The following is a 56,171-nucleotide window of genomic DNA, read 5'->3' as shown; positions in this document are numbered from 1 at the left end:
CGTCTTTTTTGCATGGAGATGCTGGCCGGTGCGCCGCTGTTGATGGATGAATTGACCGGCGATCTGAAAACGCTGATTGATGAAAAGTCCGCCCTGATTGCCGGTTGGGTGAAGAGCGGCAAACTGGCGCCGATCGACCCGCATCATCTGATCTTCATGATTTGGGCTTCAACACAGCATTACGCCGATTTTGCGCCTCAGGTTGAGGCGGTGACGGGCGCAACGCTGCGTGACGAAACCTTTTTTAATCAGACGGTTGAAAACGTTCAACGCATGATTATTGAGGGAATTCGCGTTCGTTAATTGGCAGGCGGCAGTGGGCAGCTCATATCGCCTTCTTCGCACTGTAGCAGCGAGGCGAGAAACGCTTCACGCTCGGCGGTTTTATCCGCCAGACACTGATTGGCGATCATCACCTGAGCACTTCCCCCCTCGGTGCCGGAGCTGATAAGCGCGCAGTCGGCATCGCGCATGGCGATCCACGCGGTCTGCGCCTTTTTCAGCAGTTCCTGCTGTGGCGGGGCTGCGCGTTTCAGCGCATTCTGATACGTTTCATTCAGTTCTTTGTCTGCCGTCTGATACTGGGTGACGGCACAGGTATTCATTTCCGCTTGCGTGCTGGCATTTGCGCAGTCATCGGCCAGCGCCTGACCGCTGAGCAGCAGCGCAGCGCAGGTGAGTAGTATTCGTTTCATCATTCCCTCTGGCTCCATAAAAAAAGGCCCCGTTTCCGGAGCCTTAATTAACCACAGCCTTAGCCAATTGTCATCAGGCTTGCGTTACCTCCGGCGGCTGCCGTGTTCACGCTTAACGAACGCTCGACGTACAGTCGCTCCAGCAGAATATTGCTTTCACCACGGGCGAAACCTTGTACCGAGACAATCGCGCCTTCACGGGCTGCTACCGCTTCACACAGGGCACGAAGCTGATCGGAATCGCCGTGGAAGATCACCGCATCAAAAGGCTGCGTTGTCAGGCTGTCGGTTTTCGCAAACGCAATGCGGGCAGAAACCGCTGCCGGCAGGCGTTTCGCCAGGTCACGGTGGAAAGCATCGTCAGTCCACAAAATCTGACTCCCGACCGAAGTGACGGCGGCAAGTTGCACCAGCGCATCCTGTTCATCATCCGCGATACACAGTACGCGCTCACGCGGTAACAGCGTCCAGGTGTTACGCTCCCCGGTAGGGCCAGGCAGCAGACGCTGCGTACCGGCCTGCGCCAGTTCGCCAAACTGTTGGCAAAGTTGACGTAACACAGGGCGATCGGCCGCCCACTCGCTGAGCGCTTCCAGCGGCTGGATCAGCGCGGCTTTCAACTGGGCGTCTACCGGATAGTCCACATCCTGACGCGCCAGAGTGATGGCCAGCGCATTTTCCGGACGATTTGCCAGCAGACGGTAGAGATAGAGCGGCCCACCGGCTTTTGGGCCGGTCCCCGAGAGTCCTTCGCCGCCGAACGGCTGTACGCCGACGACCGCCCCCACCATATTCCGGTTAACGTACAGGTTGCCTACGTGCGCCGAACCGGTGACCTGGGCAATGGTTTCATCAATACGGGTGTGGACGCCCAGCGTCAGACCGTAGCCGGAGGCGTTGATTTGGTCAATCAGCGCGTCCAGGTTGTTGCGGTTGTAGCGTACAACGTGCAGAACCGGACCAAAGACCTCTTTTTGCAGCTCGTCAATGCTTTCCAGTTCGATCAGCGTTGGCGCAACGAATGTACCGCTTTGCCATTCACGGACATCTTCACTGTTTTCACGCGCCGCCTGGAATACCGGACGACCTTTCGCCCGCATAGCCTGAATATGCTGTTCAATATTGGATTTGGCTTCACTGTCGATCACCGGACCGATATCGGTGGTCAGACGCCCCGGGTTGCCCATCCGGCATTCGGCCATCGCGCCGCGCAGCATTTTCAGCGTGTGGTCGGCGATATCATCCTGTAGACAGAGTATGCGCAGCGCGGAGCAGCGCTGTCCGGCGCTGTCAAATGCCGAGGACAGTACGTCGACCACCACCTGTTCGGTGAGGGCAGACGAGTCAACGATCATCGCGTTCATGCCGCCCGTTTCGGCGATCAGGGGAATCGGACGTCCCTGTGCATCCAGACGCGTCGCGATGTTACGTTGCAGCAGCGTCGCCACTTCGGTAGAACCGGTAAACATCACGCCGCGCACGCGGCTGTCGGCGGTCAATTGCGCGCCCACCGTTTCACCCCGGCCAGGCAGCAGTTGCACCACGCCCGGCGGTACGCCAGCTTCCAGCAAGATGGCAATGCCTTGGGCTGCGATAAGCGGCGTCTGTTCCGCGGGTTTTGCCAGTACGCTGTTGCCTGCAGCCAGCGCGGCGGCGATTTGTCCGCTGAAAATGGCCAGCGGGAAGTTCCACGGGCTGATGCAAACAACCGGACCGAGCGGGCGGTGGGTCTCATTATCAAAATCGTCACGCACCTGACCGGCGTAATAATGCAGGAAGTCTACTGCTTCACGCACTTCGGCAATGGCGTTGGCGAAGCTCTTACCGGCTTCACGCACCAGAATGCCGATCAGCTGTTGCATCTGGCCTTCCATCAACACGGCAGCGCGATGGAGGATGGCGGCACGTTCATGCGGCGGCGTCGCAAACCAGATAGGAGCATTGTTCACCGCGCTTTGCAGCGCCTGTTCGACTTCAGTTTCACTGGCTTCACGGACATAACCGACGATGTCTTTCGGTTCTGCCGGGTTGACCACCGGGCTCATTTCGCCCTCGGCAACCGGCGTCTCGAGCATCGGCAACGCTCGCCATTTTTGCAGCGCGCTGTTGAGCAGGGCAGAGGAGAGTGAGGCCAGACGATGTTCGTTGGAAAGATCCAGACCGGCAGAGTTTTCGCGCCCTTTGCCGTACAAATCGCGCGGCAGCGGAATTTTCGGATGCGGCAGACCGGTCTGACCTTCCTGCTGCGCCAGTTTTTCAACGGCCTCGACCGGATCGGCCACCAGTTCGTCCAGCGGCAGCGTGGTATCCGCGATACGGTTAACAAAGGAGGTGTTCGCCCCGTTTTCCAAGAGACGACGCACCAGGTACGCCAGCAGCGTTTCATGGGTGCCAACCGGTGCATAAATGCGGCACGGACGGTTAAGTTTGCCATCCGTCACTTTACCGGTGACCTGTTCGTACAGCGGCTCACCCATTCCGTGCAGGCACTGGAACTCATACTGACCTGGATAGTAGTTCTGCCCGGCCAGCTGATAAATGGCTGCCAGCGTATGGGCGTTGTGGGTCGCAAATTGTGGGTAGATCAAATTCGGTACGGCGAGCAGCTTTTTCGCGCAGGCGAGATAAGAGACATCGGTGTAGACCTTGCGCGTGTAAACCGGGTAGCCTTCCAGACCGTCCATCTGGGCGCGTTTGATCTCGCTATCCCAGTAGGCGCCTTTGACCAGGCGGATCATCAGACGGCGACGGCTGCGGGTGGCCAGATCGATCAGGTAATCGATGACGAACGGGCAACGTTTCTGGTACGCCTGAATGACGAAACCAATACCGTTCCAGCCAGCCAGTTCAGGTTCAAAACACAGTTTTTCCAGCAGATCGAGGGAGATCTCCAGACGGTCGGCCTCTTCGGCATCGATATTGATGCCGATATCATACTGGCGCGCCAGCAGCGTCAACGACTTCAGGCGCGGATAGAGCTCTTCCATCACACGATCGTACTGGGCACGGCTATAACGCGGGTGCAGGGCGGAGAGCTTGATAGAGATCCCCGGACCTTCATAAATCCCGCGTCCGTTCGACGCTTTACCAATCGCATGAATCGCCTGCTGATAGGAGACCATATAGGCCTGCGCATCAGCTGCGGTCAGCGCGGCTTCACCCAGCATATCGTAGGAGTAGCGGAAGCCTTTTTCTTCCAGCTTACGGGCATTCGCCAGCGCTTCGGCAATGGTTTCTCCGGTCACGAACTGTTCGCCCATCAGACGCATCGCCATATCGACGCCTTTACGGATCAGCGGCTCACCGCTCTTACCGATAATGCGGTTCAGAGAGCGAGAAAGGCTGGCTTCGTTATGGGTGGAGACCAGACGACCGGTGAACAGCAGACCCCAGGTCGCCGCGTTGACGAACAACGACGGACTACGACCAATGTGCGACTGCCAGTTACCGTTGCTGATTTTGTCGCGGATTAAGGCATCGCGCGTGGCTTTATCCGGAATACGCAGCAGCGCTTCCGCCAGACACATCAGCGCCACCCCTTCCTGCGAAGAGAGAGAAAACTCCTGCAGCAAGCCTTGCACCATACCGGCACGGCCGCTGGCTGTTTTCTGATTACGCAGTTTATCCGCCAGTTGGTAAGCCAGCTTATGGGCCTGTTCGGCTACCGGCTGCGGCAGACGCGCCTGTTCCATCAGCATCGAGACCGCGTCAGTTTCAGAGCGACGATACGCGGCGGTAATGGCGGAACGCGAGACCGACTGTGGGAGGATCTGCTCGGCAAATTCCAGGAAAGGTTGATGGATCTCTTCCTGCGGTGCCGTGGATTCATCGCCTTCGTTGGCGGCTCCGGCCAATAGCGCAGGAATTTCTGGCAGCGTGTCATCGTTTTCCAGTTTTTCCAGGTAATTAAAGATTGCCTGCTTAATCAACCAGTGCGGGGTGCGATCAATTCGCGTTGCCGCTGACTTAATGCGCTCGCGCGTTGCGTCATCCAGTTTAACCCCCATCGTGGTGGTTCCCATGCCATCTGCTCCTGTTGTTCGGTGAGGTACTGCTTATCGTTATCGAGAAATATCTACTATGTTGCAACTTTGTGCAACCACGTTAAATGTGACCTGTATAACAAGCTTAAAAATGAATGAAATGTTAATAAAAGAAAGATGTATGACGTTGGGAAAAATAATAACGCTATCTTTTTCTCTGCGGCAGTTAACACTTTTAAAAGGTGCAACCGCGAAAAATGTGAGAGAGTGCAACCTGCCAGAAAATAGTGTTCATCTGCATTTAAATTTGATGTAAATGATGTGTTAAATCGATTGTGAATAAACCGCGCTTCCGGCAGGATACGGTCGCCCGGGAAATACAACAGGCTTTGCCACGTTCCGGCAGAGCAATAAAACAGAAGAGTCTGGAGATTTTATGGCAATTAGCACACCGATGCTGGTGACGTTCTGTGTCTATATTTTTGGCATGATACTGATTGGTTTTATCGCCTGGCGTTCAACCAAGAACTTTGATGATTATATTTTGGGGGGCCGCAGTCTCGGGCCATTTGTCACCGCATTATCTGCGGGCGCGTCGGATATGAGCGGCTGGCTGCTGATGGGCTTACCGGGCGCGATTTTCATTTCCGGGATTTCAGAAAGCTGGATTGCCATCGGCCTGACGTTAGGGGCGTGGATCAACTGGAAGCTGGTGGCCGGGCGCCTTCGCGTGCACACCGAACATAATAATAACGCCCTGACGCTGCCGGACTACTTCACCGGGCGCTTTGAAGACAAGAGCCGGGTTCTGCGCATTATCTCCGCGCTGGTAATTCTGCTGTTCTTCACTATTTATTGTGCATCCGGCATCGTGGCAGGGGCGCGTCTGTTTGAAAGCACCTTTGGCATGAGCTACGAAACCGCACTGTGGGCAGGCGCGGCGGCCACCATCCTCTATACCTTTATTGGCGGATTCCTCGCGGTAAGCTGGACGGATACCGTACAAGCCAGTCTGATGATTTTTGCACTGATCCTGACGCCGGTGATTGTCATCATCAGCGTTGGGGGCTTTGGCGATTCGCTGGAAGTCATTAAACAGAAGAGCATTGAGAACGTTGATATGCTCAAAGGGCTGAATTTCGTCGCCATCATTTCCCTGATGGGCTGGGGCCTGGGCTACTTCGGTCAGCCACACATTCTGGCACGTTTTATGGCGGCGGATTCCCACCACAGCATCGTTCATGCCCGCCGTATCAGCATGGCCTGGATGATCCTCTGTCTGGCAGGCGCGGTCGCGGTCGGTTTCTTCGGCATCGCTTACTTCAACAACAATCCGGCGCTGGCGGGGTCGGTGAATCAGAACGCGGAGCGCGTGTTCATCGAACTGGCGCAAATCCTGTTTAACCCGTGGATTGCCGGTATCCTGCTGTCTGCGATTCTCGCGGCGGTAATGTCAACGCTCAGCTGTCAGTTGCTGGTATGCTCCAGCGCCATTACCGAAGATCTGTACAAAGCGTTCCTGCGCAAAGGTGCCAGCCAACAGGAGCTGGTTTGGGTAGGGCGCATTATGGTGCTGGTGGTCGCGCTGGTGGCGATTGCCCTGGCGGCGAACCCGGATAACCGGGTGCTGGGTCTGGTGAGCTACGCCTGGGCTGGTTTCGGCGCCGCGTTTGGTCCGGTGGTACTGTTCTCGGTGATGTGGTCGCGTATGACTCGCAACGGCGCACTGGCCGGGATGATTATCGGTGCCGTGACGGTGATCGTCTGGAAACATTTCGGTTGGCTGGATCTGTACGAAATCATTCCGGGCTTTATCTTCGGCAGCGTCGGTATCGTCGTCTTCAGTCTGTTGGGTAAAGCGCCATCATCGGCGATGCTCAAACGCTTTGCTGAGGCTGACGCGCACTATCATTCCGCACCGCCATCGCGTTTGCAGGAAGGCTAACGTCTCAGTTCACTGACTAATCAGGCCCGCTTCGTGCGGGCTTTTTTGTCTTTTTCAGCTATCGCTTCCTGCCACAATCATTAACCCGCTAAGTGTTTACATTCTGACATCATTATCATTACATTCTGCTTGAGTTTTCTCTTGCCGTAATGATAATCACTATCACTGTAATTTACCTTTCTTTGCATCAGTTGACTAAGAATAACGTTTAAGGGTGTCTGGCATGTTTGTTCCGTTTCTAATTATGTTGCGTGAAGGGCTGGAAGCCGCGCTGATAGTCAGCCTGATTGCCAGCTATCTGAAGCGTACCCAACGAGGCCGTTGGATTGGCGTGATGTGGATTGGTGTATTTCTGGCGGCGGCGCTGTGTCTGGGCCTTGGGATCTTCATCAACGAGACCACCGGTGAGTTTCCGCAGAAGGAGCAGGAACTGTTTGAGGGTATCGTTGCGGTGATTGCTGTGGTGATCCTCACCTGGATGGTGTTCTGGATGCGTAAGGTTTCGCGCAACGTCAAAGTCCAACTGGAGCAGGCGGTCGACAGCGCATTACAGCGCGGTAATCACCACGGCTGGGCACTGATCATGATGGTCTTTTTCGCCGTGGCGCGTGAAGGGCTGGAATCCGTTTTTTTCCTGCTGGCGGCCTTTCAACAGGATGTCGGGATCTGGCCGCCGGTGGGGGCCATGATGGGGCTGGCGACTGCGATTGTTCTCGGTTTCTTACTCTACTGGGGCGGTATCCGTCTGAACCTGGGCGCTTTCTTTAAGTGGACCAGCCTGTTCATTTTGCTGGTGGCGGCCGGTCTTGCTGCAGGCGCGATTCGCGCCTTCCACGAAGCAGGATTGTGGAATCACTTCCAGGACGTGGCATTTGATATGAGCGCTATTCTTTCGACGCACTCGCTGTTTGGCACTTTGATGGAAGGCATTTTTGGCTACCAGGAAGCTCCGAGCGTCAGTGAAGTTGCGGTCTGGTTTATCTATCTGATACCGGCGCTGGTGGTGTTTGCATTGCCGCTGCGCACAGGCACAACCGCGTCCCGCGCAGCGCCTTGACGCTTCGCGACGCAAACTATTATGTAGTTACAACATACTTATTTAAAGGGATGGTCATGACGAATCACTTTCGCCGTAGTGCGCTGCAGCTTGGCATGGCTGCACTGTTTGCTTCTGCTTTTACTGCCCATGCTGCGGATATTCCGCAGGTTAACGTCACGGTAACGGATAAACAATGTGAGCCGATGAGCATTACGGTTAATGCCGGCAAAACCCAGTTCATCATTCAAAACCACAGTCAGAAAGCGCTGGAATGGGAGATCCTGAAGGGGGTGATGGTGGTTGAAGAACGCGAAAACATCGCGCCGGGATTCAGCCAGAAGATGACTGCCAATCTGCAACCGGGCGAATATGACATGACCTGTGGCCTGCTGACTAACCCGAAAGGGAAGTTGATTGTTAAGGGCAGCGCGACGGCTGATGCCGCGCAGAGTGACACTTTGCTGAGTCTGGGTGGCGCTATCACCAACTATAAAGCCTATGTGACCGAAGAGACCGCGCAGCTGGTGGCGGGAACTAAAGCCTTCACCGATGCCATTAAGGCGGGCGATCTGGAGAAAGCGAAGTCACTGTATGCGCCAACCCGTCAGCATTACGAACGTATCGAGCCGATTGCTGAGCTGTTCTCCGATCTTGACGGCAGCATCGATGCCCGTGAAGACGATTACGAACAGAAAGCCGCCGACCCGAAATTTACCGGCTTCCACCGTCTGGAAAAAGCGCTGTTTGGCGATAACTCGGTCAAAGGGATGGAGAACTACGCCGATCAGTTAAATACCGACGTTCTGGATCTGCAAAAACGCATCAGTGAACTGGCATTCCCACCGTCAAAAGTGGTTGGCGGTGCAGCAGGACTGATTGAAGAAGTGGCGGCCAGTAAAATCAGCGGCGAGGAAGATCGCTACAGCCATACCGATCTGTGGGATTTCCAGGCGAACGTTGACGGAGCGCAGAAGATCGTAAACCTGCTGCGTCCGCAACTGCAAAAAGAGAACAGCGAGCTGTTAGCAAAAGTGGATGCGAACTTCAAAAAAGTGGATACCATCCTCGCGAAATATCGCACCAAAGACGGTTTTGAGACTTACGATAAACTGACCGATGCAGATCGCAACGCGCTGAAAGGCCCGATTACGACGCTGGCGGAAGATCTCGCGCAATTACGCGGTGTACTGGGTCTGGATTAAGCACCATGCAGCATGATAATAAAAACGGCGTGAGCGAACCGTCACGCAGACGTTTGTTGAAAGGAATGGGCGCGCTCGGCGGCGCGCTGGCGTTGGCCGGCGGTTGTCCGGTCGCCCATGCGCAAAAGCCGCAAAGCGCGCCGGGAACCTTGTCGCCGGATGCTCGTAGCGAGACTCAGCCTTTTTACGGTCCCCATCAGGCGGGTATTTTGACGCCGCAGCAGGCTTCAATGATGCTGGTGGCATTTGACGTTCTGGCATCGGATAAAGGTGAGCTCGAACGATTGTTTCGCCTGCTGACGAAACGTATTGCTTTCCTGACCACTGGCGGCCCGGCACCGGAAACGCCGAACCCGCGTATGCCACCAATGGACTCCGGGATCCTCGGCGCCTTCATCGCGCCGGATAACCTGACCATGACGCTGTCGGTGGGGCATTCTCTGTTCGATACGCGCTTTGGCCTACAGGCGCAGATGCCAAAGACGTTGCAGAAAATGACCCGTTTCCCGAATGACTCTCTGGATGCGGCGTTATGCCATGGCGATGTGTTGCTACAGATTTGCGCAAACACCCAGGACACGGTGATCCATGCCCTGCGCGATATCATCAAACATACGCCGGATTTGCTGAGCGTTCGCTGGAAGCGAGAAGGGTTTATATCCGACCATGCGGCGCGCAGTAAGGGTAAAGAGACTCCGGTCAATTTACTGGGCTTTAAAGACGGTACGGCGAATCCGGACAGCAGCGATGTAAAGCTGATGCAGGACGTGGTGTGGGTGACGGCGGAGCAGGGGGAACCGGCGTGGGCCATTGGCGGATCTTATCAGGCTGTTCGTCTGATTCAGTTTCGCGTCGAATTCTGGGATCGCACGCCGCTCAAAGAGCAGCAAACCATTTTTGGCCGCGATAAGCACACCGGCGCTCCGTTGGGGATGCAGCACGAACATGATGTGCCGGATTACGCCAGCGACCCGGACGGCAACGTCATTGCGCTGGACAGCCACATTCGTCTGGCGAATCCACGCACGGCGCAGACGCAGTCGAGCCTGATGATGCGTCGTGGATACAGCTACTCCCTTGGCGTGACGCCATCCGGACAGCTTGATATGGGATTGCTGTTTGTCTGCTATCAACACGACCTGGAAAAAGGGTTCCTGACCGTGCAGAAGCGGCTAAACGGCGAAGCGCTGGAAGAGTACGTTAAGCCGATTGGCGGCGGCTATTTCTTCGCGCTACCGGGAATCAAGCAGGCCGATCGCTATCTGGGCCAGTCTCTGCTTGAAGCCTGAAAGTGATACCCCGTCTGTGGGCGGGGTATGTTGCGTCTCACGCGGCTGAAAATATTCTTTTTTTATATGATCCGTTTTTTGAAATAATTTTGTAATATCTCCGTAAGAGACTGTTGCCAACAGAAATGAGAATTTAGTTAACGTCAGGTAAAAATATTGTTGCGTTATTGCTAAGTTCTGATGTAATTATACGTAATAGCGGTAGTTCCCGGCAGTGATGGTTATTCACTATGGAGATCGCGAATGGTAAAGTCCTCTCGTGGACACGTTTCTGACAGTTTTTGCAGCCTATTACGCGGAAGTCTCTCCTCCGGTAGCCATCTCGTCACCGCTAAATTTCTCTCATTTTCCCCTCTTCTTCGTGTTACTGACGCCATATTCGGTGCGCGTAGCCGTGTGTGGCGTCTATTCGAAAGGCAAGCAATGGCTTACAAGGAAGCCAACCCGCAGATGTTCGTGCGCATAATCGCGCTGCCAACGGCGCGTGTGATGAATACCAACAACTCAAGGTGCTATCCATGGGAAGACAAAAAGCAGTGATCAAAGCTCGTCGTGAAGCAAAACGTGTGCTGAGACGGGACTCACGCAGTCATAAACAGCGTGAAGAAGAATCGGTCACCTCGCTTGTGCAGATGAGTGGCGTAGAAGCGATTGGCATGGCGCGCGACAGTCGCGACGCCACGCCAATCATGGCGCGCAATGAGGCTCAATCGCACTACCTGAATGCTATCGAGAGTAAACAACTGATTTTCGCTACGGGCGAAGCCGGGTGTGGTAAAACCTGGATCAGTGCGGCAAAAGCAGCAGAGGCCCTGATACATAAAGATGTAGACAGGATCATTGTCACCCGTCCAGTTCTGCAGGCTGATGAAGATCTCGGCTTCTTACCTGGAGATGTATCGGAGAAGTTTGCTCCCTATTTCCGGCCGGTTTATGACGTGCTGGTTAAACGACTCGGGGCATCTTTTATGCAGTATTGCCTGCGACCTGAAATCGGTAAGGTGGAAATCGCGCCGTTCGCCTACATGCGCGGACGTACATTTGAAAATGCAGTGGTCATTCTTGACGAGGCTCAGAACGTCACTGCTGCGCAAATGAAGATGTTCTTAACGCGCCTCGGGGAGAATGTGACGGTTATCGTCAACGGGGACATTACCCAGTGCGATTTACCCCCTCATGTTCAGTCAGGGCTCAGTGACGCGCTGGCCCGCTTTAAAGAAGATGAAATGATAGGGATTGTTCGCTTCAATAAAGATGATTGCGTTCGCTCGGCGCTCTGCCAACGAACGCTGAATGCGTACAGTTAAGTTAGCAATCTTTGCGCTCAGAGCCCGGGAAAACCGGGCTTTGTTTTTTAGGCGAATGTCACATAGGGTGGTGAGGGGGGGATTGACTCGCTTCGCTCGCCCTGCGGGCGTCATGGCCTGCGGCCATTCCGTCCAACGGGCTGCGCCCGTTGTCGACCCCCGGTCGGGGATTCTCATCCCCCCATTGAGGAATATAAAAGAAAAGAGCCGATACATAAGTACCGGCTCTCATCTGAAATATGGCGGTGAGGGGGGGATTGACTCGCTTCGCTCGCCCTGCGGGCGTCATGGCCTGCGGCCATTCCGTCCAACGGGCTGCGCCCGTTGTCGACCCCCGGTCGGGGATTCTCATCCCCCCCATTGGGGAATATAAAAGAAAAGAGCCGATACATAAGTACCGGCTCTCATCTGAAATATGGCGGTGAGGGGGGGATTGACTCGCTTCGCTCGCCCTGCGGGCGTCATGGCCTGCGGCCATTCCGTCCAACGGGCTGCGCCCGTTGTCGACCCCGGTCGGGGATTCTCATCCCCCCCATTGAGGAATATAAAAGAAAAGAGCCGATACATAAGTACCGGCTCTTATCTGAAATATGGCGGTGAGGGGGGGATTCGAACCCCCGATACGTTGCCGTATACACACTTTCCAGGCGTGCTCCTTCAGCCACTCGGACACCTCACCATATTGTTGTTCCTCAACGACTGGAACGGGCGCTAATTTAGGGAAATACGCCGCCTGCGTCAATCAACTTTTCCAAAAAATCGTGCGTTTATACAAACTTCAAGCAACCTGTAGGTTAATTAGGCGAAAACTGCTTTTTTTGCCAGCGCCAGCGAATTTGCTATGCTGATGATCCCTTTGAAAACGATGATAATAAGTGCGAAAAATTCCGCACAACAACCCGCAGGAGTCAATATGGATATCATTTTCTATCACCCTACGTTTGATACCCCCTGGTGGATCGCTGCCCTGGAAAAGGCTATTCCGGGTGCCAGAGTCCGGGAGTGGAAGCAGGGCGATACCGATCCGGCAGATTATGCGCTGGTCTGGCATCCACCGGTAGAAATGTTGGAAGGGCGTAAACTGAAGGCGGTGTTCGCACTTGGGGCGGGTGTAGATTCGATCCTGAGCAAACTGAAAGCCCATCCCACGATGCTGGATCCCGCCATTCCTCTCTTTCGTCTCGAAGATACTGGTATGGGCTTGCAGATGCAGGAATACGCGGTCAGTCAGGTGCTGCACTGGTTCCGCCGTTTTGATGATTACCAGGCGCTGAAAAACGAGAGCCAATGGCGACCGCTGCCGGAATATACGCGCGAGACGTTTACCGTGGGAATCATGGGCGCTGGCGTACTGGGCGCGAAAGTGGCTGAAAGTTTGCAGGCCTGGGGTTTCCCGCTGCGCTGCTGGAGTCGCAGTCGTAAAACCTGGCCTGGCGTTGAGAGTTTCGCTGGCACTGAAGAGTTAGGCGCATTCCTTAGCCAGACTCGCGTGTTGATAAATCTGCTGCCCAATACGGCGGAAACGGTCGGCATTATCAATGGCAAACTGCTTGACCAACTGCAGGATGGGGCGTATCTGCTGAATCTCGCGCGTGGCGTGCACGTTAATGAAGATGATCTGCTCGCCGCACTGAACAGTAATAAACTCAAAGGGGCGATGCTGGATGTCTTCAGCCGTGAACCGCTGCCTGTGGATAGTCCGCTGTGGAAACATCCGCGTGTGGCGATGACGCCGCACATTGCGGCAGTCACGCGTCCTGCTGAAGCCGTCGCCTATATTTCCCGCACGATTTCGCATCTGGAAAACGGCGAAGCGGTGACCGGGCAGGTCGACCGTCAGCGCGGTTACTAAGGGAAACCCGGCATCTGCCGGGTTTCGACTAATAAACGCAGGCGATTCCTGCTATCCTTGTCGAAAAATGACCACAGGAGAGAGACATGTATCCCGTTGACCTGCATATGCATACCGTCGCCAGCACCCATGCTTATAGTACTCTGAGCGATTACATCGCCCAGGCGAAGCGTCAGGGACTGAAACTGTTCGCAATTACCGATCACGGTCCGGACATGGCGGATGCTCCACACCACTGGCATTTCATCAATATGCGTATCTGGCCGCGCGTGGTGGATGGGGTCGGGATCCTGCGAGGCATTGAGGCAAATATCAAAAATATCGAAGGTGAAATCGACTGCACCGGGCCGATGCTCACCTCACTGGATCTGATCATCGCGGGCTTCCATGAGCCGGTTTTCGCCCCCCACGATGAAGCCACCAATACGCAGGCGATGATCGCCACCATGGCGAGCGGCGTTGTGCATATCATTAGCCACCCTGGAAACCCGAAGTATCCCGTTGATATCACGGCAATTGCCGAGGCTGCGGCAAAATACAATGTTGCACTGGAGATTAACAACTCTTCCTTCCTTCATTCACGCAAAGGCAGTGAAGCAAACTGTCGCGCGGTAGCGGCAGCGGTACGTGATGCTGGCGGCTGGGTGGCGTTGGGCTCAGATTCTCATACCGCCTTTACAATGGGCGATTTCGGTGAGTGTCTGAAAATTATCGAAGAGGTGAATTTCCCGGAAGATCGTATTTTGAACGTGACCCCGAAGCGATTACTCAATTTCCTGGAATCACGCGGAATGGCGCCGATTCCTGAATTTGCTGAACTTTAACTACCACGAGCTGGAATATTTTGATGAACGAGTTTTCAATCCTGTGCCGCGTACTGGGATCGCTGTATTACCGTCAACCGCAGGATCCTTTGCTGGTTCCGCTTTTTACCCTGATTCGCGAGGGTAAACTCCAGGCGAGCTGGCCGCTTGAGCAAGATGAACTGTTAGCGCGTCTGCAGAAAAGCTGTGATATGACCCCGTTGGCGGCGGATTACAACGCGCTGTTTGTCGGTGCGGAGTGCGCGGTGCCACCGTATCGCAGCGCGTGGGTGGAAGGGGCGACAGAATCAGAAGTGCGCTCCTTCCTTTCTGCACGGGGTATGCCGCTTGGCGAAACGCCAGCCGATCATATTGGTACGTTGCTGCTGGCCGCCTCCTGGCTGGAAGATCAGTCTGCGGAGGATGAAAGCGAGGCGCAGGAAACTCTGTTCGCGGACTACATCATTCCGTGGTGTGATACCTTCCTCGGTAAAGTGGAAGCGCACGCCGCAACCCCTTTCTGGCGAACGATGGCGCCGTTAACACGCGATGCCATTGGCGCGATGTGGGATGAACTGGAAGAAGAGACTGATGAATAATTGTGATACGCATCACTTTTGTATGCAACTTGATTCAATCATTGCATAAATTGTGTGCGTGATCTCATTCATATTGTCGTTTTCTGCTATCATGCGCGGCATGAACATACTTCTTTCCATTGCAATCACAACGGGCATTCTCTCCGGTATCTGGGGATGGGTGGCCGTGTCTCTTGGCTTACTCAGTTGGGCTGGCTTTTTAGGCTGTACCGCCTATTTCGCCTGTCCGCAGGGTGGGTTAAAGGGGTTGGCCATTTCGGCCTCCACGCTGTTGAGCGGCGTGGTGTGGGCGTTGGTCATTATTTACGGTAGCGCGTTGACGCCGCATCTCGAACTGGTGGGTTATGTGATTACCGGCGTGGTGGCCTTCCTGATGTGTATCCAGGCAAAGCAAGTTTTACTGTCATTTGTGCCAGGCACATTTATCGGTGCATGCGCCACGTTTGCCGAGCAGGGGGACTGGAAGCTGGTCTTGCCTTCACTGGCGGTCGGTTTGCTCTTTGGCTATGCCATGAAAAATAGTGGACTGTGGCTGGCGGCCCGACGAGAAAGACACAGTACGCGAACCGTTGCGGAAAATAAAAAAGCGTGAGGAAATCCTCACGCTTTTTTTTATCCTGATCATCAGGATTCCGGCGGTACCGACATATGACGATATTTCACCAGAATGTCGTTCTGGCGATCGGCTTTATTCTGCAAATCCCACAACCCACGATCGATACCATCGTTGATGAGGAAGATGACGCCCGTCTCAATGGCGGACATCAGGCACAACATCACCGGTTCGTTGGAGGTGTAGCCAATTTCACCTTCCAACAGTCTCTGATAATCGATAAAGCGGAACACCCCAGCCTGCACTTCATAAGACAGAATGGTTTTACTGGTGTTGACCGAGGAGAGGATCTCACCGGTGCTGACGTTGACTACGCGCAGGTTCACAGCAATCTGGTCAAGCTGGTACTGCGTGTCTGCGCCGATACCGAAGTAACGCGCACCGACGCCGCCGGATTTCACGTTACTTTCGTAGCCGATAATCGACCCTTCAACCATGATGTTTGCCGCCGTCAGCGACTGTAGCGGGATTCGGTTGTTGATGGCGACAGTCCCGTTTTCCTGAGCGGCACGAATGATCTTACGTTCATTCAGCAAGTTTTGCAGTCCCTGGCGCTCCAGTGGAACAAACCAGCGGGAATCTTTCAGTGCGGTGACCAGCATCGCAGTGGCGCTTTGTGGGACGGCTGTTGAGAAGTTACTGGCCGGGTAGGGTTTAAACTGCCCGGTTTCATCCTGAATGTTATACACCGAGACAAAAATTTTGCCCGTTGGAATCGGTAAATGCGTTAAATCCTTATAACTTTGCGCACGGGGCATTAAGGTCGGTTTAGCGGCTTCTTTTGGCGGGGCGGTTAAGCATCCGCTCAGTAAAATGACGGCGACGAATACAAGTAAGCGCTGCATGATGATTGTCCTTACGTGGCGGTACTTAGAAATCGGTAGATTGCGACTGTAAACCCGACACTTCGATCGTCGATGTTTTGCCCGTTTTCCTGTCCGTGACGTTTAGCTGCAACTGACCATCCCGGTTAGCAATGTCCACAATGAAATCATTGGTCACCATCCTGCCGGGTTTCCCCGTGTTAATATTGGTCAACAGCCCACCTAATATTTGTGACTGAATGGCCTGAGTGAAGTTATCCAACGCGGAGGGAGTTTCAATTCCGTAATCGTCGTTATAACTGGGATCTTTATAAGAGTTTTGCGCCTGGGCGCTATTCAGTAAAAAAGAACCGTTATTGGGATTTCCACCAAAATTAGGGTTACGGAACTGGAAGGTCATATTTCCGGCCCAACTTAATGGCGAAATAAGCATGAGTACTACTACTGCATGTTTGACACGCATTACAGCCTCCGGACAAAAATCACTTTTTAGAATTCGTCATGCGTTAAATCGCCGGTGCTCAATAGTGTTTTATCTATTTGCCGTCGGTTTAAGGCATCCTCAGTTTGTGCCAGCGCGAAGACAACAGTTTTTTCGAAGTCTCTTTTCGTTGGAAATAAAAAAGTCTGGAATATAACGTCCTGATTAACCGTTATTGTGATCCAACTTCCCCAACGTGCACTGGGTCGCTCATTGATGGTCAAATTGCCTGGATAATCACTTTCCCATTTGTCGCTAAACGCACGATAAAAATCGTGGCCAATAGACGAAACCGTGTGGTCAGTTAAGAGCCCAGGAACTTCAACTTCTACAGCCTGCGTCGTGCTGGCAGCGAACAGCAACTGCGCCGCTGCAAGCCAGGTTAAATAGCGTTTCATGGCGTTATCGCCTGAGGTTATCATTTGCCCACGAAACCGCCTGGGTACGGTTTTTGACAGCTATCTTTTTGAAAAGATTATAAAGATGCGTTTTGACCGTGTTTTCACTGATAAACAGTGAACGTGCGATTTCGATATTAGAGGCGCCGATACGCAGCTTATTCAGGATCTCTTTTTCGCGATGAGTCAGGAGGGCTGACTCACTGCTGTTGTAGCGATAATTACCTGAGTGAGTGATCAGATAACTGGCCAGTTTCTGTGAGAAGTAACATTCTCCCCGCAGGATTCCTTGCAAACCGTTTACGACACGCTCTTCGTCATCCGCTACGTAAAAAACGCCATTGATATGCGGCCAGTTTTCAATATCCCGGTAGGGATAATCATCAGGCGTGTTCAACAATAACGTCTTTAAATTATTGTTTTTCCGACTTAAGTTATCCTGCCAGTAATGGATGAGCTTTTTATTCGCTTCCATCATATCGACTAAAACAATGCAGCTGGAGGAGATATCATCCAGAGAACGCTGAATATTATGCAGTTTTCCGGAGAGGGCCAGAGATTGTTTTAAATGCTGCAATAATGCTGTAGCTTGCAGGGATGGTTTGGTGATCAACAATAATGTATGACCATGAATACTATGGAATTCATTAAACATGATGAAACCCCACTTTTTTAGTCGCACATCTGACAGTTGCCTGCAGAAATGAGGCACCAGAAGTACTGACAGATGTTGCACTGCTGTGTGTAGTAAAATAAGAATCAGCCCGAACGGGGCAAATATTAATACAAATGAACTACAACTGATTTCAATCTAGCCATTACAAATCTTAAAGCAAGTGTTAAACATGTAACAAAATGTAAAAATATATATTAATTTGTTATCTTAAGGCTTTTTTTAAGTTTAGATTTGATAGTAAAGTTGTACATCCAGCCTTTATTGCACAGATTTAAAAAATCATACAAATTATATTAATTCATTGAATGTAAAGTAATAAACACAATTCGCTCTGGTACTTCATCGGTGTGGGAATTGCTCAGTGATGACATTCGCCGGCGTCGTGCATTTTGATGACGAAAAAAACGAGCCTTGTCACGACTTGCTCATCTCTCTCTTCTTCGAGCGTACAACATAGCCTGGAAAGTCCACTTTACAGCCTGCTGACTGACGGCGAGAAAAAGCACTACCGATAATCGTGAAGAAAATAAAATAAGCGCAAATAACAGGCTATTCCTGCCCTGCTTAGTACTTTGGTGTGAGCGAAAATATAAAAATACCACTGGCGGGTGAGTTATTTAAAATGTTTCCGCAGACATACTCTTCATCGTAACGCGACGTTAACAAATTACGTTTAGCGTTAACAGGTAAATTGATGAGAACGTTATTTTCTCGATGTGCGACCAGGTCCAGGGTGACAACATGAAAAACAAATTGTTATTTATGATGTTAACAGTACTGGGTGCGCCTGGAATTGCTTCCGCAACAAGTTATGATTTAGCGCATTCCGAATATAACTTTGCGGTAAATGAATTAAGTAAGTCTTCATTTAATCAGGCAGCCATTATTGGTCAAGTGGGCACGAATAATAGTGCAAAGATACGCCAGGAGGGCTCTAAACTTTTGTCGGTAGTTTCACAAGAAGGTGGAAGTAACCGGGCCAAAGTTGACCAATCAGGAGCTTATAATTTTGCGTATGTTGCTCAGTCGGGTCATTCCAATGATGCCAGTATATCGCAAAGTAATTACGGTAATACTGCGATGATTATCCAGAAAGGTTCTGGAAATAAAGCAAATATTACTCAGTATGGTACGCAAAAAACAGCAGTTGTAGTGCAGAGACAGTCGCAAATGGCAATTCGCGTTATTCAACGCTAATCCATTGACGACGCTTAAATCAATCCGATGGGGGTTTACCATGAAACTTTTACAAGTGGCAGCATTTGCAGCAATCGTGGTTTCTGGCAGTGCTCTGGCTGGTTCTGTTCCGCAATGGGGCGGCGGCGGCGGCGGGAGCAGTTCCGGCCCGGAATCGACCCTGAGCATTTATCAGTCAGGGGTCAACAACGCCGCGCTTGCGCTGCAAAGCGACGCTCGTAAATCTGATACGACCATTCATCAGAATGGCTTTGGTAACGGCGCCGACGTGGGCCAGGGCTCAGATAACAGCACCATCGATCTGACTCAAAACGGCTTCAAAAACAACGCCACCATCGATCAGTGGAACGGCAAAAATTCGGACATTACTGTGAGCCAGTATGGTGGACATAACGCCGCGCTGGTGAACCAGACTGCGTCCGATTCCAGCGTTCTGGTGCATCAGGTTGGTTTTGGCAACAACGCCACCGCTAATCAGTACTAATTCAGTTTATGTGCTGACGATAAACAGGGCGAAAGCCCTGTTTTTTTTCGGGAGGACATCATGAACACCTTATTACTCCTTGCGGCGCTCTCTAATCAGATAACGTTTGCAACCACCCAGCAAGGCGACATTTACACAATTACGCCGCAGGTCACCCTGACACAACCCTGTGTGTGCCAGGTGCAGATTTTAGCCCTTCGTGACGGTGTGGCGGGGCAAAGTCAGTCACGACAGAAAAAGACCCTGTCTCTGCCCGCTAATCAGGCCATTGATTTGACCAGACTCAGTTTAAATATCTCTGCACAAGACACCGTCAAAATCGTGGTTACGGTTTCTGACGGCCAGTCTCTGCATTTATCGCAACAGTGGCCGCCCTCTGTGAAATCGTCATAACTGACTGACAATTAATGCGTCGATGCTGGCAGAAGCGAGGTGGCTGAACTATGAATAGAGTGACGCGGAATGCGTGACTCCCGGGCCTGTCGCCGTCAGGGAATACATCACCCCTCAAGGATGAATACTCATTGAGGAAAGCATCATGCTGTTATCTGTCACGCGTAAAACAAGCCTTCCGCTGCTCGCGCTTCTTGCCCTGTTTTCTTTTACCGCAATGGCGGATGCGGGAGGACAGGGCGGGGTGATTCATTTCACCGGTCAAATCGTAGAACCGCCCTGCAATGTGAGTCTGGAGCAACAACGCCTTGCAATGTCGTGCTATAACACGGGGCGCACGCAAACCCGCTATTACTCACCCCAGGAACTGCTAAAAGCACCACAACACTTCAAGCAGATCGCCGCAGTTAACTTGCACTATCTGGATGAGAAGAAAAAACTGGCGGTGATGGACATCAGCTACCGCTAAACAGGTCATTCAGACAAACAGACGAAAAAAGCGATTTCAGGGTATCCCCTGCTGTACACTTACAGAATAGAGTGACGCAAGGAGGTTCTATGGAATCGCGTATTCATGTTATCCAGGGGGATATCACCACGGTCGCGGTTGATGTCATCGTCAATGCCGCTAACGCCTCGCTGATGGGGGGCGGAGGTGTTGATGGGGCAATCCATCGCGCTGCGGGCCCCGCCTTACTGGAAGCCTGCATGAAAGTCAGACAGCAGCAGGGCGAGTGCCCGACGGGCCATGCGGTGATCACGCTTGCCGGAAACCTCCCCGCTAAAGCGGTCATTCATACCGTCGGCCCGGTCTGGCGTGGCGGCGAGCATAACGAAGCGCAACTGCTACAGGATGCGTACGTTAATAGCCTGAATCTGGCGCTGGCCAATGGCTACGCGTCCATTGCCTTTCCGGCAATCAGTACCGGAGTTTACGGCTATCCGCGAGCCGCCGCCGCTGAAATTGCGCTAAAAACCGTTTCGGAATTTATTACCCGCCGCGCTTTGCCTGAGCAGATATACTTTGTCTGTTATGATGACGAAACAACCCGACTCTACCAGCGTCTACTTACCCAACAAGGCGATGAATGAGCTGACTCGCCTCGCCCGCGCCACGCGTCCTCTGTGCGACAATCACCCCGGAGAGTGCGGCATTCTTGCGCTCGATAACAGTCTGGACGCCTTTGCCGCCCGTTACCGGCTGGCGGAAATGGCGGAGCGCACGCTGGATGTTCAGTACTATATCTGGGAAGACGACATGTCCGGGCGACTGCTGTTCGCTGTTCTTCTGGCGGCGGCGAAACGTGGTGTCCATGTGCGCCTGTTGCTTGATGACAACAACACGCCAGGGCTGGATGACACTCTGCAACTGCTCGATGCCCATCCCAACATTGAAGTTCGCCTGTTTAATCCTTTCTCTTTTCGCATGCTACGGATGCTGGGTTATCTGACCGATTTCGCCAGGCTAAACCGACGGATGCATAACAAAAGCTATACCGCAGACGGTGTTGTCACCCTGGTGGGCGGGCGAAACATTGGCGATGCCTATTTTGGCGCGGGCGAGGAGCCGCTGTTCTCCGATCTGGACGTGATGGCCATCGGACCCGTCGTCAGGGAGGTTGCTGAGGATTTTGAACGCTACTGGCATTGCGCGTCGGTTTCGACGTTGAAATCGGTACTGGCACTTTCCGAGCAAGAGATCACCGAACGCATTGAGCTACCCGACGCCTGGTACAACGATCCCATCACCCGTCGATATCAGCATAAACTGAAAACCAGCCCGTTTATGACCCATCTCGATCGCGGAACGCTACCGCTTATCTGGGCGAAGACCCGGCTGTTAAGTGACGATCCCTTAAAAGGCCAGGGGAAAGCGCAGCGCCACTCTTTACTGCCACAACGACTGTTTGACGTGATGGGTTCGCCGACGGAGCGGATTGACATTATTTCTGCCTATTTTGTCCCGACCCGTGCAGGCGTCGCGCAGTTGCTGAAACTGGTGCGTAAAGGCGTCAAAATTGCGATTCTCACCAATTCATTAGCCGCCAATGATGTCGCGGTGGTACATGCCGGATATGCGCGCTGGCGGAAGAAACTACTGCGTTATGGTGTCGAGCTCTATGAACTGAAGCCGACCCGTGAACGTCAGGTGGTACTGCACGACAGGGGGCTTACGGGGAACTCCGGTTCCAGCCTGCATGCCAAAACGTTCAGTATTGACGGGCGTAAGGTGTTTATTGGTTCACTGAATTTTGATCCCCGTTCCACGTTGCTGAACACGGAAATGGGATTTGTGATTGAAAGCGAGACGCTGGCGACGCTTATCCATAACCGGTTCATTGAGAGTCAACGCGATGCGGCCTGGCAATTACGCCTCGATCGCTGGGGGCGAATTAACTGGGTGGATCGGCAGCAGGACGAAGAACTGGTGTTAAAAAAAGAACCCGCCACAGGATTCTGGAAGCGGGTTCTGGTGCGACTGGCGACGCTATTGCCTGTCGAGTGGCTGCTTTAACGTGGTCGCAGGTATTAGCCGGTCACTTTTTTGCTTTGTTCCTGTCTGACCGGCGGTTTGCCGGAGAACAGGAATTTAAGCAGCGGAATGCGCAAATGAATCTCATACAATACCAGTGCGATGCCAACCACAAAGATCAGCCCGCAGATAAAGCCCAACAGATTCGAGGTAATATGTGGCGTAATATAGGCGCCGAAAAACAGTGTTAACGGATGGTGTACCAGATAAATAAACAGTGACGCATTCACAAAATAGGTGACGCGGGCTGACTGGAAATTGAGTAAACGGTGGCCGAGAGAAAACACCACATTGACCATCCATAATCCTAGCACCATGGTGATGACATATTCCGTTTCGTACATCCATGCATCGCCACTGCCGTAGCGCTGATTCAGCAAATAGGCGATGAAAGCGAAAGCCGCCGCCAGCGTACATCCCCGGGAAGGGGTGGTGAAAAGCGCTTTAAGCTCAGGTGAGATAAAGGCCAGCGCACCCAGCATAAAGAAAGGCACATAAAAAAGCGTTTGCATCACCACGAAATTAAACAAGCCGTCGCTAAGAATGGGTGGGTAAACAATGAACAGCGTCCGCCGTATCACCGCATAACCAATACCCAGTAAGAAGAAGATGAGCGTCAGTTTGCCCATCGACACGGCGGCCAGCCGTTTTTTTTCCGCTTTCACCAGGTTTTTTCGCATCCGGGTAAATATCCACAGACTGACGGTTGTTAATACCACCAGAACCAGTAAAAACCACAGATGAGAAATTAATTCCCAGGCCAGCGTGTTGTATTTTTCATACAGTGAGAGCGTTTGCCAACTGTCGGCTTTTCCTTTGACGTATTGCAGCATAATAAATTGCGGCAATGTCAGCAGGGGAATAGCCGTAAGCATCGGAATGCCTACGCGCTCAACGCGTACTTTCCACCAGCGTTTCAATGGATAACGCAGGAATAACATGTACGAAAAATAACCGGAAATAACGAAAAAGACCTGCATCCGGAATGAATGGATAAAATCGTTAAACAGAGTCAGCCACCATGAGGGCTCGGCGCTGTTCACATGCCAGGTATGGCCGGAATAGATCAATGAGATATGGAAGGGAATACCCAACAACATCAGCCAGGCGCGGATGGAGTCAAGAAAATATTCACGCTGTGCGGGTACGGGATTCATAAAGGTTTTCGTATTCTCAGATTCTCAGACTAATCGTCTTATCGGTAAGGCGTTTACTCGTTACAGTCGGTGGCAACCCTACACCAAGTACAACGACCTGTCTCCAGGATAAGCACGCAAAGTGAAAAAGGGCCCGGCGAGGCGTCTAAACCATGAGCCAGCGTGCTGAACAATGCAGGGATTCAGTTGTCCTAATGCCTGATTATCCATTAAAATAGATCGGATCGATATAAGCACACAAAGGGGGAAGTGCTTACTAATTATGAAACATAAACCACAAATGATGAAAATGCGTTGGTTGGGTGCGGCAGTTATGTTAACGCTGTACACGTCGTCGGCCTGGGCCTTCTCCATCGATGATGTTGCAAAGCAAGCTCAATCCTTAGCCGGTAAAGGCTATGAGGCGCCAAAAAGTAACTTGCCCTCCGTTTTCCGCGACATGAAATATGCGGACTATCAGCAGATCCAGTTTAATCGCGACAAAGCATACTGGAGTAATCTTAAGACCCCATTCAAGCTCGAGTTCTACCACCAGGGTATGTACTTCGACACGCCGGTCAAAATCAATGAAGTCACGGCAACTACGGTTAAAAGAATCAAATACAGCCCGGACTACTTCAATTTCGGCGACGTTCAGCATGATAAAGACACGGTAAAAGATCTCGGCTTTGCGGGTTTCAAAGTGTTGTACCCGATCAACAGCAAAGACAAAAACGATGAAATCGTCAGCATGCTTGGCGCAAGCTACTTCCGCGTCCTGGGGGCCGGTCAGGTGTATGGCCTTTCTGCGCGCGGTCTGGCTATTGATACCGCGCTGCCTTCAGGTGAAGAATTTCCCCGCTTCCGTGAGTTCTGGATCGAACGTCCAAAACCAACTGACAAGCGCCTGACGATTTATGCCTTACTGGACTCTCCGCGTGCGACCGGGGCCTATCGTTTTGTGATAATCCCTGGGCGTGACACCGTTGTCGACGTGCAGTCGAAAGTCTACCTGCGCGATAAGGTGGGTAAACTGGGCGTGGCGCCGTTAACCAGTATGTTCCTGTATGGGCCAAACCAGCCTTCACCGGCGACGAACTATCGTCCGGAACTGCATGACTCCAACGGTTTGTCGATTCATGCCGGCAACGGTGAATGGATCTGGCGTCCGCTGAATAACCCGAAACACCTCGCGGTGAGCAGTTTTGCGATGGAAAACCCGCAAGGGTTTGGTCTGCTCCAGCGCGGCCGTCAGTTCTCTCGCTTTGAAGATCTCGACGACCGTTACGATCTGCGCCCAAGCGCCTGGATTACACCGAAAGGCGAGTGGGGCAAGGGTAAGATTGAACTGGTTGAAATCCCGACCAATGACGAAACCAACGATAACATCGTCGCTTACTGGACGCCGGATCAACTGCCTGAGCCTGGCAAAGAGATGAACTTTAAATACACCCTGACGTTCAGCCGCGATGAAGACAAACTTCATGCGCCAGATAACGCCTGGGTGCAGCAGACGCGTCGTTCAACCGGCGATGTCAAACAGTCTAATCTCATTCGCCAGCCTGACGGCACGATCGCCTTCGTGGTGGACTTCACCGGCACGGACATGAAAAAACTGCCGCAGGATACCCCGGTCACCGCGCAAACCAGCATTGGCGACAACGGCGAGATCGTGGAAACAACAGTCCGTTACAACCCGATCACCAAAGGTTGGCGTATGACGATGCGCGTGAAAGTGAAAGATGTGAAGAAAACCACTGAAATGCGTGCGGCATTAGTCAATGCCGATCAGACGTTGAGTGAAACCTGGAGCTACCAGTTACCTGCCAATGAATAAGACAACTGAGTACATTGACGCCATGCCGCTCTCGGAGATCGAGAAAGCGGCATTGCCGACAACTGACATCCGCGCAGTGCATGAAGCGCTGGATGCCGAGCATCGCCGTTACTCGCGAGAAGACGATTCACCGCAGGGTTCTGTCAAAGCGCGTCTGCAACAAGCCTGGCCAGACTCGCTGGGCGAAGGGCAGTTGATCAAAGATGACGAAGGGCGCGATCAGCTTCAGGCAATGCCTAAAGCCAAACGTTCTTCGATGTTTCCCGATCCCTGGCGCACCAACCCGGTTGGGCGTTTCTGGGATCGTCTGCGTGGACGTGACGTTACGCCGCGCTATCTCGCGCGTCTGACGAAAGAAGAACAGGAAAGCGAGCAGAAGTGGCGTACCGTTGGCACCCTTCGTCGCTATACGCTGCTGCTGCTGACGCTGGCGCAGACGGTCGTCGCGACCTGGTACATGAAGACGATTCTGCCGTATCAGGGCTGGGCGCTGATCAATCCGGCGGATATGGTTGGGCAGGACCTGTGGGTCTCCTTCATGCAGTTGCTGCCGTACATGCTGCAAACCGGTATTTTAATCCTCTTTGCGGTGCTGTTCTGCTGGGTTTCCGCCGGGTTCTGGACCGCGTTGATGGGCTTCCTGCAACTGCTGATTGGTCGCGATAAGTACAGTATTTCGGCGTCAACGGTCGGTGACGAACCGCTGAATCCGCAGCACCGTACCGCGCTGATTATGCCTATCTGTAATGAAGACGTTGATCGTGTTTTTGCTGGCCTGCGCGCGACATGGGAATCAGTAAAAGCGACCGGCAACGGCGAACATTTCGATGTCTATATTCTTAGCGACAGCTACAACCCCGATATCTGCGTTGCTGAACAAAAGGCGTGGATGGAGCTGATTGCAGAAGTGCAGGGCGAAGGACAGATTTTCTATCGCCGTCGTCGCCGTCGTGTGAAGCGTAAAAGCGGTAACATTGATGACTTCTGCCGTCGCTGGGGCAGCCAGTACAGTTACATGGTGGTGCTGGATGCTGACTCGGTGATGACCGGTGAGTGTCTGAGTGGTCTGGTGCGTCTGATGGAAGCGAACCCGAACGCCGGGATCATTCAGTCATCGCCGAAGGCGTCCGGCATGGACACCTTGTATGCGCGCTGTCAGCAGTTTGCGACGCGCGTATACGGACCGCTGTTCACCGCGGGTTTGCACTTCTGGCAGTTGGGTGAGTCCCATTACTGGGGGCACAACGCCATCATCCGCGTGAAGCCGTTTATCGAACACTGTGCGCTGGCGCCGCTGCCGGGTGAAGGCTCTTTCGCCGGTTCCATCCTGTCGCACGACTTCGTGGAAGCGGCATTAATGCGTCGAGCCGGGTGGGGCGTGTGGATTGCTTACGATCTGCCCGGTTCCTATGAAGAACTTCCGCCGAACCTGCTGGATGAGCTGAAGCGTGACCGGCGCTGGTGTCATGGCAACCTGATGAACTTCCGTCTGTTCCTTGTAAAAGGGATGCATCCGGTTCACCGCGCCGTGTTCCTGACCGGGGTGATGTCTTATCTCTCCGCGCCGCTGTGGTTTATGTTCCTCGCGCTGTCGACCGCGCTGCAGGTAGTCCATGCGCTTACCGAGCCGCAATACTTCCTGCAACCGCGCCAGCTGTTCCCGGTCTGGCCGCAGTGGCGTCCTGAACTGGCGATAGCCCTGTTTGCCTCGACAATGGTGCTGCTGTTCCTGCCGAAGTTGCTGAGTATTCTGCTCATCTGGTGTAAAGGCACCAAAGAGTACGGTGGTTTTATTCGCGTAACGCTGTCGCTGCTGCTGGAGGTGTTGTTCTCCGTCTTGCTGGCGCCGGTGCGTATGTTGTTCCACACCGTCTTCGTGGTGAGCGCCTTCCTGGGCTGGGAAGTGGTGTGGAACTCGCCGCAGCGTGACGATGACTCTACGCCGTGGGGCGAAGCGTTTATGCGTCATGGTTCGCAACTGCTGCTGGGTCTGGTATGGGCGGTCGGTATGGCGTGGCTGGATCTGCGTTTCCTGTTCTGGCTGGCACCGATTGTCTTCTCGCTGATCCTGTCACCGTTTGTTTCGGTGATCTCCAGCCGTTCAACGGTCGGTTTGCGTACCAAACGCTGGAAGCTGTTCCTGATCCCGGAAGAATATTCGCCGCCGCAGGTGCTGGTGGATACCGACAAGTATCTGGTGATGAACCGCAACCGCTCGCTTGACGATGGCTTCATGCACGCGGTGTTTAACCCATCGTTTAACGCGCTGGCCACTGCGATGGCGACGGCACGTCACCGTGCAAGCCAGGTACTGGAGATTGCCCGCGATCGTCACGTTGAGCAGGCGCTGAACGAGACCCCGGAAAAACTGAATCGCGACCGTCGTCTGGTACTGCTAAGCGATCCGGTGACGATGGCGCGTTTGCACTATCGTGTCTGGAATTCGCCAGAGAAGTATTCATCGTGGGTGAGTTATTATCAGGGTATCACCCTGAACCCACAGACGCTGAAGACGCCGTAAGCGCCACCCGGCGAAATCATCTGAAAAATACCGGCTTGCGCCGGTATTTTTTTATACTGAAGAAAACGATTAATGAGGTATCACGTGCGAATCGTAGCGGTGGGCATCATGGTGATGCTGTTAAGCGGGTGCGGCAGCATTATCAGCCGGACAATCCCCGGACAGGGGCATGGCAACCAGTACTATCCGGGAGTGCAGTGGGATGTCCGGGATTCAGCATGGCGTTATGTCACTATCCTCGATCTGCCGTTCTCGCTGGTGTTTGACACGCTGCTGTTGCCGCTGGACATGCATCACGGCCCTTACGAGTAATTACCGTTCATCCCATTCATCGGCTGCGGTTTGACCCTCTTCGGTATCCAGCGGGGGCTCAAGCTGAAATTCGCCTTCATCCCATTCATGCAGTGTATTCTCTTCCAGCCACTCCTGGCGGATCTCTATCTCATCATAGTCGCCGTCAAAGACACTTTGCGCGGCCTCGCCACTGAGCATCGGCAGGCACTCGCCTTCTTCGCCTTCATCGGCAAAAAACTCGACCTGCCACATGATGTCGCCATCCTGTAGCACGTACTTCTGCACGTTGAACTGCTGTACATTGGCTTCGTCCTGTTCAAGCTCAGGATGGTCCGCCATAAATTCTTCACGGGCTGAGTCAATGGCTTCTTCCAGCGTTGCATACATGGTCATCTGAGTCTCCCTTTGATTTGATGAGGTAATCAGGGAAAGAATAGCTGATTCTCCGGTTATGCAAGTATGAATGCTGAAAAATCATCCCGCTGTTCGCGTGAGAGCACGACGGCGCAGGCTGTTCCAGGAATAAATGGCGTTAAACAATACCACCCCGGCAGTGACCAGGAAGACGGCACGGAAGCCGTAGTTAGCGGAAATCGCTGCTCCCATGAGCGGGCCGGTGACGTTGCCGATATCGCGGAACGACTGGTTATAACTAAAGATGCGCCCGGCGATTTGGTTTGTGGAGTTATAGACCAGCAGCGTTTGTACCGCCGGCAGCAGCGCGCCGTCGGCAGCGCCCAGTAAAAAGCGCAGTACCGCCAGTTGCCACGGGGTCTGCACAAAAGACATCGGGATCAGCAGCAGAACGGAGAAGATTAGCGCCACAATGAGGATTTTCTCCGGTCCGATACGGTCGCCCAGCTTGCCTAATCTTGGCGCACTGAGCAATGCGGCGACGCCAGGTACGGAGGCAATCATCCCGCTAATAAACGCAATATTGCTGACGTTACCCGCCAGCTCCCGCACATAGAGGGTCAAAATCGGTGCAATGGAACCGGTCGCGACCTGAATAATCAGCGTGGTGACGAACAGGCTCAGCACCAGTTTCGGGTTTTTAAGCGTAGCAACCACTTCCCGGACGCGCAGCATCTCTTTCTTGCTGATGGGTTTGAAGTTTTCGCGAATAAAAAACAGCGTCAGTAAGAAACAGATCAGCAGTACCGTCGCGGTGATGAAGAAAACCGGGCGCAGGCCGTACTGGTCGGCAAGCAGGCCGCCCGCTAACGGGCCGAGTAATGCACCGCTGACGCCGCCGGTAGAGAGCGTTCCCAGCGCCCAACCGCTTTTATTGCGTGGAACCTGGGTGGCGATGAGGGCGTTGGCGTTGGGAATGAATCCGCCCAGCAACCCGAGCAGCGCGCGCAGCACCAGAAACTGCCAGATATTCTGCGCAAGGCCCATTAGCAGCATCACTATTGCCATCCCCAGCGCAGAGCGCAGCAGCATAATCTTTCTGCCTTTACGGTCGGCAAGCCCGCCCCAGAAGGGAGAGGCGATCGCAGAGAAAAGAAACGTAATACTAAAGACCAGTCCGGACCACATGTTGAGCGCACTGTGGCCCGTTACGCCGAGTTGTTCGACATAAAGTGGTAAAAATGGCATCACCAGGCTAAATGCGGCGCCGGTTAAGAAACAGCCGAGCCAGGTGACAGTGAGATTACGTTTCCAGTTTATGGGAGTATCAGAGGGTGACATAGCGATCCGCGTGTGATGCGCTGTTGGCGCGATCGGGCAAAAAACGAATATAAATTAAGCATATTCATTATGCGCCTGGATGCAGAGGGTCGCAATGTGGGGAGCTTTTATCGCTAAAAACGGTGAGAAAGCAGCCCAAAAGGGGCTGCTATGCAGGATTTAATAACGGGTAGGTACGCCAGCAGGACGTGTTTTGAAGCGGCGATGTAGCCACATGTACTGTTCTGGCGCCATCATGATGCACTTCTCAACAATCTTGTTCATCCAGGCGGCGGTGGTCTCTGCGTCATCCAGCGGCGGTGAACATTCTGGCGGTAACATAATCAGCTGGTAGCCTTTGCCATCGGGCTTGCGACGCGGTACAAACGGCACCAGGCAGGCATTAGACATTCGCGCCAACATCCAGGTGCCGGAGGTGGTGGCTGCTTGTTCAACGGCAAAAAGCGGGACGAACACGCTGGCGCGCGGGCCATAATCGTGGTCCGGCGCATACCAGACCACTTCGCCTTTCTTCAGCGCCTTAATCATCCCTTTCAGATCCTTGCGATCGAGCATGGATTTGTTTGAGCGCATACGACCCCAGGTCTGGAGCCAGTCGATCAAGGGATTATCATTCGGGCGATAAACGCCGATGCCAGGTTCCTGCAAACCGAACTGACGCGCACCGAGTTCCAGGGTTAAAAAGTGCAGCCCCACCAGCAAAATACCGCGCTGCTGAGCCTGAACGTCACGAATATGCTCCATGCCGATCACTTCGGTCCAGCGGGCAATGCGACGATCGGACCAGAACCAGGCCATCCCGGTTTCCAGCAGGCCCATACCGACGGATTCAAAATTTTTAACCACCATCGCATGGCGGTCACGCTCACTCATTTCAGGGAAACAGAGCTCGAGGTTACGATATGCAATTTTCGTCCGCCGCTTCATCAGACGATACGCCAGGTGACCGATCATATGACCAAGGCGATAGAGTATCGGATAGGGCAACTGCACGACCAACCAAAGTGCGCCAATACCGAGCCAGGTTAACCAATACCGTGGATGCAGTAGTGCTGCGGAGAACTTAGGTAAATTCGTCATGTCTTTCCTGTTGTATACCTTAAACGGGCAATTATCTGTATTGTTGCATTTTTTCGCCGTCAGAAAAAATTTGTGGCTCCGGAATGGCGATAAATTCAGCAAATGTTGTTAATTTTTTAGTTTGAAGAAAGAAATGTAGCGCAAAATGTATGGATGTAAATTGGCGCGGATTGCTATATGATGCCGCCGATTCTGATTTCACCTGCCGCAGGACCCGTACACCATGCCAGTGTTACATAACCGTATTTCCAATGATGCCCTCAAAGCCCGGATGTTGGCTGAAACTGAGCCGCGCACGACCATTTCGTTCTACAAATATTTTACCATCGCAGACCCGCAGGCCACACGCGATGCGTTGTATCAAAAGTTAACCGCGCTGAATGTTTTCGGTCGCATCTATCTGGCGCATGAAGGGATTAACGCCCAAATCAGCGTACCGCAAAGTCAGGTAGAGACGTTCCGCCAGCAGCTGTACGCCTTTGATCCGGCACTTGACGGCGTGCGTCTGAACATTGCGCTGGAAGATGACGGGAAATCCTTCTGGGTGCTGCGAATGAAAGTGCGTGAGCGGATTGTGGCGGATGGCATTGAGGACCCGAGTTTTGATGCCAGCGATGTCGGCGACTATCTCAAGGCCGCGGAAGTGAACGCGATGCTCGACGACCCGGATGCGCTGTTCATTGATATGCGTAACCACTACGAATACGAAGTGGGCCATTTTGAGAACGCGCTGGAAATCCCGGCCGACACGTTCCGCGAGCAGTTACCCAAAGCGGTCGAAATGATGCAGGAACACAAAGATAAAAAGATTGTGATGTACTGTACCGGCGGTATTCGCTGCGAAAAAGCCAGCGCCTGGATGAAGCACAATGGCTTCAGTAAAGTGTGGCACATTGAAGGCGGTATCATTGAATATGCACGCAAGGCCCGCGAGCAGGGGTTACCGGTACGTTTCATCGGCAAAAACTTTGTGTTTGATGAGCGCATGGGTGAGCGTATTTCAGATGAGGTGATTGCGCATTGTCATCAATGCGGCGCGCCGTGCGACAGCCACACCAACTGTAAAAATGACGGCTGCCATCTGCTGTTTATTCAGTGCCCGGCATGTGCGCAAAAGTACAACGGCTGCTGTAGCGAGATCTGTTGCGAAGAGAGCGCATTACCTGAAGAAGAGCAACGTCGCCTGCGCGCAGGACGCGAGAACGGCAATAAAATCTTCAACAAGTCGCGTGGACGACTGAATACGAAACTGGGTATTCCGGATCCTGCCGAGTAATGGTGTGGCCGGATGGCGGCGACAACATCGCCATCCGGCATCATTCCTCGTTTACTTCTGCTGTACGCCTTCAACTGAGATAATCAACTCCACTTCCTGCGAGGCAGGACCCAGATCGGTGGTGATGTTGAAATCCTTCAGCTTGATTTTACCTTCGGCTTCGAAGCCTGCGCGTTTACCCCCCCACGGATCGTCACCCTGACCGATCATCTTCGCTTCCAGCGTCACCGGCTTTGTTACGCCGTTTAGCGTCAGATTCCCGGTGATATCCAGTTCGTCACCGTCTTTTTTCACGCTGGTGGAGGTGAAGGTCGCCTGCGGGAATTTCGCGACATTGAGGAAATCAGCGCTGCGAAGGTGTTTATCACGCTCGGCGTGATTGGTATCCACGCTGTTGGTGTTGATCGTCACATTCACTTTATCGGCGGCGGGATCCTTTTCATCAAAGGTAAAGGTTCCGTCGAAGTCTTTGAACGTGCCGTACAACCAGCTGTATCCCAGGTGCTGAATACGGAAATTAACAAAGGCATGTTGTCCTTCTTTGTCAATTTTATAATCCGCCGCGATGGCAGAACCGGTGGTGAACAGCAGAGAGGCGAGAGTTAAACCCAGCAGGCTTTTTTTCATTTTTGAGCTCCATAGTCAGATGACGACTTACCCAACATGCGATTCAGGGTGTCGTCTTTATCGATAAAGTGGTGTTTAAAGGCCATCAGGCCATGCAGAATGGAAAGAATAACGACGGTCCAGGCCAGCCACAGGTGTACGCTTCCGGCGAGATCGGCCTGAACGCCAGCATCCGCGAAGGTGGCCGGGACATCAAACCAGCCGAAAACGCTGATCGGTTTACCGTCCGCCGTCGAGATCAGATAACCGCTGATGACAATGCTAAACAGCAGCAGATATAGCGCGAGATGGCCCAACGCTGCGCCAGCACGGGTCAGGGCCGAATAGCTTTTCAGCGCTTTCGGCGGTGGCGAGATCAGACGCCAGATGACCCGAACGACCAGGCCCATCATCAGCAGGATCCCGATGCTTTTGTGCAATTCCGGTCCCTGGTGATACCAGCCGTCGTAATAGCTCAACGTCACCATCCAGAGACCGAGTGCAAACATCCCGTAGACCACCAACGCGGTTAGCCAGTGAAGCATGGCGGAAATAAAACCATACCGTTGAGGCGTATTTGAAAATTGCATAAAAATTCCATTTCATATTTCAGGATTGAATGAAAATGGCCTGACAGAGACATAAATGCAACTAAAAAATAACACCGGGAGAGAGATTTAACGTTGATTCAATAATTTTGTATTAAGTGTAGATTTTGATTCAACGGATTCGTCAGAAATGACCGATTTATGACGGTTTGTGGGGGGGTAGGGGATGGGTTTTGTCATTCAAAAAAACAAAACAAAAATTAGATAACTTTCAGTTTTTGTCAGTATTTGTCAATGCCGATGGCTCAGTAACACAGGATATAAATAACATCAAGAATCGCCAGCAGCGACCATAAAATAACGTAGAGCATAAAATGCTCGCGAATATTGTTGACCAGATAAAGAAACAGACGACGCATATTGTAATCACCATTAAAAAGGCCTCATTACGAGGCCATTTAACGATTATGCCGTAAATCGGGAGAGTCTGAACGGCGTCAGGTCAAAAGCGGATGGCTTTTCCTGGGCAAAGTCAGCGGCAATTTCACCCAATACGGAGGCAAATTTAAAGCCGTGACCACTCAGCCCGGTCACGATCAGCGTGTTGTCATGGCCGGGCAGCGTGTCGATGATAAAATCTTCATCCGGCGAGTTGTCGTAGGTGCAGGCCGCACCGTGCAGACAGCAACCCACTCCCGGAAGGATATTGCGCAGGAACGGGAATGCTTCAGATCCATCGCTGGCGACGCTGGCAAACGGTTTGCGTTCAGCTTCGGCGTGGATAAGTTGCCCGCCGTTGTGCTTACCGATTTTCAGTTCGTCGTTCTCCGCCGGGAAGCCGTAGTATTGATCGCCGTTGGGCAACTCACCGGTGAAGGCAGGAAACTTATTCTTGATGCTATAGCGGCCATCGGCCTGGTACCAGGCAAACACTTTTCGTACCGGCTGGATGGGAAGCTCGGGGAACAAAGCCTGAACCCAGGTACCGGCGCTCACCAGCGCTTTCTTCGCGCTGTAATCGCCGTCAGCGGTTTCCACAGTGACCCCGCCGTCATCATCATGGTGAATGGCTGTGACCGGGCAGTTGAAGAGTTGAGCGCATCCTGCTTCTTCTGCCAGACGGATCCAGGTTTTGATCGCCAGTTCACTGCGTAAAAAACCGGAATCAGCTTCGAACAGGCCGGTGTAGTCTGCAGGTACGCGGATTTCGGGCCAGCGCGCCATGATGGCGGCGGCATCCAGTTGTTCAACGTTCAGTTGCCACTGTTTTGCGCTGTGCGCGACGTTTGCCAGGAAGGGCGAACCGGCGGGGCCAAGATTGATAACGCCGGAGCGGACGAAAATCGGCTCTTCATTTTGCGTGGAGAGTTCGTCCCATAGCGCCTGCGCACGCAGCACCAGCGGAACGTATTTTTCACCTTCGCCATAGGCGTGGCGGATCAACCGGGTGTCGCCGTGATGACTACCCTGTTGATGCGGTGGCATATGCGCGTCGGTCATCAGAACGTTTAACCCGGCGCGAGTGGCATAATAACCTGCGGCTGCCCCAACGGACCCGCTGCCTATAATGATTAAGTCGTATTTCATCAGTTTCTCTCTGCTGTCGCGTTTGATGCAGAGTAAATAAGTGAAATGCGTAATACAACCCAGAAATAGCAAAGGCACCCCGAAGGTGCCTTTTTAAATGAGAATGTCCGTCTCGTTAATGCCGACGGTATTCGTTGGCCTGGTAATCGCCGGATTCGATTTTGGCTATGCCGGCTTCTAATATCGAAATAAATTGTCTGGCAACATCGGTGGTTAACCAGAGCGTTTGACCGACCTCTGTACCATCGGTTTCGGGACGATTTGGAGTCTGGTAGTGCAAACGCAGCATCAGCGCGTCATAGCTATCTACGGTGCTGATGTCCCATCCCACAAGCGGATGAGTCTGAATGACTTCATTATTCTTTTCCATCATGCCCCCTAATTCGTGTTACAAGACAACGGTTTTCGAGGTTCAATGCGTTTTTATCTGAAGCAACTTCAGTATATCAATAAATAAGGGTATTCACTGAGATTTTAAAGAGGGGGGAGCATAAATTTCTGCAAATTAAGAATTTGTGAGTAATTAATCACCATCTTGTTCATTCTTTTTAAGTATGTTGTGCAATAATTTTGAGTGACTGGTGAAAATATAATCAATTCCGAAGGCAACGGAGAATACTAAATGATGCCGCAAAAAAGATTGCCTTAAAGATGAGAGAAAAAAGCCGGGGCGACCCGGCAAAGAGACTACGGCATAGCATTTTTATTCTTTAATGAACCAGTCGTCAGCGCTTTCCCAGGTTTCCTGAAGAATTTCGCTGATCCGTTCTTTATCTTCTTTCGTCGCGCCAATCACGGACAAATTATTCGCAGCGGCATAACGAACGGTCACGTTACCGCCGTTATCGGGAAAGTGGTGAGTAATACGGCGGGAGAGTTCACCTGCCAGGGCGTCAATAGCACCGGCAGGTAAAGGTGAAGTTTTAGCAATGGTGACTTCAATACGCATAATGGCCCCCTGTTGAATATACTGGTTATTTATACAGTTATCCTGGCCAGGTTACAACAGGCGGCATCGATTTTTTTTACTTTTTAATCGTCCAGCGTACCGTTTCGCCCCCGAGGAACGGCACCAGCGTATCGTCGGTCAGCGCGATGCTCTCCGGTACCTGCTGCTCTTCACGTACCAGTTCAACGAAAGTGTCATTGACCGGCAGGCCGTAGAATCGCGGACCGTTCAGTGAACAAAACGCTTCAAAGTGCGCCAGGGCATTCATCTCTTCAAACACGCTCGCGTAACTCGCCAGTGCCGTTGGCGCGTTAAAACATCCCGCGCAGCCACAGCTCGATTCCTTACGATGACGGGCATGTGGGGCCGAATCGGTGCCGAGGAAGGCACGCTCAAAGCCACTGGCAACCAGCTCACGCAGAGCGTGCTGGTGGACATTGCGTTTCAGAATTGGCAGGCAGTAGAGGTGTGGGCGAATACCGCCAACCAGCATATGGTTACGGTTAAACATCAGGTGCTGCGGTGTAATCGTCGCAGCCAATAATTCATTACCGTCACGGACATACTCCGCCGCATCTTTGGTAGTGATGTGCTCAAAGACCACTTTCAGCCCAGGCAGGCGCTGGCGCAGAGGCTCCATCACCGTCTCAATAAAGCGCGCTTCACGGTCAAAAATATCGATATCGGCGTGGGTGACTTCGCCATGCACCAGCAGCGGCATCCCGAGTTTTTCCATGCGTTCAAGTACTGGCATGATCGCATCAATGGAGGTGACCCCGTGACTGGAGTTGGTAGTGGCGTTTGCCGGATAGAGTTTGGCAGCGGTGAACACGCCTTCGCGAAAGCCGCGTTCCAGTTCAGCGGGATCCAACGTGTCCGTTAAATAGCAGGTCATCAGCGGCGTGAAGGAATGTCCGGCAGGGACCGCATCAAGGATGCGCTGGCGGTAGGCAATTGCCGCATCTACCGTAGTGATCGGCGGCGCCAGGTTAGGCATCACAATCGCACGTGCATAAACATCGCTGGTATACGGCACGACCGTTTTTAACATTTCGCCGTCGCGAAGGTGAAGGTGCCAGTCATCTGGGCGGCGGATCTTTAAAACCTGGGAGGGTGCTGTCATCAATATGCTCCGGCTGGGGGATGTCATTTTTGCCGGAAACAAAGGATAAGGGGAAACGTTTTCGTTTGCACGTAAAAAAAGGCGCCGCAGCGCCTTTGTCATTTAATCGGTGAACGGGATGATGATTTCGCCCGGCTTCACCTCAATGCCTTTGGCGTACTTTTTCGCCAGCGCTTCGCCTTTGCTGCTGTCTTCGCGCAGGACATACGCTGGCTGCTGGTTAAAGTAATTACGCAGTGATTGATTGAGATAAGGCATCAGGGTTTGCAGCACTGACTGCATTTTTTCCGGCGTCACGGTGGCATCCACCACTTCCATTTCCTGCAGGAAGATGGCCCCCTTTTCTTTATTAAAGACTGGCAGCGCTTTCAGTTTTAGCTTAATGGTTGCTTTCTGACTGCCAAACAGCGAATTCATATCCAGCTTTGCATCGCCGGTCAGCGTCACTTTGTTCGGTTCTTCACGACCGATCTGGCTGGAGAGGTTATTGAGGACGATATGCGCATCGGCAACGCCCGGAAGCCCGATATCTTTGGCAAAGTTGTTGCGTTTTTCGAGCGCCTGATTAATTTCTTGTTCGCTTACGGTGTACTGTGTGAGCTGATTACAGCCGGTCAACAGGCCGCCAACTATCAACGCGGCAGCAAAAAAAATCTTCTTCATGGGGTTCCTCTACACGATGCGATCGTCTTAATCCTGACATAACGCAGCATGTGTCACCAGCGCGAACTTCGCCAGTAGAAAAAACTGAAAAAAGCGGCAGCCTGTATGACTCAGCCACCGCCGGTAAACGTTAAATCGCCATTGATGATAACAGATTGATCTGCGTCTGTTTCGCCATATTGTCGCGATAGTCAGCAACCCGTGTCGGCCAGTTGATACCGGCCACCAGTGTCAGATTACGCAACAGGGGAAATAACTGGATGTCGTCTTCGGAAAGCTCACCGTTTACACCATTGGGTTGCACAATGCGCTTATCCAGTGTGCGCAAATCCTCACTGATTTTTTTGGTCAGGCCAGCGGAATGGGCAAGATGGTCGGCAAAACTGCCAATCATCGCCTCTTTTTTCTCAGTAAAGTATTTGCGTGCCGAAGGGGTGGAAAACTCATCAAACGCAGATTTTGCAAAACGCGGCAGCAGCAGGTGATTGGCGTAGCTGTTCACTTTGCGCAGCCACTCGTCAATAGCAGGATTTTTCTTGCCGGTGAGCAGCGGTTTGCCATCCAGTTGATCGACGTAATGGACGATGTCCATGCTTTCCGGTAGATAGCGGCTGTCGTCTTTTTGCAGAATGGGCACCATTTTCTGGCCAATCATTCGGGTTGGGGTTTCGTCATCGTCGTTGGCCAGGACAATCAGTTCGACGGGGATGTTTTTGAGGCCAAAAATCATGCGGGCTTTGATGCAGAAAGGGCAGTGATCGTAAATATAAAGCTTCACGTTTCTCCTCCATTGACTGTCAGTTCCCTTTCAGTATGGAGGAGACACGCACAGGTATCAAATCAGGCGCCGGGTTCCAGCATGCCGCGCGGCGTGCGTTTATGGCTAAACTGCCAGCCCAGCGCCAGGAAAGTGATGAAGCCAATGATCCCCAGCATCATCCAGGGTAACTCGGGTTGCTGGAGCAGTTTCCCCATATCAAACAGCCAGCCGCCGCCGATATACCCGATGGCACCACCTATGGCTAACCCCAGACGGCTAAAGCCCATATAGCTACCGCGCGCACGGGCATCCGACAGCGAGGCGCTGAGCGTTTCACGGGCGGGTTCAGCAATAATCGAACCGATATAGAAAGTGCAAATCAGCGTGAACAACTGCTGCAAGTCACTCACCAACCCCACGGGTAACATGCTCAGTGACATCAGCAGCAGGCCCGCCATCAGGCGATGTTCAAGACGAAACCGTTTCTCACTCCAGCGCGCAATGGGGTAGAGCAGCGTCAGCGAAAGGCAGGCTTCAATGGCATACATCCATTTCACCGCGGAAGGTGAACCGGCGATGTCATTGACCATAATGGGTAGCATCAGCATGACCTGCACCGCCAGCATGTAATAGCCCGCCAGCGTCAGCACATAGGTGACGAAGCGTTTATCACTGAGCACCCGACTCATTCCTTCCCGTACCGGAATACGCACAGTAGAGAGTTTCCACGCGGGCAGCAGCCAGGCGTTAAAGGCTGCGCAGAGCACGAACAATATTGCCCCGGTCGCGCAAACCAGACGGAAGTCATACTGCAACAACCAACTGCCTAACAGCGCGCCGATAACCGCCCCTGCGCTGTCCTGCATCATCAATATTGAGAAGAAGCGACCCCGCTGATGCGGGCGAATCAGCTTCACCACCAATGCCGAGCGCGGCGGATCGAACAGCGTGCCGCCGAGACCGGACAGGAAACAGGAGAACCACAAAAGCCAGGGTTCATGGGCGATCCCCATGGTGGCAAACCCGGCGGCGCGCATCAGCATGCCGGTGACGATCATCGGTTTCGCGCCAAAACGGTCGGCAATCGCGCCGCCAAAAAAGCCCAGTCCCTGTTGAATAAACTGACGCAGACCCAGCGCAATGCCGACCATAACGGCGGCCCAGCCCATTTGGTCGACGAAGCGAATTGAGATCAGCGGGAACACGACGAAAAAGCCCAATACGACCAGCATATTATCGATGAGCAGGAAAGTTTTACCCAGGTTCCTGGCCTGCGAGACACGCGACATTTCCCCTCCCGGGAAACACTCGTCATTCTTCGAGTTGCGCGGAATTTGCGGCATTCGAATGATTGAGAGTAGATAAAGCGAAGTATCTCCTATTCTGCGGCTTTGCTGCCTTTTTGCCCACCCTCGCCGGGACAATATTTTTTTATCAAAAGTCCATCTTGATAGAGAGTTTTCATCAAAATGGCGGAATAATTCAAAAAATGGCAAATTGCACTTTTCACAGGGTGGTTTTGCACAGGTATAGTAAGTCAATCAGGGTGTAACGGCGATTCGGGAAGGAGTAGGAATAAATATGTTTGGCTATCGCAGTAACGTGCCAAAAGTGCGCTTAACCACCGACCGCCTGGTCGTGCGTTTAGTGCATGAGCGTGATGCCTGGCGTCTGGCAGATTATTACGCGGAAAATCGTCATTTCTTAAAACCCTGGGAACCGATTCGTGATGAAAGCCACTGCTATCCCTCCGGCTGGCAGGCGCGGCTGAGCATGATTGCCGAATTTCATAAGCAAGGTTCCGCCTATTACTTTGCGCTGCTGGACCCGGATGAAAAAGAGGTCATTGGGGTAGCGAATTTTTCTAACGTGGTGCGGGGGTCTTTCCATGCCTGCTATCTGGGGTATTCCATTGCGCAGAAATGGCAGGGGCAGGGGCTGATGTTTGAAGCGCTGACCGCCGCGATTCGTTATATGCAACGCACGCAACATATTCATCGCATTATGGCGAATTACATGCCGCACAATAAACGCAGCGGTGATTTACTGGCGCGACTTGGCTTTGAAAAAGAAGGCTACGCAAAAGATTATCTGTTGATTGACGGGCAATGGCGCGACCACGTGCTGACGGCGTTAACGACATCAGAATGGACCGCAGGTCGGTGAGGACACCCTATGAAATATGAATTAACTGCCGCTGAAGCCCGTGTGATTGGCTGTCTGCTCGAAAAACAGGTCACGACGCCTGAGCAATATCCGCTCTCCGTAAATGGCGTGGTCACCGCCTGCAATCAGAAAACCAACCGTGAACCGGTGATGAATATGGCGGAGCACGAGGTGCAGGAGCACCTCGACAATCTGGTGAAGCGCCATTTTCTGCGCACGGTCAGCGGCTTTGGTAGCCGCGTCACCAAGTATGAGCAGCGTTTCTGTAACTCGGAGTTTGGCAACCTGAAATTGAGCTCCGCGGAGGTGGCGCTGGTGACGACACTGCTGCTACGCGGTGCGCAGACGCCGGGCGAATTGCGCAGTCGCGCCTCGCGAATGTATGAGTTCAGCGATATGGCGGAAGTCGAGGCAACGCTGGAACGCCTGGCAACGCGGGAAGACGGCCCTTATGTCGTCCGTCTGGCGCGCGAACCGGGTAAGCGTGAAAGCCGTTATATGCATCTGTTCTGTGGCGCCGTGCAGGAGCCGGTTGCCCTGGCCGATGAGCCACAGGCGGTGACGGGAGATCTACAGGCCCGCGTCGAGGTGCTGGAAAGCGAAGTCGCCGCGCTGAAACAGCGCCTCGAGTCGCTACTGGAACATCTGGGAGAATAACGTGACAACATTACGTATCGGGGTGGTGGGGCTTGGGGGCATCGCCCAGAAGGCCTGGTTACCCGTGCTTGGCGCCGCCAGCGACTGGACGCTACAGGCCGCCTGGTCGCCGTCGCGTGAAAAAGCGGAGAAAATCTGCGCAGCCTGGCGCATTCCGTATGCCGGTTCGCTGACCGATCTTGCCGCGGGCTGCGACGCGGTGTTTGTCCACTCCAGCACGGCAACCCATTACGCCGTCGTCAGTGAACTACTCAATGCCGGCGTTCATGTCTGCGTTGATAAGCCGCTGGCGGAAAATTTACGTGATGCTGAGCGGCTGGTGGCGTTAGCGGCGAAGAAAAATCTGACGCTGATGGTCGGTTTCAATCGTCGCTTTGCGCCACGGTACCGAGAGCTGAAGACGGAACTGGGGACGGCGGCGTCTCTGCGGATGGATAAACACCGTAGCGACAGCGTGGGGCCTCACGATCTGCGGTTCACGCTGCTGGATGATTATTTGCATGTCGTTGACACCGCACTGTGGCTGGCGGGCGGCAACGCCCAGCTCAGCAGCGGGACGCTACAAACCAACGACGCGGGCGAGATGCTGTATGCAGAGCACCATTTCGCGACCAGTCAGTTGCAAATCACCACCAGTATGCATCGCCGGGCGGGCAGTCAGCGAGAGAGCGTACAGGCGGTGACCGATGGCGGGCTGATTGACGTGACGGATATGCGCGAGTGGCGTGAAGAGCGCGGGCAGGGTGTCTTGCACAAACCGGTTCCTGGCTGGCAAACCACGCTTGAACAGCGTGGATTCGTGGGGTGCGCACGCCATTTTGTGGAATGTGTACAAAATCAGACGGTTCCGGAAACCGCGGGCGAGCAGGCGATCCTTGCCCAGCGCGTGGTGGAAAAGCTGTGGCGCGAGGCGATGAGCGAATAATCGCCTGTAACATCTGGCGGTAGTAATTCACCGTAATCCAGGTAGACTAAGCGCCTCTTCCAACGCCTGCACTGCAGGCGTTTTGCCGTAGGGTCTGGAATAAAAAAGCAATGAACCTATTAAAATCGCTGGCCGCCGTCAGCTCAATGACGATGTTTTCACGTGTGCTGGGTTTTGCACGTGATGCGATTGTCGCCAGAATCTTTGGTGCCGGGATGGCAACCGATGCCTTTTTTGTGGCATTCAAATTACCTAACCTGCTACGCCGCATATTTGCGGAGGGCGCTTTTTCTCAGGCCTTTGTCCCTATTCTGGCGGAATATAAAAGCAAGCAGGGCGAAGACGCCACTCGCGTGTTTGTCTCTTACGTGTCGGGACTGCTGACGCTGGCGCTTGCTGTGGTCACCGTTGCCGGGATGCTGGCCGCCCCGTGGGTGATTATGGTGACGGCGCCGGGGTTTGCCGACACCGCCGATAAATTCGCGTTAACCACCAAACTGCTGCAAATCACCTTTCCGTACATCTTACTGATCTCGCTGGCGTCGCTGGTCGGAGCGATCCTCAATACCTGGAACCGCTTCTCCATTCCGGCGTTTGCCCCCACGTTTTTGAACATCAGCATGATCGGTTTCGCGCTGTTCGCCGCGCCGTATTTTAATCCACCGGTGCTGGCGCTGGCATGGGCGGTAACCGTTGGCGGCGTGCTGCAACTGGTGTATCAGCTTCCGCATCTGAAGAAAATCGGCATGCTGGTGCTGCCGCGGATTAACTTCCGCGATGCGGGGGCGATGCGGGTTGTGAAGCAAATGGGCCCGGCGATACTCGGCGTCTCCGTCAGCCAGATCTCACTGATCATTAACACCATTTTCGCCTCTTTTCTCGCGTCTGGTTCCGTTTCGTGGATGTACTATGCGGATCGCCTGATGGAGTTTCCGTCGGGGGTACTGGGCGTGGCGCTGGGGACCATTCTGCTGCCTTCACTGTCGAAGAGCTTTGCAAAAGGCGACCATGACGAATATTGCCGCCTGATGGACTGGGGATTGCGTCTGTGCTTTTTGCTGGCGCTGCCGAGTGCGGTGGCGATTGGGATCCTGTCTGGCCCCTTGATTACGTCATTATTCCAGTACGGTAAATTCACGGCCTTCGATGCGCTGATGACGCAGCGTGCGTTGATTGCTTATTCCGTAGGGCTGATGGGGCTGATTGTGGTGAAAGTGCTGGCACCGGGCTTTTATTCGCGGCAGAACATCAAAACGCCGGTTAAGATCGCCATTGTGACGCTTATCATGACCCAGTTGATGAACCTTGCGTTTATTGGACCGTTGAAGCACGCCGGGCTGTCGCTGTCGATTGGTCTTGCCGCCTGTCTGAACGCGGGACTGCTGTACTGGCAACTGCGTAAGCAGAACATTTTCACCCCACAGCCGGGTTGGATGGGGTTTCTGATTCGCCTCGTTATCGCCGTACTGGTGATGTCAGCCGTGCTGGTTGGCATGTTGCATATTATGCCGGAGTGGTCGTTGGGGACCATGCCGTGGCGTCTGCTTCGCCTGATGGCGGTGGTTGCGGCCGGCATTGCCGCCTACTTTGCCGCACTGGCGGTGATGGGCTTTAAAGTGAAAGAGTTTGCGCGCCGGACGGTGTAATCACGATGCCTGATGGCGCTTTGCTTATTCGGCCTACAGAACGCTGTAGGCTGAATAAGGCGAAACGCCACCATCCGGTAATCATCAAATAGAAAATTTTTTCCCGCCGCGAGAGGCAGAAGAGGGTTGACCGTTCGCGCCGTACAGCGACGGTTCCTGATAGGGCTTTAAAACCTCAAGCGCCTGTTGATTGCGCTGAATCTGATCTTCCAGCAGCCAGCCGTTGTGCTGGTTCAGATCGCGTAAGTGCTGCGTTTTATCGGTAATCGCTTTCCAGCGCTCGGCGACGTCATCATTCGCGCTATGCTGCGGGTCTTGTTCCAGCCGTCGCTGCTGTTCCAGATAATCCAGGGTCGCCAGCAGAGAACTCTTTTCTTCTGTAATACGCTGCAGCTGGCTACCGTTAATGTGGCCAACGGAAAGTTGTTGCTGTTCGGCATCCATTACCGTTTTCAGGTCATTCAGGACAGCCGTCATCTGATCGAGTATTTCTGACAAGCGCGTCATACGGTCAGTTACTCACTCTGGAGATAGCTCTGCGTCTCGCGGATCAGCGAGTCGGCGATTTTCCCCGTGTCCATCTTCAGCTCACCGTTACGAATAGCGGTTTTCAGTGCTTCAACACGTTCCATATTGATATCGTTCACGCCGGGCTGCATCAGTTTTGCCTGAGCATCGCTTAACGTCACGCTGGTGCTGGTTGCCGTCGAGGTTTTTTCCTGACGCGCTTTGAGGACCGGTGTATCCGTATTTTCACGCGCCTGAACGGTGCTAACGGGTTTCAAAGGTGAGGTACGGTCAATGCTCATTTTTATCATCCTCATCGAGGGGTTATGCTGTAGCGGCCAGCTATCATCGAATGTGTAATCACTATCGGCAGCCGCAACAAAATCTTTAACTCATTATAGGTTAATAAGAATATTCCCATCAGGATCGACTATGCCACTGACAATCTGACCCGATAACATTCTCACTCGTGCGTTCTGCGCGACCGCCGCATTGTTCAGCGCTTTACCTTCCGCATTGACGCTAAATCCATCGCCATTGGCAACGACCTGCACGCGCTGTCCGGCTTTAATGCGCCACGCCTGGCGCAACATATTGAGCTGGATGGCCTGTCCCGGCGCGAGATCGCGCAGGCTCACCGCATCCTGAACCTGGCTGATATCCAGCACGGTACGGGGGGGGAGCTGATCAAGGCGTCCGCGTTTTAGTGTGACGCTGGCCGGGCCAAGCGTGCCGCCACGCGCAACGGACGCGGCTGCGACTACGTAGTTTCCCGTCGCCTGCACGTTGACCTGCAGATAACGTTTTTCATTGGCGCAACGTGCCAGCACATTCACGTTTCCCCACAGTTTTGCCCCGGTCATGCTGAACGCCGGTGTGTCGCAATGCGGCAACAGGTTGGGGGGCGTTCGCACGGTCACGACCACATCATCGCTGAATCCGGCCAGACGCTGTCCGAACCAGTCGTTCAACTGCGCATTCAAATCCTGGGCCAGCGTCAGGGGACTGAACAGCAGCGCCAGCATGGCTAATCCACGTTTTAACGTTTGCATCGTCACCTCCCGCCGTTTTCGCAATGACAGAATTCTACCCGTGTGACGCAACCATCAACGCAATAAATAGCGACCCATTTTGCGTTTATTCCAGCGATAACGCGCGCGTAATGGGATTTAAGCTGTCGGCTGAATTTTGTCATCTGCGGAGGAGATATGCTCGATAAGCTCGACGCCGCCTTACGTTTTCAACAGGAAGCGCTGAATCTGCGCGCCCAACGGCAAGAGGTGTTGGCCGCTAACATTGCGAACGCCGATACGCCGGGGTATCAGGCGCGCGACATGGATTTTGCCAGTGAGTTAAAAAAAGTCATGGTGCGCGGACGGCAAGAAACCAGCGGTGTGTCGCTGGCATTAACCTCCGCACAGCATATTCCCGCCCAGGCCATCACCGCACCGTCTACGGATTTGCTCTACCGCATTCCCGACCAGCCTTCACTCGACGGCAATACCGTCGATATGGACCGGGAGCGCACGCAGTTTGCGGATAACAGCCTGAAGTACCAGATGAGCCTGACTGCCTTGAGTGGGCAGATTAAAGGCATGATGAACGTGCTACAGGGGGGGAACTAATCCGTGGCGCTGCTGAATATTTTTGATATTGCCGGTTCGGCATTAACGGCGCAGTCCAAGCGCCTTAACGTGGCCGCCAGTAATCTGGCCAACGCCGACAGCGTCACGGGACCGGATGGTCAACCGTATCGCGCAAAGCAGGTTGTCTTCCAGGTGGATGCCGCTCCCGGTGCAGTAACGGGGGGCGTGAAAGTGTCGGACGTCATTGAGAGCCAGGCGCCGGACAAACTGGTCTATGAACCCGGTAACCCGCTGGCCGATGCCAATGGCTACGTGAAGATGCCTAACGTCGATGTGGTCGGTGAGATGGTTAATACCATGTCAGCTTCCCGCAGCTATCAGGCGAACGTCGAAGTCCTCAACACCGTTAAAAGCATGATGCTTAAGACGCTGACACTGGGCCAGTAAAAGGAGGCAGCCATGTCAATTGCGGTAAACGTTAACGATCCGACAAACACCGGTGTGAAAAGCAGCAGCAACGGGAGTTCCCTGTCGGGCAACAATGCCGCCGATCTGCAAAGCAGCTTTCTGACGCTGCTGGTGGCGCAACTGAAAAACCAGGACCCGACCAACCCGATGCAGAACAACGAGCTGACCACACAGCTCGCGCAGATCAGTACCGTCAGCGGTATTGAGAAACTGAATACGACCCTGGGGTCGATCTCCGGACAGATCGACAACAACCAGTCACTACAGGCCAGTACGCTGATTGGTCATGGCGTGATGATCCCGGGTACCACCGTTCTGGCGGGCAAAGGCACCGAAGAGGGAGCCACCACCACCACCACGCCGTTTGGCGTTGAGCTGCAACAGCCGGCTGACAAAGTCACCGCCACCATTACCGACAAAGACGGCAAAGTGGTGCGCACAATTGAGATTGGCGCGCTGAAGGCGGGTGTTCATACCTTTACCTGGGACGGCACTCTGACGGATGGCACCACGGCGGTGAACGGCTCGTATAACGTGGCGATTCACGCCAGCAACGGCTCGACGCAACTGGTGGCGCAGCCCTTGCAGTTTGCGCTGGTACAAGGGGTGATTCGCAGCAATGGCGGTAACACCCTGGATCTGGGCACTTACGGAACCACCACCCTCGACGAAGTACGGCAGATAATCTAAGCCTTTACACTAATCAGGAGTCATCATGGCTTTTTCACAAGCGGTTAGCGGCCTGAATGCCGCAGCCACCAACCTCGATGTCATTGGTAACAACATCGCCAACTCCGCGACCTATGGTTTTAAATCCGGTGCGGCGTCTTTTGCGGATATGTTTGCCGGTTCTAAAGTCGGTCTGGGCGTAAAAGTCGCTGGCATTACTCAGGACTTTACTGATGGTACGACCACCAACACCGGTCGCGGTCTGGATGTCGCTATCAGCCAGAACGGTTTTTTCCGTCTGGTCGACAGCAATGGCTCAGTTTTCTACAGCCGTAACGGCCAGTTCAAACTGGATGAAAACCGTAACCTGGTCAACATGCAGGGCATGCAACTGACCGGCTATCCGGCAACGGGTACGCCGCCGACCATTCAGCAAGGGGCAAACCCGGGTCCGATCACCATCCCGAATACCCTGATGGGGGCGAAAAGCACCGACACGGCGGCAATGCAGATCAACCTGAACTCGACGGACAAGATTCCGGCGAACACGCCTTTCAAACCAACCGATGCTGACAGCTACAACAAACGTGCACCCGTGACGGTGTTCGACAGCCAGGGTAATCAACATGACATCAACCTGTTTTACGTTAAAACGGGTGATAACACATGGGATATCTGGACGCAGGATTCCAGCGTCGCCAACTCGCCGTTGGTGAAGTCCGCGCAGATGACATTCGACAAGAACGGCGGTCTGGATAACGTAAAAGAATATACTGAAGTTGCGCCTGTTCCACCTGCCACTGAACCAACCTGGATGCTTGGCGCGGCAAATGCCACACCGTCATTCTCCATTACTACCGGTACAGTCAATGGCGCGGTTCCTGCGACCTTCACCCTCAGCCTGCAAAACTCCATGCAGCAGAACACCGGGACTAACGCCGTTATCGCCACCACGCAGAACGGCTACAAGCCGGGCGATTTGGTTAGCTATCAGATTAACGACGATGGCACCGTCGTCGGAAACTATTCCAACGAACAGAAGCAGGTGCTGGGGCAGATCGTGCTGGCGAACTTCGCTAACAACGAAGGTCTGTCCTCTCAGGGCGATAACGTCTGGGCCGCCACGCAGGCGTCCGGTGTGGAACTGCTGGGAACGGCGGGAACGGGTAACTTCGGTAAGCTGACCAACGGTGCGCTGGAGTCTTCGAACGTGGATCTGAGTAAAGAACTGGTGAACATGATCGTCGCCCAGCGTAACTATCAGTCGAACGCGCAGACCATCAAGACCCAGGACCAGATCCTCAACACGCTGGTTAACCTGCGCTAAGCGCCTGACGGGATAACGTAATGGATCACGCAATCTATACCGCGATGGGGGCGGCCAGTCAGACGCTGAACCAACAGGCGGTGACGGCCAGCAACCTGGCCAACGCCTCGACGCCGGGATTCCGTGCACAGCTCAATGCGCTGCGCGCCGTCCCCGTCGAAGGGCTGTCATTGCCGACGCGTACGCTGGTCACGGCGTCCACGCCGGGGGCTGATATGACGCCTGGCCAGATGGATTACACCTCGCGTCCGCTGGACGTGGCGTTACAGCAGGATGGCTGGCTGGCGGTACAGACCGCGAACGGCAGCGAAGGCTATACCCGTAACGGCAGCATTCAGGTGGATCCGACCGGACAGTTGACCATTCAGGGTCACCCGGTGATTGGTGAAGCCGGGCCGATTGCGGTGCCGGAAGGGTCGGAAATCACCATCGCGGCGGACGGCACCATCTCAGCGCTGAATCCCGGCGATCCGGCGAACACCATCGCGCCGGTGGGACGTCTGAAACTGGTGAAGGCTGAAGGGAATGAAGTACAGCGTGGTGACGACGGGATGTTCCGTCTGACCGCCGCCGCACAGGCAACCCGTGGCCCGGTGCTGCAGGCCGATCCGACCATTCGCGTGATGTCGGGAGTACTGGAGGGGAGCAACGTCAATGCGGTGTCAGCGATGAGCGACATGATTGCCAGCGCCCGCCGTTTTGAAATGCAGATGAAGGTTATCAGCAGCGTGGATGACAACGCTGGTCGCGCTAACCAACTGCTGTCGATGACTTAATACAGGACACTTTATGATCAGTTCATTATGGATCGCCAAAACCGGCCTGGACGCGCAGCAAACCAACATGGATGTGATTGCCAACAACCTGGCAAACGTCAGCACCAATGGTTTTAAGCGTCAGCGCGCGGTGTTTGAAGATCTGCTTTATCAGACCATTCGTCAGCCTGGCGCTCAGTCTTCTGAGCAGACCACGCTGCCGTCCGGTCTGCAAATCGGTACCGGTGTGCGTCCGGTGGCGACCGAGCGTCTGCACAGCCAGGGCAACCTGTCGCAAACCAACAACAGTAAAGATGTCGCCATTAAAGGTCAGGGGTTCTTCCAGGTTCTGCTGCCGGATGGTACTTCTGCGTATACCCGCGATGGATCATTCCAGGTCGATCAAAATGGTCAACTGGTGACGGCTGGCGGCTTCCAGGTTCAGCCAGCGATTACCATTCCGGCTAACGCCCTGAGCATCACCATCGGGCGTGACGGCGTGGTGAGCGTGACCCAACAGGGACAGGCGGCCCCCGTGCAGGTGGGGCAGCTTAATCTGACCACGTTCATGAACGATACCGGTCTGGAGAGCATTGGTGAAAACCTGTACACCGAGACCCAGTCTTCCGGTGCGCCGAATGAAAGCACGCCGGGTCTGAACGGGGCGGGCCTGTTGTACCAGGGCTATGTCGAGACCTCAAACGTCAACGTCGCGGAAGAGCTGGTCAATATGATTCAGGTTCAACGCGCTTACGAAATAAACAGCAAAGCGGTCTCAACGACCGATCAGATGCTGCAAAAACTGACGCAACTCTAAGGTGTTGTCCGGTGAGGCATTTGTCTCACCGGCACCCTGATTCAGAAGATAAAGGCAATGCAAAAAAACGCTGCGCACGCTTACCCGATCATGGCCCTGCTGGTGGTTTCACTGTCAGGATGTGCCTGGATTCCTTCCACTCCGCTCGTCCAGGGCGCGACCACGGCACAGCCTGTTCCTGGCCCGACGCCGGTGGCAAATGGTTCGATTTTTCAGTCCGCGCAGCCAATCAACTATGGCTATCAGCCACTGTTTGAAGACCGTCGTCCGCGCAACATCGGCGATACGCTGACCATTGTGCTGCAGGAAAACGTCAGCGCCAGTAAAAGCTCTTCTGCCAACGCCAGCCGTGACGGCAAAACCAACTTTGGCTTTGATACCGTACCGCGCTATCTGCAAGGATTATTCGGCAATGCGCGAGCGGACGTCGAGGCGTCCGGCGGTAATACCTTTAACGGTAAGGGCGGGGCCAACGCCAGCAATACCTTTAGCGGCACGCTGACCGTGACCGTCGATCAGGTGCTGGTTAACGGCAATTTACATGTTGTGGGTGAGAAACAGATCGCCATCAACCAGGGCACTGAGTTCATCCGCTTCTCCGGGGTTGTGAATCCGCGCACCATCAGCGGCAGCAACTCCGTTCCGTCAACTCAGGTGGCGGATGCACGTATTGAATATGTCGGAAACGGCTACATCAACGAAGCGCAAAATATGGGCTGGCTCCAGCGTTTCTTCCTTAACCTGTCGCCGATGTAAGCGAGGTCTCCCATGTTGAAATCTGTAGTTGGACTGGTTCTGGTCCTCGTCGCCACGCTGGCGCATGCCGATCGTATCCGCGATCTGACCAGCGTGCAGGGCGTGCGCGAAAACTCGCTCATTGGCTACGGCCTGGTGGTGGGGCTGGACGGGACCGGTGACCAGACCACCCAGACGCCATTTACCACCCAGACCCTGAACAACATGCTCTCGCAGTTGGGTATTACCGTACCGACCGGGACGAACATGCAGTTGAAAAACGTCGCGGCGGTCATGGTAACCGCCTCCTTCCCGGCCTTTGGTCGTCAGGGACAAACCATTGACGTAGTGGTGTCTTCGCTGGGGAACGCGAAAAGTCTGCGCGGGGGGACGCTGCTGATGACGCCGTTGAAAGGGGTCGACAGCCAGGTGTATGCGCTGGCGCAGGGCAACATTTTAGTTGGCGGCGCCGGGGCGTCTGCGGGCGGCAGCAGCGTGCAGGTGAACCAGCTTAACGGCGGACGGATCACCAACGGGGCGACAATCGAGCGCGAGTTGCCCAGCCAGTTCGGCGCGGGTAATACGCTAAACCTGCAACTGAATAATGAAGACTTCACCATGGCGCAGCAGATTGCTGACACCATCAACCGGTCACGCGGCTTTGGCAGCGCCACCGCACTGGATGCGCGCACGATTCAGGTCCGCGTACCGAGCGGCAACAGCTCTCAGGTGCGCTTCCTGGCGGATATTCAGAACATGGAAGTGAACGTGACGCCACAGGATGCAAAAGTGGTGATCAACTCACGTACCGGTTCGGTGGTGATGAACCGCGAAGTGACGCTGGATAGCTGTGCTGTAGCGCAGGGGAATCTCTCCGTGACCGTTAACCGTCAGGCTAATGTCAGTCAACCGGATACGCCGTTTGGCGGGGGGCAGACGGTAGTAACACCGCAAACGCAAATCGATCTGCGTCAGAGCGGCGGTTCGCTGCAAAGCGTTCGTTCCAGCGCCAATCTGAACAACGTGGTCCGTGCGCTGAATGCGCTGGGGGCGACGCCGATGGATCTGATGTCAATTCTGCAGTCGATGCAGAGCGCCGGTTGCTTACGCGCGAAACTGGAAATCATCTGATGATTAGCGACAGCAAACTGATGGCCAGCGCCGCCTGGGATGCGCAATCGCTGAATGAATTGAAGGCGAAAGCCGGTCAGGATCCGGCGGCGAATATCCGCCCGGTGGCCCGCCAGGTGGAAGGCATGTTCGTCCAGATGATGCTGAAAAGCATGCGTGAAGCGCTGCCAAAAGATGGCGTCTTCAGCAGCGATCAAACGCGTCTGTATACCAGCATGTATGACCAGCAGATTGCGCAGCAGATGACCGCCGGAAAAGGTCTGGGGCTGGCGGAAATGATGGTCAAACAGATGACGCAGGGGCAGGCGCAGCCTACGGAAGAAACGCCGCAGGTGCCGATGAAGTTCCCGCTGGAAACGGTGACCAGTTACCAGAACCAGGCGCTGACGCAACTGGTGCGTAAAGCGATGCCGAAAACACCGCAGAGCAATGACGAACCGCTCTCCGGCGACAGCAAAGACTTCCTGGCGCAACTGTCGCTGCCGGCCCGTCTGGCCAGTGAGCAGAGCGGCGTGCCGCATCACCTGATTCTGGCGCAGGCGGCGCTGGAGTCCGGCTGGGGGCAGCGGCAGATTCGCCGGGAAAACGGCGAGCCGAGTTTCAACCTGTTTGGCGTGAAGGCCTCGGGTAACTGGAAGGGGCCGGTGACGGAAATCACCACGACCGAATATGAAAACGGCGAAGCGAAAAAGGTGAAGGCCAAATTCCGCGTGTACAGCTCGTACCTTGAAGCGTTGTCAGATTACGTCGGTCTGCTGACCCGCAATCCACGCTATGCGGCGGTGACCACGGCGGTTACCGCGGAACAGGGCGCGCAGGCACTGCAAAGCGCCGGTTATGCCACCGACCCGAACTATGCGCGTAAATTGACCAGTATGATCCAACAGCTGAAGTCGATGAGCGAGAAGGTGAGCAACGCCTACAACACGAATCTCGACAATCTCTTCTAAATGGCTCAAGTCCTGTGACCTGCTGCCGATAATAATCTGTAACTGAAGGATTAAAAGGAACTTCCATGTCCAGCTTGATTAATAACGCCATGAGCGGGCTGAGCGCGGCTCAGGCGGCGCTGAATACTGCCAGTAACAACATTTCCAGCTATAACGTTGCGGGCTATACCCGTCAGACGACCATTATGGCGCAAGCCAATAGCACGCTGGGTGCCGGCGGTTGGGTGGGCAATGGTGTTTATGTTTCCGGTGTACAGCGCGAATATGATTCGTTCATCACCAATCAACTGCGCGCGGCGCAGAACCAGAGTAGCGGGTTGACGACCCGTTATGAGCAGATGTCCAAAATCGACAACCTGCTGGCCAGCAAAACCAGCTCTGTCTCCTCGTCCATGCAGGATTTTTTCACCAGCCTGCAAACGCTGGTGAGTAACGCCGAAGACCCGGCGGCGCGCCAGACGCTGATTGGCAAAGCCAATGGGCTGGTTAACCAGTTTAAAACGACCGACCAGTATCTGCGCGATCAGGACAAGCAGGTCAATATCGCGATTGGTTCCAGCGTCGATCAGATCAACAACTACAGTAAGCAGATTGCCAGCCTGAACGACCAGATCTCGCGTCTGACCGGTGTGGGTGCCGGGGCATCGCCGAATAACCTGCTTGATCAGCGCGACCAGTTGGTCAGTGAGCTGAACAAAATTGTCGGCGTGGAAGTCAGCGTTCAGGACGGCGGCACCTATAACATCACGATGGCGAACGGCTATTCACTGGTGCAGGGAAGTAATGCCCGTCAGCTAGCGGCGGTACAGTCGCAGTCCGACCCTTCACGAATCACCGTTGCCTATGTCGATTCCATCGCGGGCAACATCGAAATTCCGGAAAAACTGATCACGACCGGTTCGCTCGGTGGTCTGCTGACCTTCCGTTCCCAGGATCTGGATCAGACGCGCAACACGCTGGGACAACTGGCGCTGGCGTTCGCCGATGCGTTTAACCAGCAGCACCGCGAAGGGTATGATGCGAACGGCAAAAATAATGTCGATTTCTTCAGCATCGGCGACCCGGCTGTGTATGGAAATAGCAAGAATACCGGCAGCATCAGCGCGACCGTTAAGACCGCCTCAGAGGTTCAGGCGACTGACTATAAAGTGGTTTATGACGGAGCGAAATGGCAGGTGACGCGTCTTGCGGATAACACCTCTTTTGAAGCGACCGAAAACGCGGGCAAACTGACCTTTGATGGCCTGGAGATTAACATCGATGTTGGCCCTGCTAAAAATGACAGCTTCATCGTCAAGCCGGTCAGCGACGCCATCATCAATATGGGCGTTCTGGTGACCAACGAATCGCAAATTGCGATGGCGAAGGACGCAACGGCCGGTGAAAGCGACAACCGTAACGGTCAGGCGTTGCTGGATTTGCAAAAGGACAGCACAACGGTAGGTGGTTCAAAATCGTTTAACGACGCCTACGCTACGCTGGTCAGCAACGTGGGCAGCAAAACCGCAACGCTGAAAACCAGCAGCACCACCCAGGGCAACGTGGTGACGCAGTTGAGCAATCAGCAACAGTCCATTTCCGGCGTTAACCTTGACGAAGAGTACGGCAACCTGCAACGCTTCCAGCAGTATTATCTGGCCAATGCCCAGGTGTTGCAAACCGCCAACTCTCTGTTTGATGCACTGCTGAGTATTCGCTAAGGGAGCAGGAAACGATGCGTATCAGTACCCAAATGATGTACCAGCAGAACATGCGTGGTATCACCAATTCCCAGGCGGAGTGGATGAAATACGGTGAGCAGATGTCGACGGGGAAGCGGGTAATTAATCCGTCTGACGATCCTATCGCCGCATCCCAGGCCGTGGTGTTGTCACAGGCGCAGTCGGAGAACAGCCAGTTCGCCCTGGCGAGGACTTTCGCCACGCAGAAGGTTTCGCTGGAAGAGAACGTGTTAAACCAGGTGACGACGGCGATACAAAGCGCACAAGAAAAAATCGTCAGCGCCGGTAACGGAACGCAGAGTGATGATGACCGCGCCTCGCTGGCGACGGACTTACAGGGTATCCGCGATCAGTTGATGAACCTGGCAAACAGTACCGACGGTAACGGTCGCTATATTTTTGCCGGTTATAAAACGGAAACGGCTCCGTTTGCTCAGGCTGACGGTGCCTACAACGGCGGTACGGAGAACATCACTCAGCAGGTGGATGCCTCCCGTTCGATGACCATCGGCCACACCGGCAACAAAATTTTCGACAAGATCACCAGTAATGCGGTTCCGGAACCGAACAACGGCACGTCCGAAACCAACCTGTTCAAAATGCTGGATTCGGCGATTGCCTCATTGAATTCCCCTGTGGGTGACGATGCGACGCTGAAAGAACAGGCAAAAGCGGTGATTGATAAAACCAACCGTGGTCTGAAAAACTCGCTTAATAATGTACTGAGCGTGCGTGCGGAACTGGGGACGCAACTGAAGGAACTGGAGAGTCTGGACTCGCTGGGCACCGATCGCGCACTAGGACAAACGCAGCAGATGAGTAATCTGGTGGATGTGGACTGGAACGCGGCCATTTCATCGTACGTCATGCAGCAGGCGGCGCTCCAGGCCTCTTATAAAGCCTTTACCGATATGCAGGGGATGTCGCTATTCCAGCTCAACCGCTAATACCGATTTGAAACATATCATGAAACTGGGTATGTTTTATCTGCCCGCTCCCTCTCACCCCGGAGCGGGCATTTTTTTGTCGGTTACACGCTAACCCTCAGAGGGGCAGAGGAACGCTTTCCCGCCATTCTGATGATCAGCGCAAGGGTGCTACTGAGGGTGGCCAGCGTGACGACGCCTTGCCAGTTTGCCAGCGCATACACCTGACTGCCGAGCACCGAGCCCAGCGCCATGCCAATGAAGATGACGCTGAACAGTAGTGCATTCAGACGCCCCCTGGCCTGCGGTTCGAGGCTATAGACCAGATTCTGGTGCGCCACCAGGCTCGATTGCAGTCCCAGGTCAAAGCCGACGGCGGAGAGCGCAATCAGCAACCACTGCGCGTGCACGGGCAACGCGGGTAACAGGAACATCAGCGCAAAAGAAACGGTCACCAGCAATGCCCCCAGTTGCGTCACTTTTTCTGCGCCTATCTTATCTGCCAGATGACCGGCCAACGGTGCAGCCAGCGCTCCGGCAGCCCCGGCGATACCAAATGCCCCCGCGGCGGCGCTGCCCATCTGATAGTTTTCTGCCAGCATCACGGCCAGCGTTGACCAGAACGCGCTGAACGCGACGGACAGAAAACCTTGCGCCAGGGCGGCACGACGTAGTGCCGGGTAGCGACACCATAACTGCGCCAGGCTCACCATCAGTGCGGGATAACTCAGCGTGGAATGGGCTGTAAATGCGGGCAGGACTTTCCACAGCAATACGCCGACAAGGGCAATACTGAG

The 56,171-nt window shown here is 53.8% G+C and carries 59 protein-coding genes, 1 tRNA gene and 2 other RNA genes (2 of these 62 only partly in view); 35 read left to right on the top strand and 27 right to left on the bottom strand.

Annotated elements, in window-relative coordinates:
- Positions 1-303, top strand: partial view of an HTH-type transcriptional regulator RutR gene (gene rutR, locus OGW13_RS22380; protein ID WP_043001043.1) — the final stretch only. The gene continues 336 nt to the left of window position 1, outside the view; the window shows 303 of its 639 coding nt (coding positions 337-639); its start codon lies off the left edge, out of view; it ends in the stop codon at positions 301-303.
- Here rutR and OGW13_RS22375 read toward each other — a convergent pair.
- Together OGW13_RS22375 and putA are read right to left on the bottom strand one after the other, a co-directional pair.
- Complete coding sequence (locus OGW13_RS22375; RefSeq protein ID WP_043001955.1) at positions 300-695, bottom strand: lysozyme inhibitor LprI family protein; 396 nt, start codon at positions 693-695, stop codon at positions 300-302. The two genes, rutR and OGW13_RS22375, sit on opposite strands and share 4 nt — an antisense overlap.
- 59 nt (positions 696-754) lie before the next feature.
- Positions 755-4,717 (bottom strand): trifunctional transcriptional regulator/proline dehydrogenase/L-glutamate gamma-semialdehyde dehydrogenase, encoded by a 3,963-nt coding sequence (gene putA / locus OGW13_RS22370; RefSeq protein ID WP_043001042.1) that lies wholly within the window; start codon positions 4,715-4,717, stop codon positions 755-757.
- 397 nt (positions 4,718-5,114) lie between these two features.
- Here putA and putP point away from each other — a divergent pair, with 397 nt between their 5' ends.
- From putP to phoH, 5 genes are all read left to right on the top strand, one after another.
- Entirely contained in the window at positions 5,115-6,623 is a 1,509-nt protein-coding gene (gene putP, locus OGW13_RS22365; protein ID WP_043001041.1) for a sodium/proline symporter PutP, read from the top strand.
- 223 nt (positions 6,624-6,846) lie between these two features.
- Entirely contained in the window at positions 6,847-7,680 is an 834-nt protein-coding gene (efeU, locus tag OGW13_RS22360) for an iron uptake transporter permease EfeU (protein ID WP_054177330.1), read from the top strand.
- 56 nt (positions 7,681-7,736) lie between these two features.
- The gene (efeO, locus tag OGW13_RS22355) at positions 7,737-8,864 is read left to right on the top strand and encodes an iron uptake system protein EfeO (RefSeq protein ID WP_156595338.1); all 1,128 of its coding nucleotides are present in this window, start codon (positions 7,737-7,739) and stop codon (positions 8,862-8,864) included.
- Between the two features lie 5 nt (positions 8,865-8,869).
- The gene (efeB, locus tag OGW13_RS22350) at positions 8,870-10,153 is read left to right on the top strand and encodes an iron uptake transporter deferrochelatase/peroxidase subunit (protein ID WP_043001038.1); all 1,284 of its coding nucleotides are present in this window, start codon (positions 8,870-8,872) and stop codon (positions 10,151-10,153) included.
- A 518-nt stretch (positions 10,154-10,671) separates the two neighbouring features.
- Positions 10,672-11,460 carry a phosphate starvation-inducible protein PhoH gene (gene phoH / locus OGW13_RS22345; protein WP_043001036.1) on the top strand — a complete coding sequence of 263 codons (789 nt, stop codon included), beginning with the start codon at positions 10,672-10,674 and terminating at the stop codon, positions 11,458-11,460.
- Positions 11,461-11,700: 240 nt separating this feature from the next.
- On the opposite strand, the gene OGW13_RS22340 is transcribed toward phoH, so the two are convergent.
- The 3 genes from OGW13_RS22340 to OGW13_RS22330 all read right to left on the bottom strand — a co-directional run bounded on the left by OGW13_RS22340 (position 11,701) and on the right by OGW13_RS22330 (position 12,139).
- Positions 11,701-11,833, bottom strand: a non-coding RNA gene (locus OGW13_RS22340) — RtT sRNA.
- A 43-nt stretch (positions 11,834-11,876) separates the two neighbouring features.
- Positions 11,877-12,008: non-coding RNA, RtT sRNA (locus OGW13_RS22335), on the bottom strand.
- Positions 12,009-12,051: 43 nt separating this feature from the next.
- Positions 12,052-12,139: transfer RNA gene (locus OGW13_RS22330), tRNA-Ser, on the bottom strand.
- 234 nt (positions 12,140-12,373) lie between these two features.
- On the opposite strand from OGW13_RS22330, the gene ghrA reads away from it, so the two are divergent.
- From ghrA to OGW13_RS22310, 4 genes are all read left to right on the top strand, one after another.
- Positions 12,374-13,312 carry a glyoxylate/hydroxypyruvate reductase GhrA gene (gene ghrA, locus OGW13_RS22325; protein ID WP_043001035.1) on the top strand — a complete coding sequence of 313 codons (939 nt, stop codon included), beginning with the start codon at positions 12,374-12,376 and terminating at the stop codon, positions 13,310-13,312.
- 86 nt (positions 13,313-13,398) lie between these two features.
- Complete coding sequence (locus OGW13_RS22320) at positions 13,399-14,136, top strand: phosphatase (RefSeq protein WP_043001034.1); 738 nt, start codon at positions 13,399-13,401, stop codon at positions 14,134-14,136.
- A gap of 23 nt (positions 14,137-14,159) precedes the next feature.
- Entirely contained in the window at positions 14,160-14,714 is a 555-nt protein-coding gene (locus tag OGW13_RS22315) for a TorD/DmsD family molecular chaperone (protein ID WP_043001033.1), read from the top strand.
- Between the two features lie 100 nt (positions 14,715-14,814).
- Positions 14,815-15,306, top strand: a complete 492-nt coding sequence (locus OGW13_RS22310; protein ID WP_287116489.1) for a DUF1097 domain-containing protein — start codon at positions 14,815-14,817, stop codon at positions 15,304-15,306.
- Positions 15,307-15,338: 32 nt separating this feature from the next.
- Here OGW13_RS22310 and csgG read toward each other — a convergent pair whose 3' ends face one another.
- Genes csgG through csgD form a run of 4 tightly spaced genes read right to left on the bottom strand, consistent with a single transcriptional unit; the run spans position 15,339 to position 17,685 of the window.
- Positions 15,339-16,172, bottom strand: coding sequence for a curli production assembly/transport protein CsgG (gene csgG / locus OGW13_RS22305; RefSeq protein ID WP_044258051.1), 834 nt, complete (start codon positions 16,170-16,172; stop codon positions 15,339-15,341).
- Between the two features lie 25 nt (positions 16,173-16,197).
- A complete protein-coding gene (gene csgF / locus OGW13_RS22300; RefSeq protein ID WP_044258050.1) occupies positions 16,198-16,614 on the bottom strand; it encodes a curli production assembly/transport protein CsgF in 417 nt (138 codons plus the stop codon).
- Positions 16,615-16,640: 26 nt separating this feature from the next.
- Positions 16,641-17,030 (bottom strand): curli production assembly/transport protein CsgE, encoded by a 390-nt coding sequence (csgE, locus tag OGW13_RS22295; protein ID WP_043001029.1) that lies wholly within the window; start codon positions 17,028-17,030, stop codon positions 16,641-16,643.
- 4 nt (positions 17,031-17,034) lie between these two features.
- Positions 17,035-17,685 (bottom strand): biofilm master transcriptional regulator CsgD, encoded by a 651-nt coding sequence (csgD, locus tag OGW13_RS22290; RefSeq protein WP_287116488.1) that lies wholly within the window; start codon positions 17,683-17,685, stop codon positions 17,035-17,037.
- A gap of 762 nt (positions 17,686-18,447) precedes the next feature.
- On the opposite strand from csgD, the gene csgB reads away from it, so the two are divergent.
- The 6 genes from csgB to OGW13_RS22260 all read left to right on the top strand — a co-directional run bounded on the left by csgB (position 18,448) and on the right by OGW13_RS22260 (position 22,295).
- Positions 18,448-18,903 (top strand): curli minor subunit CsgB, encoded by a 456-nt coding sequence (gene csgB / locus OGW13_RS22285; protein ID WP_043001954.1) that lies wholly within the window; start codon positions 18,448-18,450, stop codon positions 18,901-18,903.
- A 40-nt stretch (positions 18,904-18,943) separates the two neighbouring features.
- Positions 18,944-19,387, top strand: coding sequence for a curli major subunit CsgA (gene csgA, locus OGW13_RS22280; protein WP_287116487.1), 444 nt, complete (start codon positions 18,944-18,946; stop codon positions 19,385-19,387).
- Between the two features lie 60 nt (positions 19,388-19,447).
- Positions 19,448-19,780, top strand: a complete 333-nt coding sequence (csgC, locus tag OGW13_RS22275; protein ID WP_043001026.1) for a curli assembly chaperone CsgC — start codon at positions 19,448-19,450, stop codon at positions 19,778-19,780.
- A gap of 145 nt (positions 19,781-19,925) precedes the next feature.
- The gene (locus OGW13_RS22270; RefSeq protein WP_043001025.1) at positions 19,926-20,249 is read left to right on the top strand and encodes a YmdA family protein; all 324 of its coding nucleotides are present in this window, start codon (positions 19,926-19,928) and stop codon (positions 20,247-20,249) included.
- A gap of 89 nt (positions 20,250-20,338) precedes the next feature.
- Entirely contained in the window at positions 20,339-20,872 is a 534-nt protein-coding gene (gene ymdB, locus OGW13_RS22265) for an O-acetyl-ADP-ribose deacetylase (protein ID WP_058587917.1), read from the top strand.
- Positions 20,814-22,295, top strand: coding sequence for a phospholipase D family protein (locus OGW13_RS22260; protein WP_044266054.1), 1,482 nt, complete (start codon positions 20,814-20,816; stop codon positions 22,293-22,295). The genes ymdB and OGW13_RS22260 overlap by 59 nt, the downstream gene beginning before the upstream one ends.
- A gap of 14 nt (positions 22,296-22,309) precedes the next feature.
- Here OGW13_RS22260 and mdoC read toward each other — a convergent pair whose 3' ends face one another.
- Complete coding sequence (gene mdoC, locus OGW13_RS22255) at positions 22,310-23,470, bottom strand: glucans biosynthesis protein MdoC (protein WP_054176591.1); 1,161 nt, start codon at positions 23,468-23,470, stop codon at positions 22,310-22,312.
- Between the two features lie 280 nt (positions 23,471-23,750).
- Between mdoC and mdoG the strand changes: the two genes are divergently transcribed.
- From mdoG to OGW13_RS22240, 3 genes are all read left to right on the top strand, one after another.
- Positions 23,751-25,286, top strand: a complete 1,536-nt coding sequence (mdoG, locus tag OGW13_RS22250) for a glucans biosynthesis protein MdoG (RefSeq protein ID WP_080343312.1) — start codon at positions 23,751-23,753, stop codon at positions 25,284-25,286.
- Entirely contained in the window at positions 25,279-27,807 is a 2,529-nt protein-coding gene (gene mdoH / locus OGW13_RS22245) for a glucans biosynthesis glucosyltransferase MdoH (RefSeq protein ID WP_043001021.1), read from the top strand. The genes mdoG and mdoH overlap by 8 nt, the downstream gene beginning before the upstream one ends.
- Before the next feature lie 72 nt (positions 27,808-27,879).
- On the top strand, positions 27,880-28,119 hold the full coding sequence (locus OGW13_RS22240) for a YceK/YidQ family lipoprotein (protein WP_192927005.1): 240 nt from the start codon (positions 27,880-27,882) through the stop codon (positions 28,117-28,119).
- Here the strand turns inward: OGW13_RS22240 and OGW13_RS22235 are convergent, their stop codons facing one another.
- The 3 genes from OGW13_RS22235 to OGW13_RS22225 all read right to left on the bottom strand — a co-directional run bounded on the left by OGW13_RS22235 (position 28,120) and on the right by OGW13_RS22225 (position 30,876).
- Complete coding sequence (locus OGW13_RS22235) at positions 28,120-28,494, bottom strand: MysB family protein (protein WP_043001020.1); 375 nt, start codon at positions 28,492-28,494, stop codon at positions 28,120-28,122.
- Between the two features lie 81 nt (positions 28,495-28,575).
- Complete coding sequence (mdtG, locus tag OGW13_RS22230) at positions 28,576-29,796, bottom strand: multidrug efflux MFS transporter MdtG (RefSeq protein ID WP_043001019.1); 1,221 nt, start codon at positions 29,794-29,796, stop codon at positions 28,576-28,578.
- A 159-nt stretch (positions 29,797-29,955) separates the two neighbouring features.
- Complete coding sequence (locus OGW13_RS22225; protein ID WP_043001018.1) at positions 29,956-30,876, bottom strand: Kdo(2)-lipid IV(A) acyltransferase; 921 nt, start codon at positions 30,874-30,876, stop codon at positions 29,956-29,958.
- Positions 30,877-31,099: 223 nt separating this feature from the next.
- Here OGW13_RS22225 and trhO point away from each other — a divergent pair, with 223 nt between their 5' ends.
- Positions 31,100-32,152, top strand: coding sequence for an oxygen-dependent tRNA uridine(34) hydroxylase TrhO (gene trhO, locus OGW13_RS22220; protein ID WP_044258040.1), 1,053 nt, complete (start codon positions 31,100-31,102; stop codon positions 32,150-32,152).
- Between the two features lie 51 nt (positions 32,153-32,203).
- On the opposite strand, the gene OGW13_RS22215 is transcribed toward trhO, so the two are convergent.
- From OGW13_RS22215 to mdtH, 10 genes are all read right to left on the bottom strand, one after another.
- Positions 32,204-32,779 carry a YceI family protein gene (locus tag OGW13_RS22215; protein WP_043001016.1) on the bottom strand — a complete coding sequence of 192 codons (576 nt, stop codon included), beginning with the start codon at positions 32,777-32,779 and terminating at the stop codon, positions 32,204-32,206.
- Positions 32,776-33,348 (bottom strand): cytochrome b, encoded by a 573-nt coding sequence (locus OGW13_RS22210; RefSeq protein ID WP_044258037.1) that lies wholly within the window; start codon positions 33,346-33,348, stop codon positions 32,776-32,778. The genes OGW13_RS22215 and OGW13_RS22210 overlap by 4 nt, the downstream gene beginning before the upstream one ends.
- A 263-nt stretch (positions 33,349-33,611) precedes the next feature.
- Positions 33,612-33,725: a YceO family protein gene (locus OGW13_RS22205; RefSeq protein WP_044258036.1), complete on the bottom strand. Its 114-nt coding sequence runs from the start codon at positions 33,723-33,725 to the stop codon at positions 33,612-33,614.
- A gap of 46 nt (positions 33,726-33,771) precedes the next feature.
- Positions 33,772-34,893, bottom strand: coding sequence for an N-methyl-L-tryptophan oxidase (gene solA / locus OGW13_RS22200; RefSeq protein ID WP_054176592.1), 1,122 nt, complete (start codon positions 34,891-34,893; stop codon positions 33,772-33,774).
- A gap of 115 nt (positions 34,894-35,008) precedes the next feature.
- The gene (bssS, locus tag OGW13_RS22195) at positions 35,009-35,263 is read right to left on the bottom strand and encodes a biofilm formation regulator BssS (protein WP_043001951.1); all 255 of its coding nucleotides are present in this window, start codon (positions 35,261-35,263) and stop codon (positions 35,009-35,011) included.
- 333 nt (positions 35,264-35,596) lie between these two features.
- The gene (gene dinI / locus OGW13_RS22190) at positions 35,597-35,842 is read right to left on the bottom strand and encodes a DNA damage-inducible protein I (protein ID WP_054176593.1); all 246 of its coding nucleotides are present in this window, start codon (positions 35,840-35,842) and stop codon (positions 35,597-35,599) included.
- 76 nt (positions 35,843-35,918) lie between these two features.
- A complete protein-coding gene (gene pyrC / locus OGW13_RS22185; RefSeq protein ID WP_043001012.1) occupies positions 35,919-36,965 on the bottom strand; it encodes a dihydroorotase in 1,047 nt (348 codons plus the stop codon).
- A gap of 102 nt (positions 36,966-37,067) precedes the next feature.
- Positions 37,068-37,628 carry a lipoprotein gene (locus OGW13_RS22180; RefSeq protein ID WP_043001011.1) on the bottom strand — a complete coding sequence of 187 codons (561 nt, stop codon included), beginning with the start codon at positions 37,626-37,628 and terminating at the stop codon, positions 37,068-37,070.
- Positions 37,629-37,758: 130 nt separating this feature from the next.
- Complete coding sequence (gene grxB, locus OGW13_RS22175) at positions 37,759-38,406, bottom strand: glutaredoxin 2 (RefSeq protein WP_043001010.1); 648 nt, start codon at positions 38,404-38,406, stop codon at positions 37,759-37,761.
- 62 nt (positions 38,407-38,468) lie between these two features.
- Positions 38,469-39,677: a multidrug efflux MFS transporter MdtH gene (mdtH, locus tag OGW13_RS22170; protein WP_287116486.1), complete on the bottom strand. Its 1,209-nt coding sequence runs from the start codon at positions 39,675-39,677 to the stop codon at positions 38,469-38,471.
- Positions 39,678-39,969: 292 nt separating this feature from the next.
- On the opposite strand from mdtH, the gene rimJ reads away from it, so the two are divergent.
- From rimJ to murJ, 4 genes are all read left to right on the top strand, one after another.
- Complete coding sequence (rimJ, locus tag OGW13_RS22165) at positions 39,970-40,554, top strand: ribosomal protein S5-alanine N-acetyltransferase (RefSeq protein ID WP_043001008.1); 585 nt, start codon at positions 39,970-39,972, stop codon at positions 40,552-40,554.
- Positions 40,555-40,563: 9 nt separating this feature from the next.
- Positions 40,564-41,211, top strand: a complete 648-nt coding sequence (locus OGW13_RS22160; RefSeq protein WP_044266033.1) for a YceH family protein — start codon at positions 40,564-40,566, stop codon at positions 41,209-41,211.
- A gap of 1 nt (position 41,212) precedes the next feature.
- Positions 41,213-42,136: a Gfo/Idh/MocA family protein gene (locus OGW13_RS22155; protein ID WP_043001006.1), complete on the top strand. Its 924-nt coding sequence runs from the start codon at positions 41,213-41,215 to the stop codon at positions 42,134-42,136.
- A gap of 110 nt (positions 42,137-42,246) precedes the next feature.
- Entirely contained in the window at positions 42,247-43,782 is a 1,536-nt protein-coding gene (gene murJ, locus OGW13_RS22150; RefSeq protein ID WP_109740170.1) for a murein biosynthesis integral membrane protein MurJ, read from the top strand.
- 84 nt (positions 43,783-43,866) lie between these two features.
- On the opposite strand, the gene flgN is transcribed toward murJ, so the two are convergent.
- The 3 genes from flgN to flgA form a co-directional block, all read right to left on the bottom strand.
- Positions 43,867-44,289, bottom strand: coding sequence for a flagella biosynthesis chaperone FlgN (flgN, locus tag OGW13_RS22145; RefSeq protein ID WP_043001004.1), 423 nt, complete (start codon positions 44,287-44,289; stop codon positions 43,867-43,869).
- 8 nt (positions 44,290-44,297) lie between these two features.
- Positions 44,298-44,591, bottom strand: a complete 294-nt coding sequence (gene flgM, locus OGW13_RS22140; RefSeq protein ID WP_043001003.1) for a flagellar biosynthesis anti-sigma factor FlgM — start codon at positions 44,589-44,591, stop codon at positions 44,298-44,300.
- Positions 44,592-44,684: 93 nt separating this feature from the next.
- A complete protein-coding gene (gene flgA, locus OGW13_RS22135) occupies positions 44,685-45,341 on the bottom strand; it encodes a flagellar basal body P-ring formation chaperone FlgA (RefSeq protein ID WP_043001002.1) in 657 nt (218 codons plus the stop codon).
- Positions 45,342-45,497: 156 nt separating this feature from the next.
- On the opposite strand from flgA, the gene flgB reads away from it, so the two are divergent.
- From flgB to flgL, 11 genes are all read left to right on the top strand, one after another.
- Entirely contained in the window at positions 45,498-45,914 is a 417-nt protein-coding gene (gene flgB / locus OGW13_RS22130; protein ID WP_042319669.1) for a flagellar basal body rod protein FlgB, read from the top strand.
- Between the two features lie 3 nt (positions 45,915-45,917).
- Positions 45,918-46,322, top strand: coding sequence for a flagellar basal body rod protein FlgC (gene flgC, locus OGW13_RS22125; protein WP_043001001.1), 405 nt, complete (start codon positions 45,918-45,920; stop codon positions 46,320-46,322).
- A 12-nt stretch (positions 46,323-46,334) separates the two neighbouring features.
- Positions 46,335-47,033 (top strand): flagellar hook assembly protein FlgD, encoded by a 699-nt coding sequence (flgD, locus tag OGW13_RS22120; RefSeq protein WP_287116485.1) that lies wholly within the window; start codon positions 46,335-46,337, stop codon positions 47,031-47,033.
- 25 nt (positions 47,034-47,058) lie between these two features.
- Entirely contained in the window at positions 47,059-48,339 is a 1,281-nt protein-coding gene (gene flgE, locus OGW13_RS22115; RefSeq protein WP_287116484.1) for a flagellar hook protein FlgE, read from the top strand.
- A 20-nt stretch (positions 48,340-48,359) separates the two neighbouring features.
- The gene (gene flgF, locus OGW13_RS22110; protein WP_044258017.1) at positions 48,360-49,115 is read left to right on the top strand and encodes a flagellar basal-body rod protein FlgF; all 756 of its coding nucleotides are present in this window, start codon (positions 48,360-48,362) and stop codon (positions 49,113-49,115) included.
- A 13-nt stretch (positions 49,116-49,128) separates the two neighbouring features.
- On the top strand, positions 49,129-49,911 hold the full coding sequence (flgG, locus tag OGW13_RS22105) for a flagellar basal-body rod protein FlgG (protein WP_042319653.1): 783 nt from the start codon (positions 49,129-49,131) through the stop codon (positions 49,909-49,911).
- A gap of 57 nt (positions 49,912-49,968) precedes the next feature.
- Positions 49,969-50,667, top strand: coding sequence for a flagellar basal body L-ring protein FlgH (gene flgH, locus OGW13_RS22100; protein WP_042319652.1), 699 nt, complete (start codon positions 49,969-49,971; stop codon positions 50,665-50,667).
- Between the two features lie 12 nt (positions 50,668-50,679).
- Entirely contained in the window at positions 50,680-51,777 is a 1,098-nt protein-coding gene (locus OGW13_RS22095; RefSeq protein WP_043000997.1) for a flagellar basal body P-ring protein FlgI, read from the top strand.
- Positions 51,777-52,727 (top strand): flagellar assembly peptidoglycan hydrolase FlgJ, encoded by a 951-nt coding sequence (gene flgJ / locus OGW13_RS22090; protein ID WP_044258015.1) that lies wholly within the window; start codon positions 51,777-51,779, stop codon positions 52,725-52,727. The genes OGW13_RS22095 and flgJ overlap by 1 nt, the downstream gene beginning before the upstream one ends.
- A gap of 65 nt (positions 52,728-52,792) precedes the next feature.
- Positions 52,793-54,427, top strand: a complete 1,635-nt coding sequence (flgK, locus tag OGW13_RS22085; RefSeq protein ID WP_044258013.1) for a flagellar hook-associated protein FlgK — start codon at positions 52,793-52,795, stop codon at positions 54,425-54,427.
- 14 nt (positions 54,428-54,441) lie between these two features.
- A complete protein-coding gene (flgL, locus tag OGW13_RS22080) occupies positions 54,442-55,395 on the top strand; it encodes a flagellar hook-associated protein FlgL (protein ID WP_287116482.1) in 954 nt (317 codons plus the stop codon).
- A gap of 83 nt (positions 55,396-55,478) precedes the next feature.
- On the opposite strand, the gene OGW13_RS22075 is transcribed toward flgL, so the two are convergent.
- A protein-coding gene (locus OGW13_RS22075; RefSeq protein WP_287116480.1) for an MFS transporter crosses the window boundary here: on the bottom strand, positions 55,479-56,171 show its 3' portion. 501 nt of this gene lie beyond the right edge of the window; only the last 693 of its 1,194 coding nucleotides appear in the window; its start codon lies off the right edge, out of view; its stop codon occupies positions 55,479-55,481.

Source organism: Citrobacter sp. Ca225 (assembly GCF_030337175.1).
Taxonomy (GTDB): Bacteria; Pseudomonadota; Gammaproteobacteria; order Enterobacterales; family Enterobacteriaceae; genus Citrobacter_A; species Citrobacter_A amalonaticus.
The sequence above is the reverse complement of the archived record's forward strand: the minus strand, read 5'-3'. Positions and strand labels throughout refer to the sequence as shown.

Excerpts from the sequence above, each read along its gene's own strand:
- OGW13_RS22375 (WP_043001955.1), bottom strand. The coding sequence starts at position 695 with ATGAAACGAATACTACTCACCTGCGCTGCGCTGCTGCTCAGCGGTCAG.
- putA (WP_043001042.1), bottom strand. The coding sequence starts at position 4,717 with ATGGGAACCACCACGATGGGGGTTAAACTGGATGACGCAACGCGCGAG.
- putP (WP_043001041.1), top strand. The coding sequence starts at position 5,115 with ATGGCAATTAGCACACCGATGCTGGTGACGTTCTGTGTCTATATTTTT.
- efeU (WP_054177330.1), top strand. The coding sequence starts at position 6,847 with ATGTTTGTTCCGTTTCTAATTATGTTGCGTGAAGGGCTGGAAGCCGCG.
- efeO (WP_156595338.1), top strand. The coding sequence starts at position 7,737 with ATGACGAATCACTTTCGCCGTAGTGCGCTGCAGCTTGGCATGGCTGCA.
- efeB (WP_043001038.1), top strand. The coding sequence starts at position 8,870 with ATGCAGCATGATAATAAAAACGGCGTGAGCGAACCGTCACGCAGACGT.
- phoH (WP_043001036.1), top strand. The coding sequence starts at position 10,672 with ATGGGAAGACAAAAAGCAGTGATCAAAGCTCGTCGTGAAGCAAAACGT.
- ghrA (WP_043001035.1), top strand. The coding sequence starts at position 12,374 with ATGGATATCATTTTCTATCACCCTACGTTTGATACCCCCTGGTGGATC.
- OGW13_RS22320 (WP_043001034.1), top strand. The coding sequence starts at position 13,399 with ATGTATCCCGTTGACCTGCATATGCATACCGTCGCCAGCACCCATGCT.
- OGW13_RS22315 (WP_043001033.1), top strand. The coding sequence starts at position 14,160 with ATGAACGAGTTTTCAATCCTGTGCCGCGTACTGGGATCGCTGTATTAC.
- OGW13_RS22310 (WP_287116489.1), top strand. The coding sequence starts at position 14,815 with ATGAACATACTTCTTTCCATTGCAATCACAACGGGCATTCTCTCCGGT.
- csgG (WP_044258051.1), bottom strand. The coding sequence starts at position 16,172 with ATGCAGCGCTTACTTGTATTCGTCGCCGTCATTTTACTGAGCGGATGC.
- csgF (WP_044258050.1), bottom strand. The coding sequence starts at position 16,614 with ATGCGTGTCAAACATGCAGTAGTAGTACTCATGCTTATTTCGCCATTA.
- csgE (WP_043001029.1), bottom strand. The coding sequence starts at position 17,030 with ATGAAACGCTATTTAACCTGGCTTGCAGCGGCGCAGTTGCTGTTCGCT.
- csgD (WP_287116488.1), bottom strand. The coding sequence starts at position 17,685 with ATGTTTAATGAATTCCATAGTATTCATGGTCATACATTATTGTTGATC.
- csgB (WP_043001954.1), top strand. The coding sequence starts at position 18,448 with ATGAAAAACAAATTGTTATTTATGATGTTAACAGTACTGGGTGCGCCT.
- csgA (WP_287116487.1), top strand. The coding sequence starts at position 18,944 with ATGAAACTTTTACAAGTGGCAGCATTTGCAGCAATCGTGGTTTCTGGC.
- csgC (WP_043001026.1), top strand. The coding sequence starts at position 19,448 with ATGAACACCTTATTACTCCTTGCGGCGCTCTCTAATCAGATAACGTTT.
- OGW13_RS22270 (WP_043001025.1), top strand. The coding sequence starts at position 19,926 with ATGCTGTTATCTGTCACGCGTAAAACAAGCCTTCCGCTGCTCGCGCTT.
- ymdB (WP_058587917.1), top strand. The coding sequence starts at position 20,339 with ATGGAATCGCGTATTCATGTTATCCAGGGGGATATCACCACGGTCGCG.
- OGW13_RS22260 (WP_044266054.1), top strand. The coding sequence starts at position 20,814 with ATGATGACGAAACAACCCGACTCTACCAGCGTCTACTTACCCAACAAG.
- mdoC (WP_054176591.1), bottom strand. The coding sequence starts at position 23,470 with ATGAATCCCGTACCCGCACAGCGTGAATATTTTCTTGACTCCATCCGC.
- mdoG (WP_080343312.1), top strand. The coding sequence starts at position 23,751 with ATGATGAAAATGCGTTGGTTGGGTGCGGCAGTTATGTTAACGCTGTAC.
- mdoH (WP_043001021.1), top strand. The coding sequence starts at position 25,279 with ATGAATAAGACAACTGAGTACATTGACGCCATGCCGCTCTCGGAGATC.
- OGW13_RS22240 (WP_192927005.1), top strand. The coding sequence starts at position 27,880 with ATGAGGTATCACGTGCGAATCGTAGCGGTGGGCATCATGGTGATGCTG.
- OGW13_RS22235 (WP_043001020.1), bottom strand. The coding sequence starts at position 28,494 with ATGACCATGTATGCAACGCTGGAAGAAGCCATTGACTCAGCCCGTGAA.
- mdtG (WP_043001019.1), bottom strand. The coding sequence starts at position 29,796 with ATGTCACCCTCTGATACTCCCATAAACTGGAAACGTAATCTCACTGTC.
- OGW13_RS22225 (WP_043001018.1), bottom strand. The coding sequence starts at position 30,876 with ATGACGAATTTACCTAAGTTCTCCGCAGCACTACTGCATCCACGGTAT.
- trhO (WP_044258040.1), top strand. The coding sequence starts at position 31,100 with ATGCCAGTGTTACATAACCGTATTTCCAATGATGCCCTCAAAGCCCGG.
- OGW13_RS22215 (WP_043001016.1), bottom strand. The coding sequence starts at position 32,779 with ATGAAAAAAAGCCTGCTGGGTTTAACTCTCGCCTCTCTGCTGTTCACC.
- OGW13_RS22210 (WP_044258037.1), bottom strand. The coding sequence starts at position 33,348 with ATGCAATTTTCAAATACGCCTCAACGGTATGGTTTTATTTCCGCCATG.
- OGW13_RS22205 (WP_044258036.1), bottom strand. The coding sequence starts at position 33,725 with ATGCGTCGTCTGTTTCTTTATCTGGTCAACAATATTCGCGAGCATTTT.
- solA (WP_054176592.1), bottom strand. The coding sequence starts at position 34,893 with ATGAAATACGACTTAATCATTATAGGCAGCGGGTCCGTTGGGGCAGCC.
- bssS (WP_043001951.1), bottom strand. The coding sequence starts at position 35,263 with ATGGAAAAGAATAATGAAGTCATTCAGACTCATCCGCTTGTGGGATGG.
- dinI (WP_054176593.1), bottom strand. The coding sequence starts at position 35,842 with ATGCGTATTGAAGTCACCATTGCTAAAACTTCACCTTTACCTGCCGGT.
- pyrC (WP_043001012.1), bottom strand. The coding sequence starts at position 36,965 with ATGACAGCACCCTCCCAGGTTTTAAAGATCCGCCGCCCAGATGACTGG.
- OGW13_RS22180 (WP_043001011.1), bottom strand. The coding sequence starts at position 37,628 with ATGAAGAAGATTTTTTTTGCTGCCGCGTTGATAGTTGGCGGCCTGTTG.
- mdtH (WP_287116486.1), bottom strand. The coding sequence starts at position 39,677 with ATGTCGCGTGTCTCGCAGGCCAGGAACCTGGGTAAAACTTTCCTGCTC.
- rimJ (WP_043001008.1), top strand. The coding sequence starts at position 39,970 with ATGTTTGGCTATCGCAGTAACGTGCCAAAAGTGCGCTTAACCACCGAC.
- OGW13_RS22160 (WP_044266033.1), top strand. The coding sequence starts at position 40,564 with ATGAAATATGAATTAACTGCCGCTGAAGCCCGTGTGATTGGCTGTCTG.
- murJ (WP_109740170.1), top strand. The coding sequence starts at position 42,247 with ATGAACCTATTAAAATCGCTGGCCGCCGTCAGCTCAATGACGATGTTT.
- flgN (WP_043001004.1), bottom strand. The coding sequence starts at position 44,289 with ATGACGCGCTTGTCAGAAATACTCGATCAGATGACGGCTGTCCTGAAT.
- flgM (WP_043001003.1), bottom strand. The coding sequence starts at position 44,591 with ATGAGCATTGACCGTACCTCACCTTTGAAACCCGTTAGCACCGTTCAG.
- flgA (WP_043001002.1), bottom strand. The coding sequence starts at position 45,341 with ATGCAAACGTTAAAACGTGGATTAGCCATGCTGGCGCTGCTGTTCAGT.
- flgB (WP_042319669.1), top strand. The coding sequence starts at position 45,498 with ATGCTCGATAAGCTCGACGCCGCCTTACGTTTTCAACAGGAAGCGCTG.
- flgD (WP_287116485.1), top strand. The coding sequence starts at position 46,335 with ATGTCAATTGCGGTAAACGTTAACGATCCGACAAACACCGGTGTGAAA.
- flgE (WP_287116484.1), top strand. The coding sequence starts at position 47,059 with ATGGCTTTTTCACAAGCGGTTAGCGGCCTGAATGCCGCAGCCACCAAC.
- flgF (WP_044258017.1), top strand. The coding sequence starts at position 48,360 with ATGGATCACGCAATCTATACCGCGATGGGGGCGGCCAGTCAGACGCTG.
- flgG (WP_042319653.1), top strand. The coding sequence starts at position 49,129 with ATGATCAGTTCATTATGGATCGCCAAAACCGGCCTGGACGCGCAGCAA.
- flgH (WP_042319652.1), top strand. The coding sequence starts at position 49,969 with ATGCAAAAAAACGCTGCGCACGCTTACCCGATCATGGCCCTGCTGGTG.
- OGW13_RS22095 (WP_043000997.1), top strand. The coding sequence starts at position 50,680 with ATGTTGAAATCTGTAGTTGGACTGGTTCTGGTCCTCGTCGCCACGCTG.
- flgJ (WP_044258015.1), top strand. The coding sequence starts at position 51,777 with ATGATTAGCGACAGCAAACTGATGGCCAGCGCCGCCTGGGATGCGCAA.
- flgK (WP_044258013.1), top strand. The coding sequence starts at position 52,793 with ATGTCCAGCTTGATTAATAACGCCATGAGCGGGCTGAGCGCGGCTCAG.
- flgL (WP_287116482.1), top strand. The coding sequence starts at position 54,442 with ATGCGTATCAGTACCCAAATGATGTACCAGCAGAACATGCGTGGTATC.